50 protein-coding genes (1 of these 50 running past the window's edge) are annotated in these 56702 nt (G+C 63.9%); 20 read left to right on the forward strand and 30 right to left on the reverse strand.

Going from position 1 to position 56702, the window contains the following annotated elements; genetic code table 11:
• The 7 genes from lpxK to epmA form a co-directional block, all read right to left on the reverse strand.
• Positions 1 to 1011 carry the 5' portion of a tetraacyldisaccharide 4'-kinase gene (lpxK, locus tag ACWGTI_RS24085; protein ID WP_454589431.1) on the reverse strand. The gene continues 18 nt to the left of window position 1, outside the view, so the window shows 1011 of its 1029 coding nt (coding positions 1-1011); its start codon is at positions 1009 to 1011; its stop codon lies off the left edge, out of view.
• 1 nt (position 1012) lies between these two features.
• Positions 1013 to 2329, reverse strand: a complete 1317-nt coding sequence (gene waaA, locus ACWGTI_RS24090) for a lipid IV(A) 3-deoxy-D-manno-octulosonic acid transferase (protein WP_454589432.1) — start codon at positions 2327 to 2329, stop codon at positions 1013 to 1015.
• Complete coding sequence (locus ACWGTI_RS24095; protein ID WP_454589433.1) at positions 2326 to 3114, reverse strand: lysophospholipid acyltransferase family protein; 789 nt, start codon at positions 3112 to 3114, stop codon at positions 2326 to 2328. Before ACWGTI_RS24095 ends, waaA begins: the two co-directional genes overlap by 4 nt.
• A gap of 5 nt (positions 3115 to 3119) precedes the next feature.
• Positions 3120 to 3365 carry a DUF4170 domain-containing protein gene (locus ACWGTI_RS24100; protein ID WP_454589434.1) on the reverse strand — a complete coding sequence of 82 codons (246 nt, stop codon included), beginning with the start codon at positions 3363 to 3365 and terminating at the stop codon, positions 3120 to 3122.
• Positions 3366 to 3433: 68 nt separating this feature from the next.
• A complete protein-coding gene (locus tag ACWGTI_RS24105; protein WP_454589435.1) occupies positions 3434 to 4234 on the reverse strand; it encodes a 3'(2'),5'-bisphosphate nucleotidase CysQ in 801 nt (266 codons plus the stop codon).
• Complete coding sequence (locus ACWGTI_RS24110; protein ID WP_454589436.1) at positions 4221 to 5564, reverse strand: TldD/PmbA family protein; 1344 nt, start codon at positions 5562 to 5564, stop codon at positions 4221 to 4223. The genes ACWGTI_RS24105 and ACWGTI_RS24110 overlap by 14 nt, the downstream gene beginning before the upstream one ends.
• Before the next feature lie 190 nt (positions 5565 to 5754).
• Positions 5755 to 6795: an EF-P lysine aminoacylase EpmA gene (gene epmA, locus ACWGTI_RS24115; RefSeq protein WP_454589437.1), complete on the reverse strand. Its 1041-nt coding sequence runs from the start codon at positions 6793 to 6795 to the stop codon at positions 5755 to 5757.
• A gap of 159 nt (positions 6796 to 6954) precedes the next feature.
• Between epmA and efp the strand changes: the two genes are divergently transcribed.
• The 3 genes from efp to ACWGTI_RS24130 all read left to right on the forward strand — a co-directional run bounded on the left by efp (position 6955) and on the right by ACWGTI_RS24130 (position 9932).
• Positions 6955 to 7524: an elongation factor P gene (gene efp, locus ACWGTI_RS24120; RefSeq protein ID WP_454576808.1), complete on the forward strand. Its 570-nt coding sequence runs from the start codon at positions 6955 to 6957 to the stop codon at positions 7522 to 7524.
• A 64-nt stretch (positions 7525 to 7588) separates the two neighbouring features.
• Positions 7589 to 9049 carry a phospholipase D-like domain-containing protein gene (locus ACWGTI_RS24125; RefSeq protein WP_454589438.1) on the forward strand — a complete coding sequence of 487 codons (1461 nt, stop codon included), beginning with the start codon at positions 7589 to 7591 and terminating at the stop codon, positions 9047 to 9049.
• A gap of 82 nt (positions 9050 to 9131) precedes the next feature.
• Complete coding sequence (locus tag ACWGTI_RS24130; RefSeq protein WP_454589439.1) at positions 9132 to 9932, forward strand: endonuclease/exonuclease/phosphatase family protein; 801 nt, start codon at positions 9132 to 9134, stop codon at positions 9930 to 9932.
• 1 nt (position 9933) lies between these two features.
• Here ACWGTI_RS24130 and ACWGTI_RS24135 read toward each other — a convergent pair whose 3' ends face one another.
• The 6 genes from ACWGTI_RS24135 to ACWGTI_RS24160 form a co-directional block, all read right to left on the reverse strand.
• Positions 9934 to 11931 carry a glycoside hydrolase family 127 protein gene (locus ACWGTI_RS24135; RefSeq protein WP_454589440.1) on the reverse strand — a complete coding sequence of 666 codons (1998 nt, stop codon included), beginning with the start codon at positions 11929 to 11931 and terminating at the stop codon, positions 9934 to 9936.
• Between the two features lie 28 nt (positions 11932 to 11959).
• A complete protein-coding gene (locus tag ACWGTI_RS24140; protein ID WP_454589441.1) occupies positions 11960 to 12817 on the reverse strand; it encodes a carbohydrate ABC transporter permease in 858 nt (285 codons plus the stop codon).
• Entirely contained in the window at positions 12817 to 13743 is a 927-nt protein-coding gene (locus ACWGTI_RS24145) for a carbohydrate ABC transporter permease (protein WP_454589442.1), read from the reverse strand. Before ACWGTI_RS24145 ends, ACWGTI_RS24140 begins: the two co-directional genes overlap by 1 nt.
• A gap of 437 nt (positions 13744 to 14180) precedes the next feature.
• Positions 14181 to 15422 (reverse strand): ABC transporter substrate-binding protein, encoded by a 1242-nt coding sequence (locus ACWGTI_RS24150; RefSeq protein ID WP_454589443.1) that lies wholly within the window; start codon positions 15420 to 15422, stop codon positions 14181 to 14183.
• A 70-nt stretch (positions 15423 to 15492) separates the two neighbouring features.
• A complete protein-coding gene (locus ACWGTI_RS24155; protein WP_454589444.1) occupies positions 15493 to 16542 on the reverse strand; it encodes a LacI family DNA-binding transcriptional regulator in 1050 nt (349 codons plus the stop codon).
• A 186-nt stretch (positions 16543 to 16728) separates the two neighbouring features.
• Complete coding sequence (locus ACWGTI_RS24160) at positions 16729 to 17622, reverse strand: LysR family transcriptional regulator (protein WP_454589445.1); 894 nt, start codon at positions 17620 to 17622, stop codon at positions 16729 to 16731.
• Positions 17623 to 17743: 121 nt separating this feature from the next.
• Here ACWGTI_RS24160 and ACWGTI_RS24165 point away from each other — a divergent pair, with 121 nt between their 5' ends.
• The 6 genes from ACWGTI_RS24165 to ACWGTI_RS24190 all read left to right on the forward strand — a co-directional run bounded on the left by ACWGTI_RS24165 (position 17744) and on the right by ACWGTI_RS24190 (position 21883).
• Positions 17744 to 18139, forward strand: a complete 396-nt coding sequence (locus tag ACWGTI_RS24165) for a (R)-mandelonitrile lyase (protein ID WP_454589446.1) — start codon at positions 17744 to 17746, stop codon at positions 18137 to 18139.
• A 102-nt stretch (positions 18140 to 18241) separates the two neighbouring features.
• The gene (locus ACWGTI_RS24170) at positions 18242 to 18613 is read left to right on the forward strand and encodes a DUF2255 family protein (RefSeq protein WP_454589447.1); all 372 of its coding nucleotides are present in this window, start codon (positions 18242 to 18244) and stop codon (positions 18611 to 18613) included.
• 11 nt (positions 18614 to 18624) lie between these two features.
• A complete protein-coding gene (locus ACWGTI_RS24175; RefSeq protein WP_454589448.1) occupies positions 18625 to 19614 on the forward strand; it encodes an aldo/keto reductase in 990 nt (329 codons plus the stop codon).
• 27 nt (positions 19615 to 19641) lie between these two features.
• A complete protein-coding gene (locus ACWGTI_RS24180; RefSeq protein ID WP_454589449.1) occupies positions 19642 to 19827 on the forward strand; it encodes a hypothetical protein in 186 nt (61 codons plus the stop codon).
• Positions 19797 to 20873 carry an MFS transporter gene (locus tag ACWGTI_RS24185; RefSeq protein WP_454589485.1) on the forward strand — a complete coding sequence of 359 codons (1077 nt, stop codon included), beginning with the start codon at positions 19797 to 19799 and terminating at the stop codon, positions 20871 to 20873. Before ACWGTI_RS24180 ends, ACWGTI_RS24185 begins: the two co-directional genes overlap by 31 nt.
• Positions 20867 to 21883, forward strand: a complete 1017-nt coding sequence (locus ACWGTI_RS24190; RefSeq protein WP_454589450.1) for a zinc-dependent alcohol dehydrogenase family protein — start codon at positions 20867 to 20869, stop codon at positions 21881 to 21883. The genes ACWGTI_RS24185 and ACWGTI_RS24190 overlap by 7 nt, the downstream gene beginning before the upstream one ends.
• A gap of 51 nt (positions 21884 to 21934) precedes the next feature.
• On the opposite strand, the gene ACWGTI_RS24195 is transcribed toward ACWGTI_RS24190, so the two are convergent.
• A complete protein-coding gene (locus ACWGTI_RS24195) occupies positions 21935 to 23380 on the reverse strand; it encodes a hypothetical protein (protein WP_454589451.1) in 1446 nt (481 codons plus the stop codon).
• Positions 23381 to 23652: 272 nt separating this feature from the next.
• On the opposite strand from ACWGTI_RS24195, the gene ACWGTI_RS24200 reads away from it, so the two are divergent.
• On the forward strand, positions 23653 to 24189 hold the full coding sequence (locus ACWGTI_RS24200; RefSeq protein ID WP_454589452.1) for a dihydrofolate reductase family protein: 537 nt from the start codon (positions 23653 to 23655) through the stop codon (positions 24187 to 24189).
• Positions 24190 to 24230: 41 nt separating this feature from the next.
• On the opposite strand, the gene ACWGTI_RS24205 is transcribed toward ACWGTI_RS24200, so the two are convergent.
• The 5 genes from ACWGTI_RS24205 to ACWGTI_RS24225 all read right to left on the reverse strand — a co-directional run bounded on the left by ACWGTI_RS24205 (position 24231) and on the right by ACWGTI_RS24225 (position 30760).
• Entirely contained in the window at positions 24231 to 25091 is an 861-nt protein-coding gene (locus ACWGTI_RS24205) for a patatin-like phospholipase family protein (RefSeq protein WP_454589453.1), read from the reverse strand.
• On the reverse strand, positions 25088 to 26509 hold the full coding sequence (locus tag ACWGTI_RS24210; protein WP_454589454.1) for a M16 family metallopeptidase: 1422 nt from the start codon (positions 26507 to 26509) through the stop codon (positions 25088 to 25090). The genes ACWGTI_RS24205 and ACWGTI_RS24210 overlap by 4 nt, the downstream gene beginning before the upstream one ends.
• Positions 26510 to 26603: 94 nt before the next feature.
• Positions 26604 to 27959: a M16 family metallopeptidase gene (locus tag ACWGTI_RS24215; RefSeq protein WP_454589455.1), complete on the reverse strand. Its 1356-nt coding sequence runs from the start codon at positions 27957 to 27959 to the stop codon at positions 26604 to 26606.
• A gap of 96 nt (positions 27960 to 28055) precedes the next feature.
• Positions 28056 to 28610, reverse strand: a complete 555-nt coding sequence (gene rsmD / locus ACWGTI_RS24220) for a 16S rRNA (guanine(966)-N(2))-methyltransferase RsmD (RefSeq protein ID WP_454589456.1) — start codon at positions 28608 to 28610, stop codon at positions 28056 to 28058.
• A gap of 11 nt (positions 28611 to 28621) precedes the next feature.
• Positions 28622 to 30760 carry a pseudouridine synthase gene (locus ACWGTI_RS24225; protein WP_454589457.1) on the reverse strand — a complete coding sequence of 713 codons (2139 nt, stop codon included), beginning with the start codon at positions 30758 to 30760 and terminating at the stop codon, positions 28622 to 28624.
• Positions 30761 to 30939: 179 nt separating this feature from the next.
• Here ACWGTI_RS24225 and ACWGTI_RS24230 point away from each other — a divergent pair, with 179 nt between their 5' ends.
• Positions 30940 to 31392, forward strand: coding sequence for a nucleoside deaminase (locus ACWGTI_RS24230; protein WP_454589458.1), 453 nt, complete (start codon positions 30940 to 30942; stop codon positions 31390 to 31392).
• A gap of 27 nt (positions 31393 to 31419) precedes the next feature.
• On the opposite strand, the gene ACWGTI_RS24235 is transcribed toward ACWGTI_RS24230, so the two are convergent.
• The 3 genes from ACWGTI_RS24235 to ACWGTI_RS24245 all read right to left on the reverse strand — a co-directional run bounded on the left by ACWGTI_RS24235 (position 31420) and on the right by ACWGTI_RS24245 (position 36240).
• Positions 31420 to 32103: a hypothetical protein gene (locus tag ACWGTI_RS24235; RefSeq protein ID WP_454589459.1), complete on the reverse strand. Its 684-nt coding sequence runs from the start codon at positions 32101 to 32103 to the stop codon at positions 31420 to 31422.
• Between the two features lie 200 nt (positions 32104 to 32303).
• Positions 32304 to 35225 (reverse strand): isoleucine--tRNA ligase, encoded by a 2922-nt coding sequence (gene ileS / locus ACWGTI_RS24240; RefSeq protein ID WP_454589460.1) that lies wholly within the window; start codon positions 35223 to 35225, stop codon positions 32304 to 32306.
• Between the two features lie 226 nt (positions 35226 to 35451).
• On the reverse strand, positions 35452 to 36240 hold the full coding sequence (locus tag ACWGTI_RS24245; RefSeq protein ID WP_454589461.1) for a MipA/OmpV family protein: 789 nt from the start codon (positions 36238 to 36240) through the stop codon (positions 35452 to 35454).
• Positions 36241 to 36472: 232 nt separating this feature from the next.
• On the opposite strand from ACWGTI_RS24245, the gene ACWGTI_RS24250 reads away from it, so the two are divergent.
• Positions 36473 to 37027 (forward strand): HdeD family acid-resistance protein, encoded by a 555-nt coding sequence (locus tag ACWGTI_RS24250; protein ID WP_454589462.1) that lies wholly within the window; start codon positions 36473 to 36475, stop codon positions 37025 to 37027.
• 12 nt (positions 37028 to 37039) lie between these two features.
• Here ACWGTI_RS24250 and ACWGTI_RS24255 read toward each other — a convergent pair whose 3' ends face one another.
• Positions 37040 to 38023: a bifunctional riboflavin kinase/FAD synthetase gene (locus ACWGTI_RS24255; RefSeq protein WP_454589463.1), complete on the reverse strand. Its 984-nt coding sequence runs from the start codon at positions 38021 to 38023 to the stop codon at positions 37040 to 37042.
• A gap of 10 nt (positions 38024 to 38033) precedes the next feature.
• Positions 38034 to 38894, reverse strand: coding sequence for a TIGR01459 family HAD-type hydrolase (locus tag ACWGTI_RS24260; protein WP_454589464.1), 861 nt, complete (start codon positions 38892 to 38894; stop codon positions 38034 to 38036).
• A gap of 337 nt (positions 38895 to 39231) precedes the next feature.
• On the opposite strand from ACWGTI_RS24260, the gene ACWGTI_RS24265 reads away from it, so the two are divergent.
• The 3 genes from ACWGTI_RS24265 (at position 39232) to ACWGTI_RS24275 (ending at position 44085) form a co-directional block, all read left to right on the forward strand.
• Positions 39232 to 41190: a pilus assembly protein TadG-related protein gene (locus ACWGTI_RS24265; RefSeq protein WP_454589465.1), complete on the forward strand. Its 1959-nt coding sequence runs from the start codon at positions 39232 to 39234 to the stop codon at positions 41188 to 41190.
• A gap of 194 nt (positions 41191 to 41384) precedes the next feature.
• On the forward strand, positions 41385 to 43346 hold the full coding sequence (locus tag ACWGTI_RS24270) for a pilus assembly protein TadG-related protein (protein WP_454589466.1): 1962 nt from the start codon (positions 41385 to 41387) through the stop codon (positions 43344 to 43346).
• A gap of 106 nt (positions 43347 to 43452) precedes the next feature.
• Positions 43453 to 44085, forward strand: coding sequence for a LysE family translocator (locus tag ACWGTI_RS24275; RefSeq protein ID WP_454589467.1), 633 nt, complete (start codon positions 43453 to 43455; stop codon positions 44083 to 44085).
• Between the two features lie 20 nt (positions 44086 to 44105).
• Here ACWGTI_RS24275 and ACWGTI_RS24280 read toward each other — a convergent pair whose 3' ends face one another.
• On the reverse strand, positions 44106 to 44930 hold the full coding sequence (locus ACWGTI_RS24280) for a DUF2189 domain-containing protein (RefSeq protein ID WP_454589468.1): 825 nt from the start codon (positions 44928 to 44930) through the stop codon (positions 44106 to 44108).
• Between the two features lie 38 nt (positions 44931 to 44968).
• Between ACWGTI_RS24280 and ACWGTI_RS24285 the strand changes: the two genes are divergently transcribed.
• Together ACWGTI_RS24285 and ACWGTI_RS24290 are read left to right on the forward strand one after the other, a co-directional pair.
• On the forward strand, positions 44969 to 45112 hold the full coding sequence (locus ACWGTI_RS24285; protein ID WP_454589469.1) for a hypothetical protein: 144 nt from the start codon (positions 44969 to 44971) through the stop codon (positions 45110 to 45112).
• A 282-nt stretch (positions 45113 to 45394) separates the two neighbouring features.
• Positions 45395 to 45829 (forward strand): CAP domain-containing protein, encoded by a 435-nt coding sequence (locus ACWGTI_RS24290; RefSeq protein ID WP_454589486.1) that lies wholly within the window; start codon positions 45395 to 45397, stop codon positions 45827 to 45829.
• A gap of 14 nt (positions 45830 to 45843) precedes the next feature.
• Here ACWGTI_RS24290 and ACWGTI_RS24295 read toward each other — a convergent pair whose 3' ends face one another.
• The 4 genes from ACWGTI_RS24295 to ACWGTI_RS24310 all read right to left on the reverse strand — a co-directional run bounded on the left by ACWGTI_RS24295 (position 45844) and on the right by ACWGTI_RS24310 (position 52360).
• The gene (locus tag ACWGTI_RS24295) at positions 45844 to 48525 is read right to left on the reverse strand and encodes an EAL domain-containing protein (protein ID WP_454589470.1); all 2682 of its coding nucleotides are present in this window, start codon (positions 48523 to 48525) and stop codon (positions 45844 to 45846) included.
• Between the two features lie 297 nt (positions 48526 to 48822).
• A complete protein-coding gene (locus tag ACWGTI_RS24300; RefSeq protein WP_454589471.1) occupies positions 48823 to 50358 on the reverse strand; it encodes a DHA2 family efflux MFS transporter permease subunit in 1536 nt (511 codons plus the stop codon).
• Positions 50359 to 50699: 341 nt separating this feature from the next.
• A complete protein-coding gene (locus ACWGTI_RS24305) occupies positions 50700 to 51893 on the reverse strand; it encodes an HlyD family secretion protein (RefSeq protein ID WP_454589472.1) in 1194 nt (397 codons plus the stop codon).
• Positions 51890 to 52360: a MarR family winged helix-turn-helix transcriptional regulator gene (locus tag ACWGTI_RS24310; protein ID WP_454576846.1), complete on the reverse strand. Its 471-nt coding sequence runs from the start codon at positions 52358 to 52360 to the stop codon at positions 51890 to 51892. Before ACWGTI_RS24310 ends, ACWGTI_RS24305 begins: the two co-directional genes overlap by 4 nt.
• Positions 52361 to 52701: 341 nt before the next feature.
• Here ACWGTI_RS24310 and ACWGTI_RS24315 point away from each other — a divergent pair, with 341 nt between their 5' ends.
• The 3 genes from ACWGTI_RS24315 to ACWGTI_RS24325 all read left to right on the forward strand — a co-directional run bounded on the left by ACWGTI_RS24315 (position 52702) and on the right by ACWGTI_RS24325 (position 55182).
• Positions 52702 to 54276, forward strand: a complete 1575-nt coding sequence (locus ACWGTI_RS24315) for an FAD-dependent monooxygenase (protein WP_454589473.1) — start codon at positions 52702 to 52704, stop codon at positions 54274 to 54276.
• Positions 54277 to 54407: 131 nt separating this feature from the next.
• On the forward strand, positions 54408 to 54821 hold the full coding sequence (locus ACWGTI_RS24320; RefSeq protein WP_454589474.1) for a hypothetical protein: 414 nt from the start codon (positions 54408 to 54410) through the stop codon (positions 54819 to 54821).
• Positions 54822 to 54849: 28 nt separating this feature from the next.
• Positions 54850 to 55182 carry a hypothetical protein gene (locus ACWGTI_RS24325; RefSeq protein ID WP_454576848.1) on the forward strand — a complete coding sequence of 111 codons (333 nt, stop codon included), beginning with the start codon at positions 54850 to 54852 and terminating at the stop codon, positions 55180 to 55182.
• On the opposite strand, the gene ACWGTI_RS24330 is transcribed toward ACWGTI_RS24325, so the two are convergent.
• Complete coding sequence (locus tag ACWGTI_RS24330; protein ID WP_454589475.1) at positions 55158 to 56687, reverse strand: winged helix-turn-helix domain-containing tetratricopeptide repeat protein; 1530 nt, start codon at positions 56685 to 56687, stop codon at positions 55158 to 55160. The two genes, ACWGTI_RS24325 and ACWGTI_RS24330, sit on opposite strands and share 25 nt — an antisense overlap.
• Positions 56688 to 56702 lie beyond the last annotated feature (15 nt).

Below are 56702 nucleotides of genomic sequence, written 5' to 3' on the forward strand. Positions count from 1 at the left end.
CTGGCGCCAGGCATCCAGCGTCTCGTCGATGATGCGCTCCGGAACGTTGTCGAGCTCGAACGTGGCGTCGATCTCCAGCACGTCGAGCTGGCCAAGGAATTCGGCCGACGCTGCGCCATGGCGCAGCCGGGCGGCGTCCTTGGCGGTGGTGACGAGGCCTAGTCCCTCGCGGCGCGCGGTTGCCGCCAGCTCGGTGAGTTCGTCGGGGGCATAGAAATGATGGTCGGGAAACGACCGGGTCAGCGCCACGTCTGCGCCGGTGCCGCGCAGCGTATCGAAGAATTTTTCAGGATGGCCGATGCCGGCAAAGGCGAACAAACGCCGGCCTGCGAAGCGTTCCCTGCCGGCTGGCTCGGCATGTGCCTCGAAGATCGGCCGGCCGGCGCGCGCCGCCTGGCGCACGACCTGGTCGGCGGCGGTGCCCTCGCCCATCTTCAGCAGCCCGTCGGTGAACACCAGCTGGTCGACAATGTTGGCTCGCAGCGGCCCGCCTGGAATGACGCGGCCATTGCCGATGCCGTAGCGCGCGTCAACGACGACCAGCGCATAATCGATATGGATGCGCGCGCTCTGAAAGCCGTCATCCATAATCAGGAAATCGCAGCCATGGGCTTCCATAAGCAGTTTGGCGCCGGCGGCGCGGTTGGGGCTCACCGCGACCGGCGCATGCTCGGCCAAAAGCAGCGGCTCGTCGCCGACATGCTTGGCGGCGTCGTGATTGATATCGACGACATGCGGCTGCGCGAACGAGCCGCCGTGGCCGCGCGACAGGAACCCGGGATTGAGCTGCATGCGCCTGGCCTGTTTTGCCAGTGCGATCGCTACCGGCGTCTTGCCGCTGCCGCCGACGGTGAAATTGCCGACGCAAAGCACTGGCGCGTCGATCTTTTCGCGCGCCGCCCGACGCATGCGGCGGCCGGCGACGAAGGCATAGGCCGCCGATAGCGGCGACAACGCAAAGACCCGCCAGTCCGGGGCTTCCCACCAGAAAGGTGGTGCTTCGGAGGCCATCCTATCGCCCGTCGGCGCCCTTCAGGCGCGACTTGACGATCAGAGGCTGGATATAAGGCTCGAGCGACTTCAGCGTGTGCGCCAGCGCCCCGCGCATCTGGTCGACGGTGGCGGCACCGGCCGCCATCATCTCATGGCGGGCGACTTCATTGCTCAGCAGGAAATTGACGGCGCCGGCCAGCATGTCGCGGTCGCGCACCAGCTTGGCGCCGCCGCTGTCGAGGAGGCGCTGATAGGCTTCGCGGAAATTCTGGACGTTGCGGCCGGCAAGCACAGCAGTGTCGAGCATGGCCGGCTCCAGCGGGTTCTGGCCGCCTTCCGAGGTCAGCGAGCGGCCGACAAAGGCGATTTCCGTCAGCCGGAGATAAAGCCCCATCTCGCCGATCGTGTCGCCGAGCAGGATATCGGTGTCGGCGGTGATCCTGTCGCCCTTGCTGCGCCGCGCCAGCTTCAGCCCCATGCCCGAAATCTGCGCGGCAAGCGCTTCGGCGCGGTCGGGATGGCGCGGGACGATGATCGTGAGCAGGCCATGGTGGCGCTTGTAGAGCGTGGCGTGGACTTCCGCCGCGACCACTTCCTCGCCGTCATGGGTCGAGATCGCCGCCCATGTCGGGCGGCCGGCGATCTGGCGCTTCAGCGTCGCCAGCATCCTTTCGTCGACCGGCGGCGGCAGGGTGTCGACCTTGAGGTTGCCGGACACGGTGACCGGCCTGGCACCAAGCGCGCGAAACCGTTCGCCGTCGACATCCGACTGGGCGACGACATGGGCGAGGTTCTCGAACAGCGCCTCGGCGATGTTGGCGCGCTTCTTCCAGGATTTGAACGAGCGGTCGGACAGCCGGCCGTTGACCAGCACCTGCGGCACCCGGCGGGCGCCGAGCTCGAGGATGGTCATCGGCCAGATCTCGGATTCGGCGATGATCGCCAGGTCCGGCCGCCAGTGATCGAGGAAGCGGCTGACCGCCGGCTTGAGGTCAAGCGGGACATATTGGTGGATGATGCGGTCGCCGAGCCGCTCGTCGGCGACCTGCGCCGAGGTCACCGTGCCCGTCGTCAGCACGATGTTGACGCCGTAGTCGAGGATGCTTTGCACCAAGGGCACGACCGCAATGGTCTCGCCGACGCTTGCCGCATGGATCCAGATCACCGGCCCATCAGGCCGTGGTCGCCCGGCAACGCCATAGCGCTCGCGGCTGCGGCTTCGATCCTCCTTGCCCTGCGACGTGCGCCAGGCGACGTAAGGCCCGATCAGCGGATAGGCGGCCGCTCCGGCGAAGCGATACGCCGTCAGGAAGGCGCGCGCCCAGCGCTCGCTCATGGATTGCCGTCCACGAGGCGATAGGCCTCGGCGGTCGCGGCATTGAGCGCGGCGGTGACTTCCACGCGCTTACGCTCCATTTCGGCCTCGTCGGCATTGGCCGGCACGAACACCGGCGTTCCGATGACGATCGAGGAGCGGCCGAACGGCAGGTTGATGGTGGTCTTGTCCCAGCTCCGTTCCAGCACCTTGCGGCGGCTGGTGGCGATGGCGGCAGGCATGATCGGCCGGCCGGAAAGCCGCGCCAGGAGAACGATGCCAAGCCCCGCGTCGCGCGGCGTGCCGTGGGGAATGTCGGCGATCATGGCGACGTTCTTGCCGGCGACGAGTGACTTTTTCAGGGCAATGAGCGCCTTGGCGCCGCCCTTGTCGAGATGCTTCGAGCTGTCGCGACCACCGGAACCGCGCACCGCCTCGATGCCGAATTTTTCGATCATCAGCGCGTTGAGTTCGGCATCGGCGCTGCGCGAGACCATGGCGACCAGCGGCCGCCCCTTAGGATAATAGGCAGGGGTGAGCAAATGCTGGCCATGCCAGAGCGCGATGATGCCGGGCTCGAACTCGGCGTAGGCGCCGCCTGAAAACTTCGCCGAGCCTTCGACCACGCGGTTGGTCAGCCGCACCAGGCGGACGAACCATGCAAGCAGGCTGACGATGATGCTCTTGACGATTCGCGACTGCGCCAACGGCTCGCGGATCTTGCGCCAGAACGTCCTCGTACTGCCGCCGCGTCTTCTTCCGACCGCGGCGCCGGTGGGCTGCCCTTTCACCGCTTCTTGCTCCATCGCTGTCAACTGCCGACCTTGCTTTCAGGGTCGAGCAGCCGGTGCAGATGAACCACGAAATAGCGCATATGGGCGTTGTCCACGCTGGCTTGCGCCTTGGCTTTCCACGCGGCGTGCGCGGTTTGGTAATCCGGATAGACGCCGACAATGTCGAGCGCGTCGAGATCGCGGAACTCGGTGCCGCCCAGCTTCTTCAGCTCGCCGCCGAACACCAGGTGCAAAAGCTGTTTCTTTCCGTCTTCCGCGGCCATTTCGGTCCTTCACATATTGTGAGTTTGCGACAGGTCTAGACCAAAGCCGTCGACTTTGGAACCTTCGATCACGCTTCCGTACCGGCAATGACGCCGGCAAGCACGGTCAACAGTTCGCCACTGCCGGCGACCAGCGCTCCGTGGCAGATCACTTCGCCGGCGTAAAGCGGCGCGCGGCCGTGCCCGTCGAGCAAGGCGCCGCCGGCCTCGCGCAAGATGAGATCAGCGGCGGCAATATCCCAGTCATGTGCGTTGGGCTTGACGAAGGTGGCGTCGAGCGTGCCGTTGGCGACCATCGCCAGCCGGTAGGCAAGCGAGGGAATATGAGCCGCGCGCCGCACCCTGCCCTGCCACTCCGCCGGCATCAGGTCGATCAGCTGCTTCAGCCCGCCGATTTCGACCGTCTCGGCCGGCTGGCGCACGGCAATCGGTTTGCCGTTGCGGAAAGCGCCATGGGCAGGCATCGCCCAATAGGTTTCGTCCATGGCCGGACATTCGAGCACGCCGGCAAGCGTGCCGCCGCCCTCGACCACGGCGACGCTGACGCACCAGGAGCGCAGGCCTTCGAGGAAGCCGCGCGTGCCGTCTATGGGATCGACGACGAAGGTGCGGCGTGCCTGCAGCCGCGCAGGATCGTCCGTCGTCTCCTCCGACAGCCAGCCATAATCCGGCCGCGCCGCAAGCAGGGTTTCACGCAGATAGGCGTCGGCCGCATGGTCGGCTTCGCTGACCGGCGAGGTGCCGCCCTTCATCCACACTTGCGGGTTCTTGCCGAAATAGCGCATGGCGATGGCGCCGGCATCGCGGGCGGCATCGCGCAAAAGCTCGAGGTCTTCTGCAGCTGATATGACCGGGTCACGCGCCGGCAAGGGTCATGCCTTCGATCAGCAGCGTCGGTGCGGCGGTGCCGAAATTGCGGTCGAGGTCGCTCGCCGGCACCATGTTGAGGAACATCGTCTTCAAATTGGAGGCAATGGTCACCTCGGCCACCGGATAGGCCAGCTCGCCATTGTCGATCCAGAAGCCCGACGCACCTCGGCTGTATTCCCCAGTCACCATGTCGACGCCCTGGCCGAACACTTCGGTGACATAAAAACCTGATTTCAGCGACTTGATCAGATCTTCCGGCGTCCTGTCGCCCGGCTCGATGGCGAGATTGGTCGATGACGGCGACACCGAGGAGCCGCTGCGCGCGCCGCGTCCGTTGGTGGTCAGCGCCAATTCCCGCGCCGCGGACGTCGACAGGAACCAGTGCTTCAGCACGCCGTTTTCGACCATCAGCAGCTCTTCGCCTTCGACACCTTCGCCGTCGAAGGGACGCGAGGCCTGGCCGCGACGCCGGAGCGGCTCGTCGGTGACGGTGATGTCAGCCGATGCGACCTGCTTGCCCATCATCTCGCGCAGAAAACTGGTCTTGCGCGCCACCGAAGCGCCGTTGATGGCGCCGGCGAGATGGCCGGCAATGCCGCGCGCGACGCGCGGATCGAACACGACGTTGACCGGACCGGTCGCTGCCTTGCGGGCACCGAGGCGGCGCACGGCGCGCTCGCCAGCCTTGCGGCCGATCAGTTCCGGCGCATCGAGATCGGAAAAATGCTGGTGCGAGGAATATTCGTAGTCGCGCTCCATGCCGGTGCCCTCGCCCGCAATCACGCTGGCCGAGCGCGAAAAGCGCGAGGCGACATAGTGGCCGACGAAGCCATTCGACGTCGCGAGCACCAGCCCGCCGAGACCAGCGCTGGCGCCGCTGCCGGCCGAATTGGTGACGCCCTTGACGGCAAGGGCTGCTTCCTCGGCGGCCAAAGCCGCTTCCTTCAATTGATCGGCCGAGACCTCGGTGGCGTCGAACAGATCGAGGTCGCGCACCTTGCCGACCAGCAAAGCCGGATCGGCGAGACCCTGATAGGGATCCTCGGGCGAGACTTTCGCCATCGCCACGGCGCGCTCGGCCAGTGCCTTGGGGTCTGACGCCGCCGTCGCCGACACGCTCGCCACCCGGTTGCCGATGAAGACGCGCAGCGAGACATCGTCGCCTTCGGAGGATTCGGTGTTCTCGACCTTGCCCAGTCGCACCGACACGCCGGTCGAGCGGCCGCGCACGGCGACCGCATCGGCGGCGTCGGCGCCGGCCCGCTTGGCAGCCTCGACCAGAGCCGCGACGCGGTCGGTCAGTTTCGCTGTCTCTGATGTATTCGTCATGCGCATGGTCCTGGCTTCAAGCCGCGCCGGGCGGTCGCGGCTGCTGCACCATCTATTGTCCCGCTGCGGCTTGTGCAATGGCGCACCGGCAATTGCGCCGCTGCGGCATAGCGCCCGAGCAGAGCGCCAATCTGCTGGCGCGACGGCAGCCGGAAGCGGCCGCGGAGGCGATAGCCGCCCTGCCCGTTCTTCAGGCGACCGGCGTCCAGATCACGTCGTCGATCCTGGCCGCGCCCGTCGCCAGCATCACCAGCCGATCGAAACCGAGCGCCGAGCCGCTGGCCTGCGGCATTATGGCGAGGGCTGCGAGAAAGTCTTCGTCCAGCGGATAGCGCTCGCCATAGACGCGCTCTTTCTCGTCCATTTCGGCGGCGAAGCGCCGGCGCTGCTCGGCCGCGTCAGTTAGCTCGCCGAAAGCGTTGGCGAGCTCGACGCCGCAGCAATAGAGCTCGAAGCGCTCGGCAACGCGCGGGTCATCGGCGCTCGGCCGGGCAAGGGCTGCCTCCGAGACCGGATAGCCGTAGAGGATGGTGGCTCGCCCCTGCCCAAGCATTGGCTCGACCTTTTCGACCATCACGCGGCTGAACAGATCGGCCCAATTGTCATCCTGTGCCGTGCGCATGCCGGCCTTGACCAGAGCCTCATGGAGCGCATCGCGGTCGGTGCTCCCGTCCACCGCCACCGTGGCGAGAAGATCGATGCCGGCGTAGCGCGTAAAGGCCCCCGCCACGCTGAGCCGTTCCGGGTCGGCGAACGGATCGGCCTCGCGGCCGCGAAATCGGAAGATTTTTGCACCGGCCCGCTCGGCCGCCAGCTTGAGCAGCTCGGAGCAGTCTCCCATCAAGCTCTCATAGGTCTCGCCGACCCGGTACCATTCGAGCATGGTGAATTCCGGATGATGCAAGTGGCCGCGCTCGCGGTTGCGCCAGACGGCACCCAGGCTGAAGATGCGCTTTTCGCCGGCGGCAAGCAGCTTCTTGCAGGCGAATTCCGGCGAGGTGTGGAGATAGAGCGGCCGGCGCGCGCCGTCGGCGCCGATCGCCTCGGTGGCGAAGGCCGACAGATGCGCCTCGTTGCCGGGCGAGATTTGCAGCGCCGCCGTCTCGACCTCGACAAAATCGCGGCGGGCAAACCAGTCGCGCATGGCGGCCGCGATACCGTTGCGGGCAATCAGCCGCGGGCGACGGTCGGCGTGAACGTCCGGCGTCCACCAGGGCGAAGCCTCGGTCATTGGTTTGCAGGTCTTGGGTTTGCAGGTCTTGGCTTTGCCGGGCAACGGAATTGCTGACAGGGCTGGCGGTTCGCGCCAAGATGCGCTACGGCGACGGCTCTCGCAGCCGATTTGCGCCGAACAATCGTTTCAGGCCAACGAAGTCTAGGATTGAAAACCGTGGTGAAGGTCATCGCCAGTTCCCTGCGTAAAGGCAACGTCGTCGACAAGGACGGCAAGCTTTACGTGATCCTCTTTGCCGAAAACATCCACCCTGGCAAGGGCACGCCGGTCACCCAGCTCGACATGCGCCGCATCTCCGACGGGGTGAAGGTTTCGGAACGCTACCGCACCACCGAACAGGTCGAGCGCGCCTATGTCGAGGACCGCGAGCACACCTTCCTCTACGCCGATGGCGAAGGCTATCACTTCATGAACCCGGAGAGCTACGACCAGGTCGCGGTGCCGGAAAGCGTGGTCGGCGACATGGCGCCTTACCTGCTCGAAGGGATGGCGGTGCAGATCTCGCAGTTCAACGGCATAGCGATTGCCCTGGTGCTGCCGCAGCGCGCCACGTTCGAGGTGGTCGAGACCGAGCCGACGACCAAGGGACAGACGGCATCGTCGTCCTACAAACCGGCCGTGCTGTCCAACGGCGTGCGCACGGCAGTTCCCCCGCACATCGCCCCCGGCACCCGCGTGGTGGTGATGACGGCCGACGGCTCCTATGTGGAGCGTGCGAAGGATTGAGGCGCGAGCGCCTGGTTAGTCCCTTGCATTGCCTTCTGCGGCCGCTCAATCGATAGTCCTGCCAATGTGGCAGACCTTTGTGACCTACTGGCCTCTGATCCTCATGATCATTCCGATGCTGATGGCCGCCATCGGCATCGTCCACGCCATCATGACGAAGGAAGACGTCCGCGCCGCCACCGGCTGGGTGGGTGTGATGCTTTTGTCGCCCTTCCTGGGCGCGATCATCTACGCCATTGCCGGCATCAACCGCATCCGCCGCGCGACAATCAGCGCCATGCGGCCCGTGGCCGGCGAAGCCGAGACGGCCAAGCAAGACCGCGACATTGCGCTGGAAGCGCTTATCTCAGCGCAATTCGGCCAACGTTTTGCCGGCCTGAAGACACTGGGCGACCGGGTGGCGCGACGCGGTCTGCTTTCGGGAAACGCAATCACCATCCTGAAGACAGGTGACGACGCTTACGCAGCAATGCGCCGGGCGATCGACGACGCCAAGCGCAGCGTCCTGCTCGAGACCTACATATTCGACAATGACGAGGTCGGGCAGCGTTTCGTCGAATCGCTGGCCGGCGCGGTCCGGCGCGGTGTAACCGTCCGCGTGCTCATCGATGCAGTCGGCGTGCGCTATTCCGTGCCCAGCATTCTCACGACTCTCCGGGAAGCCGGCGTCACCGTCGATCTCTTCAACGGCAACATCGTCATGGGCCTGAGACTTCCCTATGCGAATCTGAGAACCCACAGGAAGATTCTGATCGTCGACGGTGCGGTGGCTTTCACGGGAGGCATGAACATCCGCAAGGGATTCTCGGCCGAATTCGTGGGAACCGCCAGTTCGGCGGATACGCATTTCCAGGTCACCGGACCGGTCGTGGCAGACCTGTTTGCGGTTGCCGCCGAAGACTGGCGTTTTGCCGGCAACGAAGCCCTCAAGGACGAGGTCTGGCAGGTGGAAAAACCCTCGCCGCCTCCCGGTCAGCCGATCCTGCTGCGGGCCGTGGCGTCGGGGCCGGATGCCAGCAACGAGACCAACCACAAATTGCTGATGGGGGCATTTTCGGTCGCCCGCAAATCGATCCGCATCATGTCACCCTATTTCCTGCCGGACCGGGAATTTATCAGCGCGCTCACCACGGCGGCCAGGCGCGGTGTCGAGATCGACATCGTCGTGCCGGCGGTGAACAATCTCTTCCTGGTCGGCCGCGCCATGACGGCGCAATACGACCAGGTGCTGAAGCACTATTGCCGTGTCTGGCGTCATGAGGGATCGTTCGACCATTCGAAGCTGCTGTCGGTCGATGGCGTGTGGGCCTATGTCGGCTCTTCCAACCTCGACGCCCGGTCGCTGCGGCTGAATTTCGAGATCGACCTGGAGGTTCTGGATGCAGGCTTTGCCGCCGAGATCGAAGCGCGCATCGAAGCGGCAATCGCCTCGGCCAAACCCGTCACACTCGCAACCCTGAAGGCGCGGCCATTCGTCATCCGTGTCTTTGACCGGTTGCTATGGCTGGGATCGCCCTATCTCTAATGCATGTCGCTCAAAAGTGGTCACGGTTTTGAGATAACGGCATGCATAAAACTAAGAACCAAGGAAATCGAATAGCAGGCCAATGGACATTAACGGACGCAGCCTCCCGGAGACCGTGCTCCTGTCGATCCGCGGCAGGAAAGCGCGCAAGGCGAACGCGACGCCGCGCAAACACGTCGACGGCGCCGAGATGGTGGTCGCCTCCTACAATGTCCACAAATGCATCGGCACCGACCGCAGATTCGACCCCGAACGGACCGCCCGCGTCATCCGCGAAATCGGTCCCGACGTCATTGCGCTGCAGGAGGCCGACAACCGGTTCGGCGACCGCGCCGGGCTGCTCGATCTTGCCCGGATCGAACACGAAACCGGGCTGGTGCCGGTGCCGGTTTCGGGAAACGGCAAAGGCCATGGCTGGCGGGGCAATGTGCTGCTGTTCAAACGCGGCACCGTGCGTGACGTGCATCAGATCAAGCTGCCGGGGCTGGAGCCGCGCGGCGCGCTGGTGGCCGAGATCGACCTCGACGAAACGCGCACGCTGCGCGTCATTGCCGCGCATCTCGGCCTGTTGCGGCGCTCACGCTCCGAACAGGCCCGCGTCGTGCTCGACATTATGAGCAGCCAGGATGAAAGGCCGACCCTGCTGCTCGGCGACCTCAACGAGTGGCGGCTGGGCAACCGCTCGGCGCTGAAGACGCTGCACGCCACCTTTGGCTTCACGCCACCGGCGGTGCCGACATTCCCCTCAGGCCTGCCGGTGCTGGCGCTCGACCGCATCATGGCCAACCGGCACGGCATGGTCTCGTCGGTGGAAGCCCATGACACGCCGCTGTCGCGGGTGGCGTCGGATCACCTGCCGCTGACGGCTTTCGTGAGCCTGTAAGTCACCCGTCCCGCAACCACACCACCATCTCGCCGGGCTCACGATTGTCCCAGGCGTAATAGGGGACGGCCGTGAGCTTCGCCTGCTCGACGGCTGGCGCCTCGGTGCGATAGAGGCCGTTGTCCCAGTTTTCCGCCGTTTCCCGCCTACCGTTGGCCGAGAGGGTGACGACGCCGCCGAGGAGGTTCGGCTCGGGATGCGCCTCGATCTCAGCCGTGCGCGGCAAGGTGATGCGGTGCAGTTGGCCGGCATTGTCGGTCTCTTCGACGCAGTAAATCAACGGGCCGCGCGCAAGTGCTACACGGCCGATGTCCTGGCGCACCTGCGGGTTGGCGAACAGGCGCGAGATCGACATGTCGAGGTCGAGTTCGACGCGGTCGCCCTTTTGCCACTCGCGCCGGATCGCCGCGTAGCCATCGTTCGACGCGGCGTCGACATGCGCACCGTTGACCTTCAGCGTCGCCTTGCGGCACCAGGACGGCACGCGCAGATGCAGCGTGAACTCAACGGGGGCATCCGGCTCGACCCGGATCGAGACCGCGCCGTCCCAGGGATAGTTGCTGGTCTGGACGAGGCTGACCGCCTTGCCGGCGATGTCGAAACGCGCCGTCGAGTCGCCATAGAGGTGGACGGCCAGCGCATCGTCGGCAAGGCTGTAGAAATAGGTGCCGATCGACGCCACCATGCGGCCGATATTGGGCGGGCAGCAGGGGCAGCGGTGCCATTTCCATCTGCTATGCTTGCCCCGGCTTTCCAGCGGGTTTTCGTAGAAGAACAGCGAACCGTCGAGCGACAGGCCGGAGATCGAGCCGTTGTACAGCGCCCGCTCCATCATGTCGGCGTAGCGCGCGTTGGGACCCATGCCGAGCATGCGGCTGGCCCAGAACACCAGGCCCACCGAGGCACAGGTCTCGGCATAGGCGGTTTCATTGGGCAGGTCGTAATCGCTGGTAAAACCCTCATTGTGCGCCGACGGCCCGATGCCGCCGGTGATGTACAGGTTCTTGGTGGTCAGATCGTCCCAGAGCCGGTCGAGCGCTACCCGCAGCGTATCGTCGCCATATTCGGTGGCGATGTCGGCCATGCCGGAATAAAGGTACATCGCCCTGACTGCATGGCCGACAACCTTGTCCTGCTCGCGCACCGGCTTGTGCGACTGATTGTATTCGTAGGTCTTGAAATGATAGGCCTTCGGGTCGGCGCCGCGCGCACGCGCCTCCTCATCGAAATAATGCGGCTCCTGGCCGCGCTGGTCGATGAAGTATTTGGCCAGCTCCATGTATTTGCGCTGGCCGGTCGCCCGCGCCAGCTTGACCAGCGCCAGTTCGATCTCCTCATGGCCGCAATAGCCCTTCTTCTTGCCGGGCTCCGGACCGAAATTCTCTGCGATATGATCGACATAGCGGCACATGATGTCGAGCAGCTTGCGCTTGCCCGTGGCCTGGAAATAGGCGACGGCGCCTTCGATCAGATGGCCGGCACAATAGAGCTCGTGGCAGTCGCGCAGATTGGTCCACCGCTTGCCGGGCTGGATGCGCTGGTACCAACTGGAGAGATAACCGTCGGATTGCTGCAGCTTGCCATACATGTCGATGACGGCGTCGATCTTCTTCTCCAGATCGTCATTGCGGCGGCGGTAGAGCGAATAGGCGGCGGTCTCGATGGTCTTGCCCCAGTCGGAATCCCAGAACATCTGCGTCGTCACCGTCGAGCCGGTGAAGCCGGGCGTGGCCGCCTCGTCTGGCGACGGCGAATGGAAGGGAATGACGACACCGGGCGACGGCCGGTCCGGATCGATCTGCTCCAGCATGCGCGCCTCCACGCAGCGATCATAGAGGATGGAGGCGGTGCGCGAGGCGACGGCATCGACTCGGTCGCCCCAGAAACCACGCACGTCGACCTGCGGCACGGGCAGCGGCCGGAAGGCGAGGCTCAGTTTGCCGGGCTTTACTGCTTGGCCCGTCTTGCCGGCCTGAATTGCAGATTGCGATGCGGTCATCAACCTAACTCCATTCGAATGCGATTTGTCATTTCACCGCGCCGGCCATCAGGCCGCGTATGTAGAAGCGCTGCAGCAACAGGAAGAGGATGAGGCAAGGCACCATCATCACGGTGACGCCGGCCTGCACGGCGCCCCAGTCGATGGCGCCGAAGCGGCCGGACTGAAGTGCGGTCATCATGATCGGCAGCGTGAATTTCGACTGGTCGGTCATCAGCACCAGGGCGGCCAGGAACTCGTTCCAGGCGCCGAGGAAGGCGAACAGCGCGATGGTGACGATGCCGGGCCAGACCAAAGGCAGCATCACCTTCAGCAGCATGGTGAGATTGTTGGCGCCGTCCATGCGGGCCGCCTCCTCGATCTCGCGCGGCACCGCGTCGAAGGCGTTGCGCATCATGAAGATCGAAAACGGCAGCTGCAGCGTGACATAGACGCAGACCAGCCCGGTCAGCGTGTTGTGCAGGCCGACCTTGGTCAACACCAGGAAGATCGGCGTCAGGATCGACTGGAACGGGATCATGATCGTCGACAGGATGACGACGAAGAGCAGGTCCTTGAACGGGAAGCGGAAGCGCGAGAAGCCGTAGCCGGCAAGCACGCTGACGATGACGGAAAACACGACCGTCATCACCGAGACGTAGATGCTGTTTTGCGCCGGCAGCCAGAGCCCGTCGCCGAAAGTGTTGAGCGTGCCGTAATTCTCGACCGAGAAGCCGGTGGTCGGCCAGGGCGGCAGCGGCGGCAGGCGCGCCTCCTGCGACGGCTTGAAGGCAGACAGCACCGTCCAGACGATCGGCGCCAGGAACAGCACCGAGGCGATCATGCCGGTCGCGTGCTCGGCGATGCCGAGGCGCAGGCGGCTGTTGCGGCTTCTTGCCTGCGCCATCAGTCGACCCCCTCGGGCTTGCGCAGCAGCCAGAGCTGGAACGTGCTGAGCGCGACCAGGATGGCGAGCAGGATCATCGACAGTGCGGCGCCATAGCCCAGCTTGAACGACACGAAGGACTGGTTGAAGATCCAGTAGACGGCGGTCAGCGTCTGATTGCGCGGGCCGCCGCGCAGGATGATGTAGAACTGGTCGAAGGCGAGGATCGAGCCCGCAACCGACAGGATCAGCGCCAGCGCCAGGGTGCGGCGCATCAGCGGCAGAGTGATGGCGCGAAAGCGCGCGAACGGCCCTGCCCCATCGATCATCGCCGCCTCCTGCAGATCGGTCGGGATCGACTGCAGGCCGGTCATCAGGATGATCATGGTGAAGCCCGCCACCTTCCACACGACCATGGCGATGATCGACCAGAAGGCCGGCTGGAAGGTGGCCAGAAGGTTGAATTTCTTCCCGGTCAGGCCGAGGTCGTAAGCGGCCGGGCTGAACAGGCCGGAATCGACATTGAGCAGCCACGACCAGAGCAGGCTCGCCGAAGCAAAGCCGATGACGGCCGGCATGAAGAAGGAAGTGCGGTAGAAGCCGGTGAGCCGCCGGGGACGCTCGATGAACAGCGCCAGCGGAAAGGCGACGGAAAAGATCGCGATCGTCACCACCACCGTGTAGAGGCCGGTGAAGCGCAGCGCATTCCAGAACCTGGTGTCGCGCAGGATTGCCCAATAATTATCGAGGCCGATGTAGCTGTGCTCGCCCATCAGCGGCCAGTTGTGCAACGACATCCATGCCGTCATGCCGAGCGGGATGATGAAAAAGACAACCACCAGCGCTACCGCCGGCGCGACATAGAGCAGGCCGATCCACTGCCGGCGGCCGGCACCGACCAGTTTCCTGGCGCGCGCCGGGGCGGAGGTTGCTGCGATGGAGGTCATGGCTGCCCCTTCCCTTCTCCCCTTGTGGGGTGAGCAGCCGGTTCGCCAGAGGCGAATTCATCGTGCCAGTGGCACGATGAAAGGCCGGCGAACGCCGGGACGCTGCGAAGCAGCGGGGACCCGGCACGGTGGATCGGCCACCCGGCCCTTCGCAGGCTCAGGGCGTTCGAAGCTCGAAAAGCCAAGCAATTGGCTTTTCGTCCGCTGCGCGGACCGCTTCTCACCCCACAAGGGGAGAAGGGGGAGCGAACCTGCCGACGCCCCGAGCTGCACTCTGCAATTCCGTTGGCAATCCAGATAGTTGAGTGCTGTCTCAAAGCAATAGCCCTGCCGTTAGCGATGCGATGTCCGGCCGCCCGTCCAGGGAGACGGGCGGGCGGCCGGATCAGGACCTAGGACGACAGGGCGTTGCGCCACCGCTGCCGTCCCGCCAGTCCCTATTTCTGCGGCGCCTGGTCGATGATCGACTGCATGGTCTCCTGCGCGTTGGCGATCGCGCCGTCGACATCGTCGCCGAAGAAGACCTCGTTGACCATCTGCGTCCACGGGCCGTTGGCGGAGTTGATCAAATCATTGAACACCACCGAATAGGGTGTGCGGCCCTTGGCCATCGCCTCGGCGGCGATCTGGTAGCGCGGGTCGAGATCCTTCAGCGCCTCCTTGGCGATGTCGCCGCGCACCGGCAGGCTGCCGTATTTGGCGAGGATGGTCTGACCCTCGAGCGAATAGGCGAAGTCGAGAAACTCCTTCACCACGGCGAGCTTTGTGGTGCCCTTGGTGACGACGAAATTGTCGCCGCCGGCGAAGGATGACCAGCCGCCATCCTTGCCCGGCAGGAAGGTGACGCCGTAATCGACATCAGGATACTGCGTGTTGAGCGCGCCGATGGCGAAGGCGCCGGAGGGCGAGATGCCGATATTGCCGGCGGCAAAGGCGGCAAAGAAGTTGGAGCCGGTGTCGGTCTGCGCGCCTGAAGGCACCAGATCCTTCTTGACCATCGAGCGGTAGAGGTCGATGGCGCCGCGCAATTGCGGGCTGTCCAGCGTCGCCTTGGAGCCGTCCTCGGAGAGGATGTCGCCACCCGAGGCCCAGACCAGCGGCGTGAAGGTGAAGATGTTGCAGCCGCCGCAATTGCCGGAGAAATAGAAGCCCTTGATGTCGCCCCCAAGCGCGTTGACCTTCTCGGCGTCGGCTTCGATTTCGGCCCAGTTGGTCGGGCCTTTTTCGGGGTCGAGTCCGGCCTGCTTGAACAGTTTCTTGTTCCAGATCAGCACCGAACTGTCGGCCGAGAACGGCAGGCCGTAGATGCGGCCCTTGTAGGTGCCGGTCTTGACGTGCGCCGGCGACAGGCTGGCGAAATAGGGCAGCGACTTCGCCCAGTCGGTGATGTCTTCCAACTGGCCGGCGGCGGAAAAGGCCGGCGTGTAGATCAGGTCGAGCGACAGCGCGTCTGGCGCGGTGCCGCCGGCGGCCGCGGCGCCATATTTCGGAATGATCTCGGCATTGGGGATGATGTCGAGCTTGATCTGGTTCTCATGCGCCTTGTTGAAGGCGTCGACGATGCGCGGCATGAAATTCGAGCCGTCGGCGCGCACCCAGATATTGGCCGTGTCGGCGGCCATGGCGGGCATAACAAAAATACTCGCGGCAAAGGCAAGCCCGGCAATCATGGTCTTCATGGTTTTCCTCCTCATGGTTCTCCTCCCTGTTCGGCCGCGCTCCCGGTTGACCGGTAAGCCGCAGCCTGTCTCAGCCGTCTGGCGGACGGCCGCATGACTGACGCACCACCAGCCGGCACGGCAGTTTTCGGATGCCCGGCGTGGCCGGTTGGCCGCCGACGAGCGAAAGCAGCGCAAGCCCGGCCTCGCGGCCAAGCGCTGAAAGGTTCATGTCGACCGAGGTCAGCGGCGGCCGGGTCGCTTCCGCCACGATTTCCCAATTGTCGAAGCCGATGACGCCGACATCGCCGGGCACGCCGATGCCGCGCTCGCGCAGCGCATCGATGACGCCGCGCGCGATCTGGTCGTTGCCGCAGAAGACCGCGTCAGGTCTCTCCCCCCTGCCCGCCTTGCCGTCGAACAGTCTTGCGACCGCCTCATGCCCCCAGGCTTCCGACCAGTGTCCGAGCAGCGGCTCGGCAACCGGCAGGCCATGCTCGGTCAGCACCTCGCGGTAGGCCCGGGCGCGCTCATGCACCACGGCGAAGCTCGCGGGACCGCTGACATGGGCGATGCGCCGGCGCCCGAGCGCGCAAAAATGCTCGACCGCCAGCCGCGCCCCGCCGGCATCGTCGGATTCGAAGCCGATGGCGTCGGGATCGGGCTGGGTGAAGGCGTAGATCACCGGGATGCGCAAATTGGCGAGATCGACCGGCAGGTGGCGGTCGATACGCTTGCCGGTGGCGATGATGCCGTCGACGCGCTTGTCGAGCATCGCCTCGACATGCAGCTGGCCAAGCCGCTGGTCGTCCTCGACATTGCACAGGAATACCGAGACGCCGGCATCGACCAGCGCGTCGGAGACGCCCGCCATCAGCGGCAGCGAGAAGCGGCCGTAGGTATCGTTGGTAAGCAGCCCGACGGTGAAGGAACGTTTGCGCAACAGGCTCTGCGCCAAGCTGTTCGGACGAAAGCCCAGCCGCTGTGCCGTCTCGCGAATACGCTCGCGCGTTTCCGCCGTCATCCGCCCCTGCCCGTTCAGCGCTTTTGAGGCCGTGGCCACGCTGACGCCGGCGGCCGAGGCCACCTCACGCAAGGTGACCGGGTTTTTTGCGGGCGCTGGCGAGTCATCGGAAACCATTCTGCGACGCGGATTCCTTAGTTGGGAAAAGGTTTTCTCTTGTCGCCCTGCTCAGTACCGACGGGTGAAGGCAATGAGCGAAGGTGCAGTTGGGAAAAGGTTTTCTCAAATGAGATTATGCGAAGGATTCGGCCATGGCAAGAGGCCATGGACATGCCGGTTTCGCTCGGCCCAGCAATTTCTTGCTTACTGTCGGTAGCGCAGTGCCTCAAGCAGCAACGCGAAAGCGGGCGAAGCCTGGCGACGGTTGGGATAGTAAAGGTGATAGCCCTGGAGCTTCGGGCACCAGTCGGCCAGTACCTCGACCAGCTGTCCGTCGGCGATATGTGGCCGTGCCAGGTCCTCCGGCACAAAGCCCAGGCCCAGACCGTCAATGGCAGCATTGAGGATAGGCACGGCGCTGTTGAAGGTGAGGCTGCCCTCGACCCTCACGCGCAGCTCTCGGCCATTCTTCTCGAACTCCCAGGCATAGAGCCCGCCGGCGCTGTTCAGGCGCTGGTTGATGCAATTGTGGTTGGTGAGATCCTGAGGGGTTTCCGGCTGCGAGCGCCGCTCGAAGTAGGCAGGTGAGCCAACAACGGCAAAACGCCAGTCGGGGCCGATGCGCGCGGCGATCATGTCCTTGCTGACGGCCTCGCCAAGCCGGACACCGGCGTCGAACCGTTGCTCAATGATGTCGGTGAAACCGTAGTCTATGTTTAGCTCGACATGGATGTCGGGATATTCGCGCAGGAAGGTCGCGAGCGTGGGACGGAAGATGGTGTCGATCACATAGTCGTTGCAGGTTATGCGCACCGTACCGGCCGGCTTGTCCCGCAGTTCGCTGAGCGCGACAATTTCGGCTTCGATCTGGTCGAAATGCGGACTGATGGCTCGCATGAGCCGCTCGCCTGCTTCCGTTGGCGCGACGTTACGGGTGGTGCGTGCCAGCAGCCTGATCCCCAACTTCTCCTCCAGGCCCTTGATCGTATGACTGAGGGCCGACGGCGTCACGCCGAGGTTGGCGGCTGCCCTGGTAAAGCTGCGCTCGCGGGCGACCGCCACGAAAGCGATCATGTCGTTAATGCGTTCTCTCGGCATTTATGAATCTCACTCACAACCGCATGAACATTATACCCACTAATCCGATGGTCCCGCTTTGGCTAGATTCCGATTTCAAACCCTCCTCACGGAAGGGCGCAAAGGAATTGGAGAAAGTCCCTTGGAAATCATGCGCGCAGGCTCTCGTCCGTCGAGCAAGGGGCCGACCGACTGGTTCACCGGCACGGTCCGCGTCGACCCGCTGTTCAATCCGCATGCGCCGGAACGCGTCCAGGGCGGGCACGTCACCTTCGAGCCCGGCGCGCGCACTGCGTGGCACACGCATGTCCTCGGCCAGACGCTCATCGTCACCTCGGGCGTCGGCCGCGTGCAGCGCTGGGGCGGGTCGATCGAGGACATCCGGCCGGGCGACGTGGTCTGGATCGCCCCCGGCGAGAAGCACTGGCACGGCGCCGGTCCCGAGACAGCCATGACGCATATCGCGATCCAGGAGGTTCAGAACGGCAAGGTCGTCGACTGGATGGAGCAGGTTTCGGACAAGCAATACGCCGGCTGAGCCAATCAAGCGCGCAAGCTGATCGACACCGGCCTCGGCGTCCTCTGGCACGCCAGCTGGTCAGGATCACGATCGAACACATCGACTGAAAGGAAGCCGGCCATGTCATGGCAAGATCAGGAATTGCAGATGATCGCGCAAAGCGACGACCTGCACATCGCGCCGTTTCGCGAGGACGGCGAGACCTACGGCACCCCGACCTGGATCTGGTCGGTGGTCGTCGACGGCGATCTCTATGTTCGCGCCTATAACGGCCAGAAATCGCGATGGTATCAGGCCGCCATCCGCCAGAAGGCCGGACGCATCGCCGCGGCCGGCATGACGAAGGAAGTCTCCTTCGAGCCGGCCCGCGGGACGGCAAATGATCGGATCGATGAGGCCTACCGCCGCAAATACAGCACGAGCCCATATCTCGCGCCGATGATCAGCGAGCGCGCCCGCGCGGCGACGGTCGCGATTACACCGAAGGATTGAGGAGACCCAGCATGCAAAAGCGCAAACTCGGTCAGGGCCTGGAGGTCTCCGCTCTCTCGCTCGGCTGCATGGGCTATGGCCAAGCCCGCGAGATAGCAGATCGGGCAGAGATGATCACGCTGATCCGCGAGGCGGTCGATCGCGGCATGGATTTCTTCGACACGGCGGAGGTCTATGGTCCGTTCACGAACGAAGACATGGTCGGCGAGGCGCTAGCACCGATGCGCGACCAGGTCAAAATCGCAACCAAGTTCGGCTGGGATGTCGACGCCGGTACCGGTGAAAATCATGGCGGCGTCAACAGCAAGCCGGAGCACATCCGGGCAGCAGTCGAGGGCAACCTGCGTCGCCTGAAGACCGAACGTATAGATCTTCTCTACCAGCACCGTGTCGATCCCGACGTGCCGATGGAAGATGTTGCTGGCACGGTCAAAGACCTGATCGGTCAGGGAAAGGTGCGGTATTTTGGGCTGTCGGAAGCCAGCGTGCAATCGATACGCCGCGCCCATGCCGTCCAGCCGGTTGCAGCGCTGCAAAGCGAATACTCGCTGTGGACCCGTGAACCCGAGGCCGAGATCATTCCCGCGCTGGAAGAACTCGGCATCGGCTTCGTCCCGTTCAGCCCTCTCGGAAAGGGCTTTCTGACCGGCAAGATCGATGCGAACACCACCTTCGCTGGCAACGACTTCCGCGGCCAGATTCCGCGATTTGCGCCCGAAGCACGCGCGGCCAATCAGGCGCTCGTCGATCTGATCCGTGGCGTCGGCGAGCGTCATGGCGCGACACCGGCCCAGGTAGCTCTTGCGTGGCTGCTGGCACGCAGGCCGTGGATCGTCCCGCTGTTCGGGACCCGCAAGCTCGAGCGGCTTGAGGAGAATCTGGGGGCTCTGTCGGTGGCGCTTTCGGACGACGACCTTCATGAAATCGAGACCGGGGCCGCAGCCATCAGGATCGAAGGGGCGCGATACCCCGAGGCGATGCTGCGCCGCTCCGGACTTTGAGGGGCGGCCCCCCCGGAAAAGAGCGATATGTCGATGACGATGCGTCAACGGTCGGTGACCTCGACCAGCAGTTCGCTGTTTCCCTTGATGGCAGCCGTGCTCGTGGTTTTCCTGGTCACGGGTGCGGCGCTGCCGACCCTGCCGCTTCACATTCATGACAGGTTGGGCTACGGCCCTTCGCGATCGGTCTCGTTTCCGGGGCGCAATTCGTAGCGGCCCTCGTCTCGCGCCTGTGGTCCGGATCGTTCTCGGACCGGCGCGGGCCGAAGCAGGCGGTGGTGGCCGGGCTGGTGATGGGCGCGGCTTCGGGCCTGCTTTATCTTCTCTCGCTCCTCGTTATCGGCAATCCGCTTTGGTCTGCCATGGTACTGCTGGTCGGGCGGGCGCTGCTTGGCGGCGCCGAAAGCTTCGTCATCACCGGCGCGCAGGCCTGGGGCCTGGCGCTCGCCAATCCCGGCGGCACCGGCAAGGTGATCGGCTGGATGGGCACGGCCATGTATGTCGGGCTGGCCGCCGGCGCACCCGTGGGAAGTCTGCTCTTCAATCGCTTCGGCTTTGCAGCCATCGGGGTGGCCACGCTGCTCGTGCCGCTGGCAACGATGCTAATCGTCGCTCCGATGCGCGCCGTGCATCCGCACCCGCAGGCCAAGCGCGCATTCGCCAGCGTCGCCAAGGCTGTCTGGCTGCCCGGCATCGGCATGTCGTGCGCCAGCCTGGGCTATGGCGCGATGACGGCATTTTCCGTGCTGTATTTCGCCCAGCAGGGTTGGCAGCCGGCCTGGTTGTCGTTCACCGCCTTCGCAGTGGCCCTGATCTTGGCGCGGCTTGCCTTCGGCGGCCTGCCGGACCGCATGGGCGGGGCTCGCGCCGCAATGATCTTTGTGGTGCTGCAAGCCCTTGGCATGGGTTTGATGGGGCTGTCGCCATCCGCCCTGCCCGGCTTCGTTGGAGCAGCATTGGCCGGTTTTGGTTATGCCTTTGTCTATCCGGGCCTCGGGATCGAGGCGGTCCGGCGCGCGCCGGTCGAAAGCCGCGGGCTGGCCATGGGTATTTATACCGCCTTCCTCGATCTCGCGCTGGGCATCCTCGCGCCGCTTCTCGGCCTCGTCGCCAACCTTTACGGGCTCGGATCGGTCTTCATCATCAGCTCGCTTCTGGCGCTCTGCACCGTGCCGATCGCGGCACAGCTGCGGTTCTCCGCACCTCAGACCTCACTCCATCTTAAAACGTCTGCCAACCAAGGAGATATCCAATGCTAGCAACAATGCTCTATGGGCCAGGGGATGTCCGCTATGAGGACGTGCCCGAACCTAGGATTGTTGAGCCGACCGATGCGATCATTCGTCTGTCGGCCACCTGCATATGCGGTTCGGATCTGTGGCCTTTCCGCGGCCTCAATGACACAACTTCGCCCCTGGCGATGGGGCATGAGTATTGCGGCATCGTCGAAGAGGTCGGCAGCGCCGTGCGCAGCGTCCGTAAGGGCCAGTTCGTCGTCGGCTCGTTCTGCCTGTCGGACAACACCTGCCCGCATTGCCGCTTCGGCTTCCAGTCGTCCTGCGAGAAGCGGGAGTTCATGACCGGAGCGCAGGCGCCGCTGGCGCGTGTGCCCCTGGCGGACGGCACGCTGGTCGCAACGGCGGAGATACCCTCCGACGACCTGATCCCCAGCCTGCTGGCGACGTCGGACGTGCTTGGCACAGGCTGGTACGCGGCCAGTGCCGCGCGGGTGCAACCTGGCTCGACGGTTGTGGTCGTCGGCGACGGCGCGGTTGGCCTGATGGCCGTGCTGTCGGCAAAGCAGATGGGGGCCGAGCGCATCATCGCGATGAGCCGTCACAAGACACGGCAGGATCTGGCGCTCGAATACGGCGCGACCGACATCATCTCGGAGCGTGGCGACGAGGGCGTGGCGCGGATCAAGGAATTGACCAAGGGTGTCGGCGCCGAATCAGTTCTGGAATGCGTCGGCACCAAGGAATCGATGATGCAGGCCTTGAACAGCACGCGGCCGGGCGGCTCGATCGGCTATGTGGGCGTCCCACACGGCGTCGAGTTCGACGGGCAGCAGTTGTTCTTCGCGCAGAAGAGCCTGCTTGGCGGCCCGGCCCCGGTGCGTCGCTTCCTGCCGGACCTGATGGACCTTGTGCTCGAGCGTCGGATCAACCCCGGCAAGGTGTTCGATCTGGAACTGCCGCTGGCCGATGTCGCCGAAGGCTACCGCGCGATGGACGAGCGCCGCGCGATCAAGACCCTGCTTCGGGCCTGACCTGGTTGCAGGACCCGTCCTGCAATGCTGTCAGCCGCCGTAGCAATGCCGCTACGGCGTGGCGCGCAGGTTGCGGCGGGCGCGGCGGCGGCTTGCGGCGCGGGCGGCTCCCGCCACCGGGCCGTTGATTTCTACCACGACGCCTTCGCGCGGCTTGGCGCTGGCAACCTTGTGCAGGCGCTCAAAGGGCAGCAGTTCCTTGACGCGGGCATTGAGAGCCGCGACCTCGGCTCGCAGATCCTCGCATTCCTGCCGCTGGACATCCAACTCCATCTGTACGGAGGCCTGCTGCAGGGAAAGCTGCGATAGATCGGCGTTCGCGGTCGAAAGGCTCATCTTGTCGCTTTCGCTCTCCTTCATGAGAGCAGCCAGCCTTTCGTCCGCGACCTGCTTTTCAGCAACGGCGTCGCCCCATTGAGCCTTGAGCTTGGCGGCCTCGGCTGAGGCCGCACTGCTCTCGTTCGAGGCCAGTTCCAGCCTCGATTGCAGGCTCTGGATCTCGGAACGCAAACCGCTTGTCTCCAGCTGGTTGCGGGCGAGTTCGGCCTGCGTGTCGGCTTCCATCATGGAAGCCGCTTCAGTCATTTCCGCCAGCTTGGTCTGCGCCTGCTCAAGGGATCTCTGCAACCGCAGTTCCTCCTTCTCGCTCTTGCCGAGTGCCGCCAGCAGTTCCGCAAGCCGCGCCACCTCGGTGGTGTGGATCGCCGAAAGCTCGTCCAGCCTGTGGCGCACTCCGGTTTCGCGCTTGCGCGCCGTGTCGACATCCATCGCCAGGCTGACATGCTTTTCGCGCAGCAGCTTGTTTTCGCGCGCCCGTCTGTTGGCCTCGACCGTCTTGGCCGTCAGCGCCTTGACGATGTCGCCAAACTCGGCCTCGCGCTTGGCGCTTGCATTGGCTGACTTCACGAGTTCCAGCCTTACCGCCGCAAGTGCCTCGCGAAGCGTCTCCCGGTCTTGGACCAGGCTTGCCTCGCGCTGCTTCAGGACCTCGAAGGCGGCTTCGCGCTCGCGCTGCTTCCTGGTCGCGTCGTGGAGCTGTTCGGACAACGCTCCCTGGTGCGCGGTCAGGTCGATGGTTGCCAGCTCCAGCTCGTTGGCGCGAAGAACGTCGCCGTGCAGGAGGTTCAGGTAGTCGCGGGTGAGATTGTGCGAATTCGATATATCCGAGAGTTTCGCGTTGATCTCGTCCAGATAGTCCTGCGCATTGTGAAAGAGCCCATCCACCGCGCTCAATGCGGCCAGCCGGCTTTGCGCATGCGGCGTTAGCCGCCGTGCGTTCTCGGCGGGCGTCGTGCCGTCGTCAGCCCGGGGACTGTCCTCAGGCTGCAAGCGCTCATTGTTTGCGGCAAGGTTCTCGTCGGGGACAGGGCCGTCTTGCGGCGGCGACAGATCGTCCAGTTTAAGACACTCGCCGACCGCATCCGCCAACTCGGCTTCAATCTTCTCAAATGCCTTGTCGGAATTCGCGGCACGCTTCATCAGACTCTTGAGGTTCATGACCTAACACCCTTCGCACTCACTCCAAATTCTATACTTAACGATTTGCTAATGTTCCCTTCTACATCCGCTTGTTCCGTTGGGGAAGCCCTTCCCGGCCAAGCTTGGGTAGTCATATGATGCCTCCGACCCAGCGAGAGGATTTTTTTCCCATTGCCGGACTTTGAAGGCGCGTCGCGCTGAGCACGGCCCAACAAGTGCGGGGCTTTTTTGCCCCAGCGTGTCGGAAAGGGTTGGCGCCATCCGTCTTTTGACAAACAAAGGAGAACGCCGTGCGAAAATTGATCATCACCGAATTCATCAGCGTCGACGGCATTGCCGAGGTCGAGAAGCTGCCCAAAGTGACCTGGAACGACGAAATGCAAAGGTTCAAGGAGGACGAGCTTGCCGACAGCGGCGCCATGCTCTTGGGGCGCACGACCTATGAGATCTTTGCCGGCTCATGGCCGAGTGAAACCGGCGATTTTGCCGACCGCTTCAACGCGTTGCCGAAATATGTCGCTTCGACCAGCCTGAAGGCGTTGGACTGGAAGCCGGCGGAATTGCTGGAAGGGTCATTGCCCGACGCAGTCAGAGCGCTGAAGCAAGGCAGTGGCGGCAACATCTATGTGCATGGCAGCCTCAGCGTCGCGCAGGAATTGCTGCGCCACGGCCTGGTCGACCGCGTCAGGCTGCTCAGCTACCCAGGCACTGTCGGTGAGGGCAAGAAGCTGTTTCCGTCCGATATGCCGGTGGCGCTGGAGCCGATCTCGGCCATGACATTCAGCAATGGCGTGGTGGCGCTGGAATATGCGGCCGGGAAAAAGTGATTAGCCAATCTCCCCACATGTGGGGAGATCAGCAGCTTCCCTCACCCAGCCTTCTTCCCTTGTTTCCCCTTGGCACGCGCCTCTACCACCCGCTCCACCTCGCGCTTCAGCTCGTCCTTGATCTCCTCCGTCTCGGCCATCAGCGCGTCGATCTTCATGAAATCGAGCACGCGGTATTTCGACACTGGCGGGCGGATCAAGATGTCAGGGGGGCGCTGGTTCAATTTGTGGGCGATGATCGACTGCATCATCAGTTGTGTGGCGCCATACATCAGGTCGACAGTGGTCGGGTGCTTGCGCTCGGCCTCGCTCGGCGCACCGACCACGTCGATGGCAATGATGATGTCGGCGGCGTTTTCGATCAGATCGAACGGCACCGGATTGTAGATGCCGCCGTCGATCAGCACGCGGTCGTCGCGCGTCACCGGGCGGAAGACGGCGGGAATGGCGGCCGAGGCGGCCAGGGCCGAATGCAGGTCGCCATCGTCGAAGACCGCCAGTTTGTGGCCGAAATAGTCGGTCGCCGTTACCTTGAGCGGGATTTTCAGTTCGGCGAAGGTTTCAGGGATCGCTTCGGGCAGGAATGCCTTCAGGATGCGCTCGATGTTGAACTGGCTGACGCGGATGCCGCCTTGCATCGCCTCGGCGATGGTGCCGGGCCGCGAGCGCCACATCCGCGCTGCCACCTCTGCGCGGCGGCCCAGGATCGAACGGGCATAGTCCTTGATCTCCTTGCCGCTCATGCCAGAGGCCATGCCGGCGCCCATGATGGCGCCGATCGAGGAGCCGGCGATGGCCACTGGCTTGATGCCGAGCTCGTCCAGCGCCTCGACGATGTGGATGTGGGCCAGGCCGCGGGCGCCGCCGCCGCCAAAGGCTATGCCGAAAGTGGGCGCCGTCATTTGGCCTCCAGCTTCGGGCCGATGCTCATGATCGCGGGGGCCGGGGTCAGCAGCTTCTTTGCCGCCGCCTTGACCTGGTCGAGCGTCACGCCGTTGATGAGCGCTGCACGGCGCTGCACGTAGTCGATGCCGAGATTGTCGAGCTGCAATTCCACCAGCGTCGATGCAATGGCGCTGGAAGAATCCAGATTGCTGATGGCGTAGGAGCCGACCATGTATTTCTTGGTCGCGTCCAGTTCGGCCTCGGTCGGGCCCTCCTCGGCCATCTTCTTGACCACGTCCTTGACGATGGCGAGCGTCTCGGCCGCGCGGTCCGAACGCGTCGCCGTGGTGATGATCAACGCATTGGAATGCTGGTGATCGACCAGGTTGGAATCGACGCTATAGGCAAGGCCACGCTTTTCGCGCACCTCGCCATAGAGGCGCGAGGTGAAGGTGCCGCCACCGAGAATCTGGTTCATCAGCACCGCCGGGAAGAAATCCGGTGCATCGCGTTTCACGCCGGGATAGGCAAACTGCAGTGAGGTCTGCGGCAGGTCGTAATCGACCTCCAGCTGCTGGCCGAGCTTCAGCTCGGTGTCGGCAACCGGCCGCAGCAGCTGCTTTTCCGGCAGATCGCCGAACACGTCATCGAGCTTTCGTTTCAGCGTCGCGGCGTCGATGTCGCCGACCACCGCGACATGCAGGCCATTGCGGGCGAAATTGGCCTTGTGGAAGGCAGCCAGATCCGCCGCGGTGATGGTGGCGATACTGTCTTTGGTGCCCTGGTCGGGCCGAGAATAGGGATGGTCGCCATAGATGGCGCGCAGCCATTTGGTCTGGGCGACGGTGTTGGGGTCACGCTCGCTGGCGATAATGCCGGACAGGATCTGGGAGCGGATGCGGTCGATCGGCGCCTGGTCGAAGCGCGGCCTGGTGACCGCCAGCCTGAGCAGGTCGAAGGCCGCATCTTTCTGCTCGGCCAGCATGCGCATCGAGCCATAGGTGCCGTCGCGCGCAGCGTCAAAGCCCATTTCGGCGCCGGCATCGTCAAGCCTGGTCTGGAAGGCCTCGCTGTCAAGATCGCCGGCGCCCTCGTCGAACAGGCCGGTCATCAGATAGACCAGCCCTTCCCGCCCCGCCGGATCCTGCGTCGAGCCGCCATCGAAGACGAAGCGAATGGCGATGATCGGAATGGAGTGATCCTCGACCAGCCACGCGTTGATGCCCTTTGACGAGGTCACCGGCTGGATGTCCATCGCGCGGGCCGCAAGCGCCGGCAGGATGAGGAAGAGGATCGAGAGGAACAAAGTGGTGAAGGCGCGGAGCGCAGGGTTCCCTTCTCCCCTTGTGGGAGAAGGTGGATCGGTGCGCAGCGCCGAGACGGATGAGGGGTGGGTGACGGATCGCCGTCCTTGCCAAGCTGGAACACCCCTCATCCGACCTCGCTTCGCGAGGCCACCTTCTCCCACAAGGGGAGAAGAGGGAGCCCGGTTCGGAGAAGGCACGACGCCAAGCAGGTTCGTCATCGAATCAATTCCCCGCCTGTTGCTGCGGCAAGAGATAGCCGGTGGTCGAACGGTCGAGCAGCAAATAGCGTGCGGCAACCGCCTTGATCTCATCGACGGTGACCTTGCGAATGCGGTCCGGCCATTCCTCGATATCCTTGACGTTGCCGCCGGTGGCGAGCTCGGCGCCGTAGAGATTGGCCATCTCGTCCTGCTTGTCGCGGGCGAAGATCATGGCCCTGATGTAGCGAGCCTTGGCCTTCTCCAGTTCGTCGGCGGTGACGCCGTCCTTGACGATGCGGGCGATCTCGGCGTCGACGGCCGCCTCGACGTCGCTCAGCTTGGAGTCACCGCGCGGTGCGCCGTAGACGGTGAAATTGGTGGCGTCGAGCATCGTGCCCTGGAAGAAGGCGCCGGCCCCCGATGCGATGCCTTGCTTGACCACGAGCTGCTGGTAAAGCCGGCTGCGACTGCCGCCGCCAAGGATCTCTCCCAACAGGTCGAGCGCCTCGGCCTCGCCGGGCTTTGCCGTGTGGTAGGACGGAACCACCCATTGCGTCGAAAAGCTCGGCACCGAAACGCGCGCATCGGTGAGCGTCACCGTGCGCTTGGTGTTCTGCTCGGGCTCGACCGGGCGGATGCGCGGCGGCAGGTCCGGGCCGCGCGCGACCTTGCCATAGGTCTTTTCGGCCAGCGCCTTCACCGCGTCCGGCTCGACATCGCCGGCAACGATCAGCACCGCATTGTTGGGCCGGTAGTACTTGTCGTAGAAGGCAACCGCATCGGTGCGGTTCAGCTGCTCCATCTCCTGCATCCAGCCGATCACCGGAATGCGGTAGGGCTGGTTCTGCCAAAGCGTCGCATCGACCTCTTCGTCGAGCACGGCCTCGGGGTTGCTGTCGATGCGCGAGCGGCGCTCTTCCAGGATCACGTCGCGCTCGGTCTTGATGACCTCGTCGGTCAAGATGAGGTTGCGCATGCGGTCGGCCTCGAAGTTCATCATCAGTTCGAGCGCCGAGGGTGTCACCGTCTCGTGGAAGGCAGTGTAGTCATAGGAAGTGAAGGCGTTGTTGGAGCCGCCTATGTCCGAAATGGCGCGGTCGAATTCGCCCGCGGCGTGGTTGGTCGTGGCCTTGAACATCAGATGTTCGAAGAAATGCGCGATGCCGGATTTGCCTGCCGGCTCGTCGGCGCTGCCGATCTTGTACCAGACCATATGGGTGACGATGGGGGCACGGTGATCGGGGATGACCACCACCTCCATGCCGTTGTCCAGCAGGAAGTTCGCCACCTTGCCGTCATCCGCGGCAAGTGCCGGGCCGGCAAACGCCAGCGCCGAGGTTAGCAGCGCCGCGCGCAGCCGTCTGGTGCTCAATGTCATCAAATGCTCCGGTTTCGGTTGCGCGACGATAGGCGTGGTTGCAGCGCGAGGCAAAGTGAATTGTGCGTCATTTTCGAGGCCGCAGTCGCGCTGCCCTCACCCGGCCTCGATGAACCGGATCACCGTCTCGCCGTAGTTGCGTTCATCGACCACCGAGAATTCGGGACCAACCTCGAAGGGCGCCGAGGCGGCTTCCTCGACCACGCAGAGTGCGCCGGGCAGCAGCCAGCCGCCCGCCTTGGCCGAACGCAGGGCGCGCTCGCCGAGGCCTTTACCATAGGGCGGATCGGCGAAGACCAGGCCAAAGGCCGCAAGCGTGCCGGCCTCGCCCAAGGCCGTCGCGTCGCGGCGAAAGATCTTGGTGCGGCCGGTGAGGCCAAAGGCTTCGACATTGGTGCGGATCAGGCCGCGCCCTTCCGCCGATTCTTCGATGAAGACGCCATAGGAAGCGCCGCGCGACAGCGCTTCGAGGCCGAGCGCACCGGTGCCGGCGAACAGGTCGAGCACGCGAGCGCCCTCGAGCTTGTCGGCGAAGCGGTGCGCCAGCACGTTGAAGACGGCCTCGCGGGCGCGGTCTGTGGTCGGGCGGATGGCATGGTCGCGCGGCGTCGCCAGCGGACGCCCGCGAAACTGGCCGCCGACGATTCTCATCTAAACGGCTCTCATCTGGTCCGGGGACCCTTGGGACCATTGCGCGGCCGCTCACCGCCGCGACCGCCATCCGGACGCTCTCCGCGCGGCTTGCCGAACGGCTTGGCGCCACCTGGTTTGCCGCTGGGCTTGCCATAGACCGGCTTGAACGAGGCCTTGCGCGCCTTGGCGTCGGCCACCTTGGCGGCATCGGCTTCCGCCCTGCCCTTGCCGATCGGACGCGCGCCCGGCGCCATCCAGACATTGGCCTTGCGCTGACCCGGCGGCTCGATCGGCCGCTGCTCGCGCTCGGGTTTTTTGCCGCCACGCGGTTTGTCGCCAAAGGCGCCGCGCGGTTTATCGCCAAAACCACCACGGGGTTTGTCGCCGAAATCGCCACGTGGCTTATCGCGAAACTCGCCACGCTCGGGCCGAGGGCCGCGGTCGCCAAAGCTCTTTGCCGGCGCAGCGTCCCTTTCGGGGCTGGTCGACAGTTTGCCCAGCGCTTCGTCGCGGCTGCCCTCGCGGCGCTTACGGTTCTTGATCAGACCGCCCTCGCCGATCGGCCGGCGGTCGCCCTCGCGGGTGACTTTCGGCCGATCCGGCTCAACTTCTCGCTCGCGCCGCACTGGATGGTTGGAAAACGGCTTGGTGATCTCGGCGTCGAAATTGGCGCCGGACTCCTCGATCAGGCGTTCGCCGAGTTGGTCGCGCAGGACGCGGCCCTTGATCTCCAGCACATGTCCTTCGGCAAGATCGTCGAGCTGGAACGGCCCGTAGGAGATGCGGATCAGCCGCGTCACGTCGAGGCCCAGCGAGCCAAGGATGTTCTTCACTTCGCGATTCTTGCCTTCGCGCAGGCCGATCGTCAGCCAGGCGTTGGTGCCTTGCTCACGGTCGAGCGTCGCCTCGATGGCCCCGTAGAAGACGCCGTCGACGGCAATGCCTTCGCGCAGGCCCGCGAGCATGCTTTCCTCGACCTTGCCGTGAACCCGCACGCGGTAGCGGCGCAGCCAGCCAGTGGCAGGCAGTTCGAGCACGCGCGACAGCCCGCCATCATTGGTGAGCAGCAGCAGGCCTTCGGTGTTGATGTCGAGGCGGCCGATCGTCATCAGCCGCGGCAATTCGGCCGGCAGCACGTCGAACACGGTCTTGCGTCCCTCGGGGTCGCGGTTGGTGGTGACGACCCCGGCCGGCTTGTGGAACAGGAACAGCCTTGTGCGTTCGATCGGCGGGATTTCCATGCCGTCGAGATGGATAATGTCACCGGGCATGACGTTGAAGGCCGGCGAGGTCAAAGTCTGGTTATTGACCTTGACGCGACCGGCCGCGATCAGATCCTCGGCATCGCGTCGCGAGGCGAGGCCGGCGCGCGCCAGCCGCTTGGCGATACGCTCGCCGGCTTCTTCAGCCTCCACGGCGCGCGGGCGCGGCTTGAAGCCGTTGCCAGATGCGCCTTGCGGCCGGTCGCCACCGAAATCGCGCTTGGGGCGATCCGCGAAGTTACGCTTGGGACGATCTCCGGCGTCGCGCTGTGCGCGATCGCCGAAATCGCGCTTTGGCCGGTCGAAACGCTTTTCGCCTTCGGCAGAAGCTGGCCGGTCACCGCGCGGTGCGTAGGGCTTGCGCGGGCCTTCGCGCTTCTCATAGGGCTTGCCTTCGGGGCGTGGCCCCTTGCTGAACGGCCGGTCGCCGCTCTTGAAGTCGCGCTTCGGCCGCCCGCCATCGGCCGCCATCGGCCGGTCGCCGCGTGGCGCATAAGGCTTGCGCGGACCTTCGCGCTTTTCGTAGGACTTGCCCTCCGGGCGCGGACCCTTGCTGAACGGCCGGTCGCCGCTTTTGAAGTCGCGCTTCGGCCGCTCGCCATCAGCCGCCATCGGCCGGTCACCGCGCGGTGCGTAAGGTTTGCGCGGACCTTCGCGCTTTTCGTAGGGCTTGCCTTCCGGGCGCGGACCCTTGCTGAACGGCCGGTCGCCGCTCTTGAAGTCGCGCTTCGGCCGCTCGCCCTCAGCCGCTGCCGGCCGGGCGCCGCGCGGCGCATAGGGTTTCTTGGCCCCGAAGGAAGGCTTGCCGCCTTTGCCGGCGGCGCCATCGCGGCGTGGCCCTGCGGCTCTCGGGCCGCTTCTGCCCGGGCCTTTGTGGCGCGGAGATTTTTTGTCGTTGTCGTCCATGTGGCCTTTGTCCGTTTGCGCTGCTACAGCGTGGCGCATCCTTTGGGCGCGCAACGAACGCTATAGCACTTTGATTTGGCGCATGATCATTTCCGAAAATCGGTTCCGATATTCGGGTTGACGCGCTCCATAACAGGATCACCGCTAAGTGGCGAGGAGATAATCGGAATGGAAACCGCGTGAAGCGGCCGGATTTCATGGCGCTGGCGCTGAAAGAGGCGCAAGCCGCCGCCTTGCGTGGCGAAGTTCCCGTCGGCGCCGTCATCGCCAGCGGCGATACGGTGGTGGCATCCGCCGGCAATCGCACCCGCGAACTCGCCGATCCGACGGCGCATGCCGAAATGCTGGCGATCCGCGAGGCTTGCCGAACGCTCTCCAGCGAGCGGCTGATAGGGCACGACCTCTATGTGACGCTGGAGCCCTGCGCCATGTGCGCCGGCGCCATTTCCTTCGCCAGGCTGCGCCGGCTCTATTTCGGCGCGGCCGACGAGAAGGGCGGCGCGGTGGTCAACGGCGTGCGCTTCTTCGCCTCACCGACCTGCCACCATACGCCCGATATCTATCCGGGCATGGCCGAGGCCGATGCGGCCTTGCTGCTGAAGGCATTCTTCAGGGAAAGACGTGAACCGTAGAGCCTGCAACTGCGAAGGCGACGCTTCCTACCAGGAGGGCAGCCAGTCGAACAGGCCACCGCTCTTGCTCTTGGCGGCGGCTTCCTTCTTGAGGCGGCGTTCCTTCTTGTATTCGTCCTCGCCGAGTTCACCCTGCGGCGCGGTGTCGGCCGCGGCGCGATAGGCCAGAGGCGGCTCGCTCAGATATTTGCGCGTGGTGGGATCGCCCTGCTTGCCCTCGGCCATGCGGCGCTGGATCTCGGCGGCGCGACCCTTGTCCGAATCCGCCGGCGACCAACGCGGCGGGTGACTGGAGCCCGATTCCGCCAAAGCCTTCTTTACCGACGCCGGATCGCTCTGCACGTCATCGACGATTTGCGACTGGTAAGCCGGATCGTCCTGGTGGGCCGTGGCGTCGGCACGCAGGCGGGCGCGGCGCTGCTCGGGCGATTCGGGCCAATCGGTGCTCGCCGTCTCGATGCTTTCCTGCGGCGCCGGCAGCGCTTCCTTCTGCCCCGGCGCCGGCTTCACCAACTCCGGGCGAGGCTGGTAGTTGATCTGTTCCTTGCGCTTCGGCGCGACCGCGAAAGCGCCGGACAGATCACCGACAAGCTGCTCGCCAGCCGTCTTGTCAGTGCCGTAGGTAGGCGAACCAATGCAGCCGGACAGAGCGAGGCCGGACGCGACAAGCGGCGCCAGCAGCGCAACGCGCACGGAAGTTCTGTCGGTCATGCCAAAAAGTCCCACTCTAGACAGCCTTTCGATCGTCACCGGCCAAAGGTCCGGTCCCCATCGACCACGCTCTTGCGACGGAAATCCGGCGACAATTTGTCTTCCGGAGTTTCGCGTGTTTACCTCAACCACTCGTTAAGGGCAACGCGCGGGCGGTTTTCGCCCACGCGGCGTGGCTTTTGTGCACGGCCTATGAACGCTCACAAACGTCCCAGCGCCTGCAGTTCATGCAGCACCGCGGCATCGCGCGCCGAAACGTCGGGGAATTCGGCGTCCTGCCCGACATCGGCCGTATAGCGCCAGGAGCGGGCGCATTTGACCAGGCCGCGGTCCTCGGCCTTTTCGACCACGACGGCGACACCTTTGACATCGTCGAGCGCAAAGGCGCCTTCCGGCGCCTTGCCATGGGCGATGACGAGATCGCTGGTGATCGCCATTTCGGCCATGTCGACATCGGCGATCGCGGCTTCGAGCGCGGCATCGTCGAGGGTCACGACGGGCACGGCTTCCAGCGATGAGCCGATGACCTTCTGCGCCCGTGCGATCTCAAGGGCCCCGGTGACGACACGGCGGACCTGCCGCACCTTGCGCCATTTCTCCGCCAGCGTCTCGTTCTTCCAGTTGGCTGGAATCTCAGGGAACTGGTCGAGATGCAACGAGACTGCATCGGGATAACGGTCGAGCCAGGCTTCTTCCGTGGTGAAGGGCAGCATCGGCGCCAGCCATTTCACCAGGCAGTCGAAGAGGTGGCGCACCACTTGCACCGAGGCCTTGCGCTTCACGCTGGAAGGCCCATCGCAATAGAGCGCGTCCTTCCTGATGTCGAAATAGAAGGCCGACAGCTCGACCACCATGAAGTCGAGCAAAGTGCGGGTGATGCGCTTGAACTCGAACGCGTCGTAGCCCGAGCGCACGACCTCATCCAGCTCGGCCAGCCGGTGCAGCATCAGCCGCTCCAGTTCCGGCATCTTTTCCAGCGGCACCTCCTCGCCATCGTCATGGGCGAGCGTGCCCAGCATCCAGCGGATGGTGTTGCGGAGCTTGCGGTAGGCGTCGATGTTGGTCTGCAGCACGTTCTTGCCGAGCCGCTGGTCTTCCCAATAGTCTGTCGTCACCACCCACAGCCGCAAAATATCGGCGCCAGACTGCTTGATGACGTCCTGCGGCACCACCGTGTTGCCGAGCGATTTCGACATCTTGCGCCCCTCCTCGTCCATGGTGAAGCCATGGGTGACGACGGTGTCGTAGGGCGCCCTGCCCGTGGTGCCGCAGCTCTCGAGCAGCGAGGAGTGGAACCAGCCGCGATGCTGATCGGAGCCTTCGAGATAGACGTCGGCCGGCCATTTGAGATCCGGCCGGTCCTCGAGCGTGAAGACATGCGTCGAGCCCGAATCGAACCAGACGTCGAGGATGTCCATGACCTGCTTCCATCTGGAAGCATCGTGGTTGCCGAGGAAACGCTCCTTGGCGCCTTCCGCGAACCAGGCGTCGGCGCCTTCCTGTTCGAAAGCGTCCATGATGCGCTGGTTGACCGCCTCGTCCTTCAGCACATTGCCGTCCTCGTCGGCAAAGACGGCGATGGGCACGCCCCAGGCGCGCTGGCGCGACAGCACCCAGTCCGGGCGCTCCTCGATCATGGCGCGGATGCGGTTCTGGCCGGCCGCCGGCACGAAACGGGTATCGTCGATGGCCTTCAGCGCCCGGCTACGCAACGTCGTACCGTCGCCAAGGTCCTTGTCCATATAGACGAACCATTGCGGCGTGTTGCGGAAGATGATCGGCTTCTTCGAACGCCAGGAGTGCGGATAGGAGTGCTTCAGACGGCCGCGCGCGAACAGCGCGTTGCGCTTGATCAGTTCGTCGATGACGGCCTGGTTGGCGTTGCCCTTCTTGCCGTTGTCGTCGATGACGCGCGCCGCCCCACCCTCGCGATCCGGACCGAAGCCCGGCGCGTCCTTGGTGAAGAAGCCGGCATCGTCGACCGGGAACGGGATCGCGGTGTCGATGCCGCGCGCCTGCAGGTCCGATGCGGCATCCGTCCAGGCGTCAAAATCCTCGCGGCCATGGCTGGGCGCGGTGTGGACGAAGCCGGTGCCGGCATCGTCGGTGACATGCTCGCCTGCGATCGTCGGCACCGGATATTCATAGCCGCCGCCAAGCCCTTTGAAGGGGTGCGAAAGCGTAAGGCTTTCAAGCTGTTCTGCCGAAATATTGTGAAGGCGATTCAAAGTGACCTTGGCCTTGGCCGCCGAGTCTTCGGCCAGCGCGTCGGCAAAGATCAGCTTTTCGCCCGGCTGCGGTCCAAAGGCGTTCTCAGCTGCGGTAACCTCGTAGAGCCCATAGGCAACCCGCGGCGAATAGCTGACGGCGCGATTGCCCGGGATGGTCCATGGGGTCGTCGTCCAGATGACGACATGAGCATCCCGCAATTCGGGTGACTTCTGCGACACCGGAAACTTCACCCAGATCGTGTCGCTCTCATAGTCCTGGTACTCGACCTCGGCTTCGGCCAGCGCGGTGCGTTCGACGACGCTCCACATCACCGGCTTGGATCCGCGGTAGAGCTGGCCCGACATGGCGAACTTCAACAGCTCGCCGGCGATGCGCGACTCGGCGTGGAAGGCCATCGTCGTATAGGGGTTCTTGAAGTCGCCGACGACGCCGAGCCGCTGGAACTCCGCGCCTTGTACGGTGATCCAGTGCGCGGCGAAGTCGCGGCATTCCTTGCGGAACTCATTGACCGGCACCTCGTCCTTGTTCTTGCCCTTGGCGCGGTACTGCTCTTCGATCTTCCATTCGATCGGCAGGCCGTGGCAGTCCCAGCCCGGCACATAGTTGGAGTCGTAGCCGCGCATCTGGAACGAGCGGGTGATGACGTCCTTGAGGATCTTGTTCAGCGCATGGCCGATATGGATGTTGCCGTTGGCGTAGGGCGGGCCATCGTGCAGCACGTATTTTTCGCGGCCGGCGGCCTCCTCGCGCAGCTTGCGATAAAGGTCCATGTCCTGCCAGCGCTTGACCAGCAGCGGCTCTTTCTCCGGCAAGCCGGCGCGCATCGGGAAATCCGTCTGCGGCAGGTAAAGCGTCTTGGAATAGTCGATCGTTTCAACAGTGTCTGTCATTGGTCTGCCATGTGCATTGCCCGGCGGCATCGAGGCTCGGGCGTTGAACTATCATGATTTGGAAAAAGCGCGAGGGGGCGCGCAGAAACTCCCGGCGGCTCCGGCGGCGCTCAGGCCACCCGGAACACCGGGCCTGTAATTCGTATCGCGATCGCGAAAAGGCGCGAAAAGCTGGTCATGCCCGGCTTTTAGCCGAAGCCACGGCAGGAATAAAGCGCGGAATCGCCTACATTGAAAAGTTGAAACGGTAGGTGGTCGAGACGCCGACCGTGAACTGGTCGCGCTCGCCGCGCTCCTTGACCAGGCTGGAATCGGCAGCCGGGCCCATCAGGCGCGCATATTCGCCGAACAGGCTGGCGGTCATCGGCTCCGTCACCTTCCAGGTGATGGCGGCGCCGAGGCCGGTGGATTTCAGGCCGCCGCCGGGATGGTATTCGCTGAGGCCCGAGGCTGCGGCCTCCTTGGCGTTGACGCCGTAGTAGGAGTCGAAATAGCCCGACGAGGCGAACGACACGCGCGGGCCGCCCGAAATCCGGACCGTCGGCGTGATATCGTAGAAGGCATCGGCGGCGATGTCGGCGACAAAGCCGTCATGGGCACGGATACCGTGACGCAGTTCGGCGCGGGCGCGCAACCAGTCCGTCGGGTAAAACTCGAAGAAACCGCCGACCTCGCCGCCCCAACGCACCGGGTCGAGGCCTTTCAGCTCGTCCTTGCTGCTGCGCGAAAACAGGAACTTTCCGGTCAGGCCTGCGCGGACGCCGCCATCGTCGACCAGCGCCAGCGAAATGTTGTCATTGCGCGAGGTGAAGCGGGCAGCGGGGCCGACCTTGCCCAGCGAGATGATCGGCGTGGCGCTGAGCAGAAGGCTGTTGGAGCCCTCGAATTTCGGTGCGACCATGCCGGTGGCGCCGAGCGTCAGGTACCAGTCGCCCGACAGCCAGCCGAAGGTGCCCTCGCCCGCATTGGCCACTGCCGGCGCACTCAGCATCACAGCCGCCAAAACCGCAGACATTTTCCTGACCGGACTCATGGTCACTCCACTAACACGATACAGCCGCGCCCCAGTCACAGCTTTGAAGGCCGCTTGGTAAAATTTGATTTAAATCCGAGATAGAGAAGCACGGTTTGGGTTCGCTCAGGGCCGCTTGCCATCGCTGGACGGGCACCGCCGCCAAGACTAACCTCAGCTATGGCAACATGCCAGGCGATCTTTGATGCAAAGTGACCTCTGAGGAGATGCGGCTATGACCCTGCACGGCGACACCCTGAAAGACGCGATCGGCCGGACACGAGACAAATGGGGGTGGTTCGTCGCGCTCGGCGTGCTGCTGCTCGTCTTCGGCGGCATTGCCTTCGGCAATCTGTTCATCGCCACCGTCGCCTCTGTCTACGTCGTCGGCTGGCTGATGCTGATGGCCGGCGTCATCGAGATCGTGCATGCCTTCGGCGTCAAGACCTGGGGTCGTTTCTTCTATTGGCTGCTCAGTGGCCTGCTCTATGCGGTTGCCGGCTTCTTCGCCTTCGACAATCCGCTGCTCGCATCGACGGTGCTGACCTTCCTGCTGGCGGTGGCGCTGGTCGCTTCAGGCGCGCTCAGGGCCTGGGTCGGCTACAGCCACCGGCCGGAAAACGGTTGGGGCTGGGTCGTCGCGGCCGGCCTGGTCAGCGTGCTGGCGGGCCTGACCATCGCCATGGGCTGGCCGGTCAACAGCCTTTGGGTGCTTGGCCTGTTCCTGGCCATCGACCTGATCTTCCAGGGCTGGAGCTTCATCGCTCTCGGACTGGCCTTGAAGAGGTAAGCGGGCGAAAGCTCAAAAAGCGATCGCGCTGTCCAGGTCTGAAAGTGGCCTGACGCCGGCCAGCAGCGCGCGTGCCTCCGTCTCGTCGCGCTTGATTTGCGCCACCAGCGCATCGAGCCCGTCGAACTTCACCTCGGGGCGCAAAAAGCCGAAGAACGAGACTTCGCAGATCTCGCCATAGAGATCGCCGGAAAAGTCGAAGACAAAGGTTTCGAGCAACGGCGCGCCATTGTCGTCGACGGTCGGGCGGCGGCCGAAGCTGGACACACCGTCATAAAGCGCGCCGTCGGCACGGCGGAAGCGGACGGCATAAATCCCTTCCTTCAGAGTCGCTTCTGGAGAAAGCCTCATGTTGGCTGTCGGATAGCCGAGCGTGCGGCCGAGCTGCTGGCCGCCGATGACTTCGGTTTCGACGGTGAAGCGGTAGCCGAGCAGGCCGGCGGCCTTGGCGACTTCGCCCTCGCATAACAATGCGCGGATGCGGCTCGACGACACCACCTCGGCGCCTTCGTCGCGAAAGGCGTCGACCAAAGTGACGCCGAAACCGTGGCGCTCGCCTGCCGCCATCAGAAAGGCCGGGCCGCCTTGCCGGTCCTTGCCGAAGTGGAAATCGAAGCCGGTGACGGAATGGGTGATGCCGAGGTTCGTCTCCAGCACATCGGTGACGAAAGTCTCGGCCGACAGGCCGGCAAAGGCGCGCGTGAACGGCTGTTCGACGAGCGCTGCAAAGCCCAGATGCGACAACAGCCGCGCCTTCATCGGCGGCGGCGTCAGCACGAACAGCGGCATGTCGGGCCTGAACACCTTGCGCGGATGCGGCTCGAAGCTCAGCACCAGCGCCGGCACGCCGCGCCGCCTGGCTTCGGCAAGCGCGCGGTCGAGCACGGCCTGGTGGCCGCGGTGGACGCCGTCGAAATTGCCGATCGCCACCACGCCACCACGCAAATGCGCAGGCAGCGGCGCGGTCGCGGAAATATGTTCGAAGGCTGCGCTCATGGAAGCGACCCTACCGCAGTCTCGGAATGACGGCGACCGGCCGGTAGCCGTGCTTTTGCAGAAAAGCCACAAGCCTGGCGGGGTCCGGCTGCATGGCATCGCCATAGTCGCGCGCATGAATGCCGCCAGACACGTAAAGCACGTCGATACCATTGTCGGCGGCGCCCTTGACGTCGGTCATCATGCCGTCGCCGATGGCCAGCACCTCGGAGCGCTCGACGTCGCGGCCGAGAAGCAAGGCGATCTCCCGCATCGCTGCATCATAAACCGGCGCATAGGGCTTTCCGGCAATCAGCGTGCGGCCGCCGAGCTGGGCATAGTCGCGAGCCAGGGCCCCGGCGCACCAGATCATGCGCTCGCCGCGCTCGACCACGATGTCGGGATTGGCGCAGATGAAAGGCAGGTTCCTGGCCCGCAAGCGGCGCAGCAGTTCGGCGTAATCCTCGGGTGTTTCCACCTCGTCGTCGAACAGGCCTGTGCAGACGACGCCGGAGGCCTCGAACTCCTCGACGAGCTCGATATCGAGACCGTCATAGAGGGTAAAATCGCGGTCGGCGCCGATGTGGAAGATTTTTCGCGGGCCTTCGGCGATGAGGTCGCGGGTTACATCGCCTGATGTGACGACACGGTCATAGGCGGCGGTGGGGACGCCGATCGCATTCATCTGCGCCACCACATCGGCATTGCGGCGCGGTGAATTGGTGATCAGGACAACCGGGAGCTTGGCCGCACGCGCGGCGGCAAGCGCCTCGGCGGCGGCCGGGAAATGCCATTCGCCATTGTGGATCACGCCCCAGACATCGCACAGGATGGCCGAGTAGGCTCCCGACAAATCCGCGAGCGAGCCGATGATGTCAGGCGAATCCGCCATGCCGTTTTCCTGATGTGACGATCGTTGCGAGAGCTGCAGCCGACGGTCCGCCGCAACCGGCCCCGCATTAACCGAAGCGTTTCATCCTGTCACCAGCTTTCGGCGTTTTCGACGCCGTCGAGCCATGGCTGATAGCGGCTGCAACACGAGCAAGCGTACTCCCCGAAGCTTCAGTCGATCGAAAAACGTCGCATCGCCGATGTCAGGGCCGAGTGGTTAACGAGCCTTGAAAAGATGGGCCGATCTTGGACGTATTCCAGCAACCTGAAATTTAACGATTTGTGGGCATTTTCGTGCCGATATTCGACATTTGGGTCCTGGCAGGGGTGCTGAAGGCATGATCCGCAGATTTCTGAGCGACAGACGCGGCAATTATGCCTTGATGACGGTTATCACCATGGTGCCCTTGATGGGCGCGCTGGCGATCGCCATCGACTATGCCGAGCTGATCCGCGAGCGCCAGGCCACGCTGAACGCACTCGATGCCGCAGGCATCGCCACCGCCCAGCAGATTGTTTCCGGCGCGGGCGACACGGCGGTCAAGGCCTATGCGAAGGATTTTTTCGAGGCCAATCTTGGCCACGTCCCAGTGGCCAACACGACTTTGACCGTGACGTTGCCCAACAACAACGCCGGCGGCGGCACGCTGAAACTTCAGGCGACGCTGACGTTCAAGCCATACTTTCTGCCGGTCGCGGCGTGGATGCTTGGCAAATCGTCCGGTGATACCGATGTGCACCTGACAGCCACCTCCGAAGTTCGTCTCAAGAACACACTCGAGGTTGCGCTGGTGCTCGACAATTCGGGATCGATGAGCTCGCTCGGCTCCGGCACCGGCGAAAAGCGCATCGACCTCTTGAAGGAGGCCGCCAAGCAGCTCGTCGACACGCTGGCGCTGCAAGCACAGCAGATGAAGCAGATTTCCAAGCCTGTGCAGTTCTCGCTGGTTCCGTTTTCGGCGTCGGTCAATGTCGGTCCCGACCACGACCAGGACAGCTGGATGGATCAGAAAGGCGTCTCGCCGATCCACCACGAGAATTTCGACTGGACGACGATGAGCAAACAAAACAATGCCAACAAATATGCCGAGAAGGTGAACGGCGTCTGGTACAAGCGCGGGGCGGACTGGGGGGATACGAAGGATGAGCCGCTGACCCGCTTCAGCCTCTATTCCGACATGACTGTGGAATCCGGCCGCGAAGATGTGACCCCCCCGAAACAATATGTCTGCGACGTCACCAAGAAGGACGGCACCTGCAAGTCTGGCCATTGGATCACTCCACCCCCGCAATACGTTTACACCACAAGCCGCTACGCGAGCTGGCAGGGCTGCGTGGAGGCAAGGCCGTATCCATACAATGACGACGACACGACCCCGACTACCGCCAACCCGGCCACGCTGTTCGTGCCGATGTTCGCACCGGACGAGGCCGGCACTCTTTGGCTCAATTTCGATCACGACACCGCCAACGATGTTATTGCTTGGGCCAACGTTCCGAAGTCCGACAATAACTGGTGGGCCGACTGGCCGACTGCTGTGAGCGCCAAGCAGCGGCAGTCGGACATGCGTAAATATTTTCTGGTCAAACCCTATAATTCGACTATGCCGCAAACAGGCGATGGCCCGAATGCCGCCTGCACGACCAATCCGATCACGCCGCTGAAGGACGTGACCATCGAAGCCCAGAAACAGGAACTGGACGATGCCATCGACGACATGGCGCCGACCGGCAACACCAACGTTCCGGAAGGCCTGGCCTGGGGTTGGCGCACGGTATCGAGCAATGCGCCCTTCACCGACGGCCGGGCGAACAGCGAAAAGGGCAACGACAAGGTGGTCATCGTGCTGACCGACGGCGCCAACACCTATACCGCCGTCAGCGACGGCAGCAGTTCCAACAACAGATCGACCTATGCCGCCTATGGCTACACCGGTCTGGTCAATACCGCATTGAGCAGTGTCACTCGCCTGTTCATGAACACGAGCGTGGACAGCGCCACCTACACCTCCACCAACTACACCGCCGCGCTCGACCAGCAGATGAAGACGCTTTGCGCCAATGCCAAGGCGAACAACATCCTGGTCATGACCGTCTCGCTCGACCTCGTCGACACCAAGGCGGACGAAAAGAAGGCCATGGCGGCGCTGAAGGAATGCTCGTCGGACTCGCGCTTCCGCAAGGACCCCCAAACGGGCCTGGCGGCAAAGCTCTACTGGAACGCCACCGGTGCGACGCTGTCGGACGATTTCAAGGAAATCGCGAACGAACTGTCCAACCTGCGTATCGTCGGCTGATCTGCAGATTTCCAAGGAAGGTGCCCGCCACTATGGCGGGCATTTTTGTGAGGCGACCTCATCACAGCCCCCATTTGGTTAGCGCTTGGTGAAGCGCTGGCAGCGCAATCGAGCGGTTTCCCAAACCCGTCCTTCAGCGTTTTGTGAAAGTGTGGCGGCATTGAAGAATCCGCAGGCGGGGCCGCTTACATCACATGCGCAAATTCTGGCGTGACTTCTGGCGCGACCGGCGCGGCAATTATGCTCTCGTGACCGTTCTGGCCATGGTGCCGCTGATGGGCGGCGTGGCGATGGCCGTCGACTTCAGCGGCATGGTCAGCGAGAAGCAGAGAGTGGTCAACGCGCTCGACGCCGCCAACTTCGCCACCGCGCGACGGCTGGTGGAGGGCGCCACCGACGACCAGTTGCGGGCCTATGCGCTCGACTTTTTCAAGGCAAATCTCAACGACGTCGACCCCGCCAACACGACGCTCGACGTCACGCTGCCCAGCAGCACGACCGGCGGCGGCATCGTCAAGCTTTGCGCCAGCCTGGTCTACAAGCCCTATTTCCTGCCGGCAGCGTCGATGTTGATCGGCAGGACGTCAGGCAACATCGATTACTCGGTGTGCTCGCAGGTGCGATTGAAGAACACGCTGGAAGTGGCCATGGTGCTCGACAATTCTGGCTCGATGTCGACACCCGGCACCGGCTCCGGACAAAAGCGCATCGACCTGCTCAAGCAGGCCGCAAAGCAGCTGGTCGACACGCTCGCCTCACAGGCGGCAATGATCAAGCAGATCGACAAGCCGGTCCAGTTCAGCCTGGTGCCGTTCGCCGCATCGGTCAATGTCGGCGCCAGCAACGACAACGCGTCATGGATCGATGCCTATGGGCTGTCGCCTGTCCACAACGAGAATTTCGACTGGTCGACGCTGAACGCCGCCGACAAATATGCCCAGAAGATCGGTGGCATCTGGTACAAGAAGGGCACCGGCTGGGGCGAGCAGGAAGGCCAGATGCTGACACGCTTCTCGCTCTACCGTGACATGAAGGTCGTCACCAGCCACGAGCGTATCGTCGGCAGCAAGCGCGTGGTCTGCGACGAATACCGGTCCAACCACACCTGCAAGCGCAGCCACGACGAATACGACTACAATGACACTTACGGCCCGTTCGCCAGCTGGCAAGGCTGTGTCGAGGTGCGACCCTACCCCTATAATGTCAACGACGCGCCGGCCTCCGGCGGCCCAAACAACACCGGCACCAGCGTCGGCGACCCCGCGACCATGTTCGTGCCGATGTTTGCGCCAGACGAGCCGGGCAACCACTGGTATGTGACGCAGGATCCGGACGAGGCAAAGCCGGCGACCTATGGAGCCGCCAACAGCTGGTGGAACGACGACCCGTCGAGCATCACCGGCAAGACCAGGCAGTCCAACATGGCCAAGTATTTCCAGCCACGGCCAATCAATGCGCCGGTGCTGTCGACAGGCGCCGGGCCTAACTACAGCTGCACCACGACGCCGGTCACGCCGCTGACCGACGTCACCGACGCCACCGGGCTGGCCAAGATCAAGGCCGCGATCGACCTGATGGCGCCCAACGGCAACACCAATGTGCCGGAAGGCATGGCCTGGGGCTGGCGCACCGTCTCCAGCACCGAGCCCTTCACTGAGGGACGGCCAGAGACCGAGCGCGGCAACGACAAGGTGGTCATCGTGCTTACCGACGGCGAGAACACCTATTCGACGGTGAGCTCCGACCCGGCCGGCAACAAGTCGACCTATGCCGGCTATGGCTATACCGGCGTCGGCTACAACGGCACCTCGGTCACCCGCCTGTTCGGCGGCACGTCGAGCGCCATAGGCCAGTTCAACTATTCGTCGAGCAACTACACCGCCGCACTCAACGAGCAGATGGCGACTTTGTGCAACAACGCCAAGGCCGCCAACATCATGGTGATGACGGTGGCGCTCGACATGTCGACGACCGACGCCGGCGACAAGAGTGCGATGGACGCGCTGAAGACGTGTTCGTCCGACTCGCGCTTCCGCAAGGATCCGACCGACCCGACCAAGCCTGCAAAACTGTTCTGGAATGCAACGGGCGCCACGCTGTCGGACAATTTCAAGGAAATCGCCAACGAACTGTCGAACCTGCGCGTGGTGAGTTGAGACGCGTTCGCCGGTTTTCGACTCTGGCGTAACGGTCGGCGCCGCCAAGCCCTTGCGCGCCAGTGTCCGGCGAGGCAAAGGTCAAGCGCTTCCCGGAGACATACTCGTGCCCGAAACCGCCAACCATCTCGCCTTCGCGCTGGTCTGCCTCGGCATGGTGCTGACGCCCGGGCCGAACATGATCTACCTGATCTCGCGTTCGCTGTCGCAAGGACCGCAGGCCGGGCTGATCTCGCTCGGCGGCGTGGCGGTCGGCTTTCTGTTCTACGTCGTATCGGCTGCGCTGGGCATCACCGCGCTGCTGCTTGCCGTGCCGTTCGCCTATGACGCGCTGCGCATCGCCGGCGCGCTCTATCTGTTATGGCTCGCCTGGCAGGCGGTGCGGCCCGGTGGACGCTCGCCGTTTCAGGTGCGCGAACTGCCGAAGGACAGGCCCCGCAAGCTGTTCGCCATGGGCCTGATGACCAATCTGCTCAACCCCAAGGTGGCGGTGCTCTATCTGTCGCTGCTGCCGCAGTTCATCTCGCTGGGCAAAGGCCACGTGCTGTCGCAGCTTCTGGTGCTCGGCGCCACGCAGATTTCGATCAGCCTGACCGTCAATGCCATCATCGCGGTGACGGCCGGTTCAATCGCCGCCTTCCTCGCCGGACGGCCGCTATGGATGGTCATCCAGCGCTGGATGATGGGCACGGTGCTCGCCGCGCTGGCGCTCAAAATGGCAACCGACGCACAACGCTGATCGGACGCAGAGCGCCGAGACTACATCGGCCGCCGTATCTGCTGGGCGCGCGCCGGCTCCACCACCTTGCGGTAGAGGTGCCAGGTGGCATGGCCAAGCACCGGCATGACCACGGCGAGCCCGGCAAACAGCGGGATCGAGCCGATCACCAGAAGCACGGCGACCAGGAGCCCCCACAGCAGCATCTCCAGCGGATTTGCCATCACCGCGCGCGCCGAGGTCTCGATGGCCGCTACCGCGCCGACGTCGCGGTCGAGCAGCAGCGGGAAGGCGACCACCGTCGTCGCCAGCACGATCACGGCAAAGATGAAACCGGCGGCATTGCCGACCAGGATCAGCGTCCAGCCCTTGCTGGTCGTCAGCACCTCGCTCAGAAATCCGGCGATCGAAGCCGGCGGCTGATCGCCGAACAGGCTGGTGTAGATCGACTGCGCGGTGAACATCCACAACAGGAACAGCACCAGCAGCATGGCGCCGATCACCGCGATCGACGGCAATGCCGGCGAGCGGCGCACGTCAAGCGCGTGACGCCAGGACGTGTCCATGCCGCGTTCGCGCCGGCGGCTGATCTCGTAGAGGCCGATCGCCGCGAACGGGCCGACCAGGGCGAAGCCCGACATCAGCGGATAGATGAGCTGGAAGGCGTTGGAGCCAGAGGTCCACCGCGTCAGGATCAGGCCGACGACGGGATAAATCAGGCAGAGGAACACGTAGTGCGACGGCTTGGCCCCGAAATCGTCGAGACCGAGCTTGAGCGCATCCCAGAGGTCGGCGGTGGTGATACGACGCACCGTGGGCTGCACATGCAGTCCGTGCGCGTCCGCCATGACATGAAAGCCGGCCATACCCTTCCTCCCGTGTGTCGGGGGCGGTCATCGCCTGGATGGCCGCCCGCAGCTGCCACTTCAAGAACGACGGCATCATAGCCGACATCGAGGGAAAAGTCGCCGCATCACGCGATTTTCATCGACACTGGGAAATCAGCGCGCGCTCCTATGCCGGCGCGTCGAAGACCGCTTCGACGTGATCGCGGTCCGCATCGACCACGAAGGCGGCATAGTAATGCGGGCCATAGTCAGGGCGCAGGTCCGGCGCGCCCGAGCGCGCTTCCAATCAACCTGGAGCAATCGGCACAATCTCCAACACTTCGATTTTTTCTGCGCGCCCTGCCCGGCAAAAGCCATGATCGCCGCTAAGTCAGGCAGACATGACACGGATCGGCACCACCAATCATCCGCTCACGCAAACCCGCTCTGGCGCAACGCGTGCAAAACCAAACAGGCGCTTGCTGCTGATCGGCCTTGCAGCCATGGCCGGGCTCGCGGCTTGCAGCACGGTCTCGGTGCCGACCGGGCAAGGCGCCGGTGTCTCGTCCTCCGCCACCGCGACGCTGGCCGGCATCCGCGCCTCGTCCGGGCTGCCGGCGCTGGCGCCGGACGCACAGCTCGAGCAGGCCGCTCTCCAGCAGGCAGGCTACATGGCCTCGCGCGAACGCATGAGCCACACGACAGGCTGGGGCAAGGATTTCGCGTCGCGGATGAAGGACAATGGCGTGCGGGGCGCCGCCGCCGAGAACATCGCCGAGGGCCGGTTCGACCAGCAGAAACTGTTCGACATCTGGATGCATTCGGCCGGCCACCGCCGCAACATGCTCGATCCGGATTTCAGCCGCTTCGGCCTTGCCTATGTGCGCGACGGGCGCGACGGCGCTATCCGTTACTGGAGCCTGGTGCTCGGAAAATAGGGCCAGCCGAGCGCTCAACGGTTGCGCGCGATGAGTTCGCCGATATCCCCGGCCGACAGCGGTTTGCTGAAATAGTTACCCTGCATTTCGTCGCAATTATTCTTGCGCAGGAAGGTGACCTGGTCCTCTGTCTCGACGCCTTCGGCAAGGACCCTCAGGTTCAGCTTTTGACCCAATGAGATGACGGCACTGGTAACCGCCTGATCGTTCTCGTCGGTCGCGAGGTCGTCGATAAAGGACTTGTCGATCTTCAGCCGCTGCACCGGAAAGGTCTTGAGCGCGCTGAGGCTGGAATAACCGGTTCCAAAATCGTCGATCGAGATCTGAACGCCGAGCTCTTGCAGTCCGTTCATCGTTGCAACCGCCAACTCGAAATCCTGCATGATCAGGCTTTCGGTCACTTCGAGCTCGAGATACCTGGCTTCCAGGCCGCTTTCCTTCAATGCGTTGACGACGCGGTCGATCAGGTTCTTCTCCCTGAACTGCCGCGCCGACACGTTGACGCAGACGGTGACGGGCGCCAGACCGGCGCGCTGCCAGGCTTTGTTTTGCCGGCAGGCTTCGTGCAGGATCCAGTCGCCGATCGGCACGATCAGCCCGGTCTCCTCGGCGGTCGGGATGAACATCATCGGCGACACCACGCCTCGCGCCGGGTGGTTCCAGCGGACCAGGGCTTCGACGGCCAGGATCTGACCCGACCGCAGATCGACCTGCGGCTGGTAGAGCAGCGCGAACTCCGAACGGGCGAGCGCGTTTCGCAATTCCTCCTGAAGCAGGAATTTTTCATGTGCGCTTGAGTTGAACTCGGGGGCATAGAACTGGAAATTGTCGCGACCGAATTCCTTGGCGCGATACATGGCGGCATCGGCATTGGCCAACAGCCTATCCGGGCTCGTCCCGTCCTTCGGGTAATTTGCGATGCCGATGCTGGCCGTTAAACGCAGGCGATGCTCGGCCACAGAAACGGGCTCGGCAAGCGCATCCCTGATCGTCTGCAGGGTTTCCGAGATGACATCGACATTGGCGGGTTGATCGAACAGGACGATGACGAATTCATCGCTGCCAAGCCGCACGACGGTGTCGGTCGCCTTCACGCATCCAACCAACCGGCTCGCAACAGTCTTCAGGAGTTCGTCGCCGGCATTGTGGCCCAACGTATCGTTCACCAGTTTGAAGTTGTCGAGATCGATGAAAACCACCGTCACCCAGCGATTGTAGCGCTGCGCGTAGAGAACGGCCTGGGAAAGCCGATCCTCCAGCAAGGCGCGATTGGGTAGCCCGGTCAGCGCGTCATGGTTGGCCATGAAGTGGATCTGGTCTTCAGCCCGTTTGCGCTCGATCGCTATACCGGCAATGTGGGTGGTGAATTCGATCAGGCGAGTCTCGGTCTCGGTCGGCTCGCGCACGCTCATCGAATACATGGCAAAGACGCCCAGCACGATGCCCTGATGCGACAGGATCGGCGTCGACCAGCACGAACGGTAGCCATAGGGCGCCGCGAGGTCGCGGTAATCCTCCCAGAGCGGATCCTGCAGGATGTCGGTGACGACAACCGGTTCGCGCCGGTAGGCGGCGGTTCCGCACGACCCTGTCTTGGGGCCGATGGCAGATCCATCGATGGCGCTCATATAGGCTTTGGCCAGGCTCGGCGCCGCACCGTGCCGCAAATGCATGCCATCCTTGTCGAGCAGCAGGACGGAGCCGAAAATCCCCTTCAACTGTGACTCGACCAAGTGCATGAGGCTGTCGAGCACGTTCTCGAGCGGGGCGCTCGTCGCAATCATCTCCAGGATGTTTGCCTGTCCGCTGCGCAGGACATCCGCCCGCTTGCGGGCCGTGATGTCGCGGGCGATGCCAACCAGACCGAAAATCTCGTTTTGAGCATTGCGCAACGGCACCTTGGTCGACGAGAACCATTTTACGGTGCCCGACGCATCGACGACAAACTCCTCCGCATCGATCAAAGGTTGTCCGCTTTCGAGCACCGACTGTTCGACTTGCCGAAACTTCTGCGCAACGTCCGGGGGATGGATATCGAAATCGGTCAAGCCGATCATGTCGGCGGTCTTGTCGCGGCCACTGTCATTCGCAAGTGCGCTGTTGACGACGATGAAGCGGCTTTGCGTATCCTTGACCCAGAGATAATTGGGCACCCAGTCTATCAGTGCCTGCAACGAGAGGCGTTCGTCGACAATCTGTCGATTGGCGATGAGATCGGTAATGTCCTCGTGCGTGGCCACCCAACTGCCGTCGGACATCGGCTGATTGTAAATCTGGATGGTCCGGCCGTCGGCGAGTTTGGCGGTCCAGGTCCTCGGCGCCTTGCCCGAATTGACCGATCTCGTCATCGCCAGATAGGCGTCTGTGGTCAGCGCTGCTGTGCCGGCGGCACTGCGGCGCTCAACGATTTCGCTCAGCGTCAGGCCAGGCCGCAACTGCTCGGGTGCGAGGCAGTAGATTTCCGCATAACGGCGATTGCTCAGGATCAGCCGCTCATCGCGGTCGAAAAAGCAGATGCCTTGCGAAACGTTCTCGATCACCGTCTCGAAGCGCAGCGCCTGTCCTTCAAGTGCGGTGATCGTCGCCCGCAGTTCATGCTCCAGCGACCCATAGGAAACGCCGGCCAGCTTTGCCAATGCGGCCAAGCCGACCGACTGGGCCGTTTCGGGGGATTTCCTGGATGATTTCGTAACCAAACAGACCTTCTCCCAGCTGGGTCTGAAAGAACGCAAAAATCATTTATGAGCCATGCGACAGTCTGTTGATAGTGTTACTTATGTACTAACGGCATATAAACCGAACCGAAATCAGAGGTGAAGGGTCCTGGTTACCTTAAATCCAAATGCCGTCGTCAGATCGCTATTGACGCTATAGAATCGACATTCTTCTATGTCTGGAGAATTTTGCGATCATCCCGAGAATCGCCGGACCTTACATATTCGCAGGGTGCGGCCGACAACATCATCTGATGTCGGCAAATCTCGACGCGCGTCTCAATCCATATGTGCCGCAGGCGTCGCGCCGGCGGCCGGGGCCGTCTTCGGCTTGCGCAACAGAAACACAAACGGGATGGCAATCAGCGTCATCATCATCAGTAGTTTGAAGTCGTTGACGTAGGAGATCATCATCGACTGGATGTTGACCATACGATCCATCTGCGAAAGCGCCATCGGGTCGCCACCTGCCGCCGCCGATGAGAGCGCCCACAGATTTGGGTTGAACGGGTTGATGAAGGCCGAAAGCTCGGTGTGATTGACCTGCGTGTTGCGCACCAGGAGAACCGTCACCACCGACACGCCGATCGAGGAACCCAGATTGCGCACCAGGCTGAAGAGGGCTGTGGCGTCGGTGCGAAAGCGCACGTCGAGGGTGGCGAAGGCCACCGTCGACAACGGCACGAACACCATGCCCATGCCGAGCCCCTGGATCACGCCGGAGCTGAGTATCAGCCAATTGTCCATCTGCGGCGTGAAGCCCGCCATCGTATAGAGAGATTGGGCGGTCAAGAGAAAGCCGATGACGACGAGAATCCTGGCGTCGATCCTGCTCATAAGCCGCCCGACAACGAGCATCGAAATCATCGTGCCGACACCGCGCGGCCCCAGGACGACACCGATGGTGACGGTCGGATAGCCGAAGATGGTCGACAGCATCGGCGGCAGCAGCGACATCGAGGCCAGGATGAGCACGCCCATGACGAAGATGAAGGCCAGCCCGGTGACGAAGTTGCGGTCGAGGAAGATTTTGGGGTCGATGAAAGGACGTTCCGCGGTCACCGTGTGAATGATGAACACCCAGAAGCCGGTGATCGAAAGAGCCAGCTCGATCCAGATTTCGACCGAGGAAAACCAGTCGACCTCGCCGCCGCGGTCGAGCAGCAGCTGCAGCGCGCCGACGCCGAGCGAGATCATGGCGAAACCGAAGAAATCGAAGCTGCGCACCCGCCGGGCAACGACCGGCAGATAGGCGGCCATCCCGAGAAAGGCGATGATGCCGACCGGCAAATTGATGAAGAACACCCAACGCCAGTTGAAATTCTCGGTCAGCCAGCCGCCGAGCGTCGGGCCCAGGATCGGCCCCAGCATGATGCCGGCGCCCCAGATGGCCATCGCCTGGCCGTGGCGTTCCCTGGGGTTGATGTCGAGCAGGAAGGTCTGCGACAGCGGCACGATGGCCGCGCCGAACACGCCCTGCATCAGCCGGAAGAAAACTATGCTCTCCAGGCTCCAGGCTATGCCGCACAGCATCGAGAACACGGTGAAACCGACTACCGCCGCCAGGAACAGTTCCTTGCGACCGAAGCGGTCGGCCAGCCAGCCGGTCACCGGTGTCATGATGGCGGCGGCAACGATGTAGGAGGTCAGCACCCAGTTGATGTTGTCGGGCGAGGCGCCGAGATCGCCGGTCATGGTCGGCAGCGCGACATTGGCAATGGTGGTGTCGAGCGCCTGCATGATGGTCGCCAGCATCAACGCCACGGTGATCAGGCCGCGATGCGGCACTTCCTTGAAAGGTTCTGGCGTACTCATGATGCGGAACTTCCGGCAGGTAACAAAAACGTGTACACTAGGCTTCCGGGCGGCGATGCCTTCTCTGGTGAAGAGACCCTCATCGCGGTGGGACGCGATCTATCGATGTGGGGGTTACATCGACCGAAAGTCTCAACACATCAGGCGCTTGCCGCCCGGAAATCCTAGGACCGAAGGGGCGGTGCCGAGATGGTCAGGTTACGGTCAGGCCACGATGCGGCCCGGTCCAACCCATCCTCGCACAACCCGCCATCGGACCAATCCTGTCATCTCATATCGCCTGAGCGAGCATTCCTGCGCGGCCGTGATCCTGCTGTTCGGGATCACGGTCCACTCACAGTCTATTGTGCCTCACCCGCGGTGGCGTGGCCGAAGATGGCCGGCAATCCGCGGGCAACGCCGGTGTCCACCGTAACCGAGGCGCTCATGCCGGTGCGCAGAGCCATTTTGGCGTCGGCATCGGTGAGTTCCAGGCGCACCGGAATGCGCTGGGTGACCTTGACCCAGTTGCCGGTCGCGTTCTGGGCGGGCAGCAGGGAGAACTCCGCGCCAGTGCCGGCGCCGATCGCCTTGACTGTCGCCTCGAAGGCGCGGCCCGGATAGGTGTCGACCACGATCTCGGCCTTCTGGCCGGTTTTCATATGGGTGAGCTGGGTTTCCTTGAAATTGGCATCGATCCAGGTGTCGCCGGTCTCGACCAGGGCAAACAAAGGCGTGCCGGAGCCGACATACTGACCGACCTTGAAGGAGGAGGCCTGGCTGATGACGCCGTCCGCCGGCGCCTTGACCGTGGTCTGCGCCAGATCGTAGGCGGCCTTGTCGCGCGCGGCGAGTGCCGCCATCACCGTCGGGTGCTTGTCGGTCTCGATATCGGGATTGCCGGCGAGAGCGGCCTTGGCGCTGACGATGCCCTGCTGGGCCACTGCCAGCTGTTGCCTCGCCTTGTCGAGATCGTTCTTGGCCTCGTCCAGCGAGGATTTGGCGTTGATGCCCTTCTGGGCAAGGTCGGCCGCGCGGTCATACTGCGACTGTGCATAGTCGACCTGGCTGGCGTCGGACTTCTCCTGCGCCATCGCCTGGCTGTAGGCCGCGCGCAACTGTTCGATGCCGACGCGTGCGACCGCAACCGCCGCATCGGCCTGGGCCAACGCGATCCGGTAGGGCTCGGGATCGACGGCAAACAGCACATCGCCCTGCTTGACCAACTGGTTGTCCGAAATGTCGACCTGAACGATGCGGCCGGCCGTATTCGAGGCGATCGACACCTTGGCCTGCTGCAAATTGGCGTTCTCGGTCTCCTGGTAGCGACCGCCAGTCACCCAGACATAGCCGCCGCCAATGGCCAGCGCCGCCGGCAGGACGACCATCAACAGCAAGCGACCGAGGCGGCGCGGCTTTTTCGGAGCCGGCGCCGGCTGTACCTGCGGAGTCACCGCGACAGGAGCGGCGGCCGGCTGTGCCGGCGCTTCGGCCTGTGCCGGCGCTTCCATTTCGAGCTCGGTCACATTCTCGTCTATCTTGGCTGCCGCGTTCATGCCGCTGCCCCTTCCGTACTCTTCAGAGACGACGTCTCGCCGTCGGCAAGGTTCTGCACGATGGTGTCCAGCGCCCGGATCAGCACGCGGCGATCCTCCGGTGAAACGCCGACCAGCGATTCCTCATAGACCTCACCGGCAAGGCTTTTGACGTCGGCATAGGCCGCATTCGCCTTGGCGGTCGGGAAGATCATGCGCACACGCCGGTCGGTCGCGTCAGGTCGGCGTTCGATCCAGCCGCCCTCCTCCATCCGGTCGACCAGACGCGAGACGCTGATCGGCTCGATTTCGAGCAGTTCGGCAAGCCGCGCCTGAGCCACGCCGGCCTCCTTGGCGACGCGAACCAGAAGCCGCCATTGCGCCGAGGACAGGCCAAGCCCGCTGGCGCGCGCCTCGAAGCGCTTGCGCATCAGGCGCTGCACGTCGTGGATCAAAAAGCCCAATCTATCTATGCCGTCGGAAACCATGAGCGGTATATATAATAAGCGTGCTTACTATTCAAGGTACCGCATTGCGCCAGAGCCGGCAAACAGGGATGGCAGCCATCCAAAAGCGATCGTGGCTAGCGACCCGGCACAATCAAAGCCGGTTGCGAATGACACTGGCGACATTTGTTCACACTGTCGAGTCATCAACGCCGACCGCCAAAAAACATCGGAAAATATTCAGAAACCGATCGGGATTTCAGCCTCCGAAACGCCGAAAGAGAGCGTGCTGGCGAAACGGCCGACTGACCCGGCTTGGCGCCAAGGCGCCCCCAAGCGGTTGCGCGAACATGAAAAAGTTCGCACTATTCAAGGAGAAGAAAATGAGCACGGCTCAAACAAAAGTCCTCATTGCCGGTGCCGGCCCCACCGGCCTGACGCTCGCGCTTTGGCTCACCCGGCTCGGCGTTCCGGTTCGCCTCTTCGACAAGGATGCCGGCCCCGGCGAGACATCGCGGGCGCTCGCCGTCCAGGCCCGCACGCTGGAATTCCATCGCCAGATTGGAATCGTCGAGGATGTGCTCGCCGCCGGCGTGAAGATCGAACAGCTGACCGTGCACACGCCGGCCGGCATTGCCGCGAGGCTGCCGCTTGCCGATTTCGGTCGCGGCATCAGCCCCTACCCCTTCGCCTTCGCACTGCCGCAAGATGTGCACGAGCGCATATTGATCGCGCATCTGGAGCGCGCCGGCGTGCAGGTCGAGCGCAACACGGAGCTTGTCGGTTTCGAGGACAAGGGCGGTTCTGTCGTCGCCACCCTCCGCAAGAACGACGCGGATGAGACGGTCAGCGCCGCCTATCTCGCGGGCTGCGACGGTGCCCGCAGCGCGGTGCGCCACGGGCTCGGCATCAGCTTTCCCGGCGGCACCTACGAGCAGGCCTTTTACGTCGTCGACGTCGACGGCCGTGGCGATGTCACCCGCAACGGCATGGACACCGTCATCAGCACTTACGGGTTTGCGATCGTCATGCCGGTACGGCAGTCGGGTTCGCTGCGCCTGATCGGCATCGTGCCGAAGGCGCATGAAGCCGACGAGACGATCAGCTTCGAGGCGATCCGCGCCGATATCGAGCGTGACACCGGGGTGGCGATCGACAAGGTCAACTGGTTCTCGACCTACCGCGTCCATCACCGAGTCGCCGACCGCTTTCGCGTCGGCCGTGTCTTCCTCGTCGGCGATGCCGGGCACATCCACAGCCCGGCCGGTGGCCAGGGCATGAACACCGGCATGGGCGATGCGGTGAACCTCGCCTGGAAACTCGCCGCCGTGGTGCAGGGCCGCGCCGATCCGCGCCTGCTCGACAGCTACGAGCCGGAGCGCATCGCCTTTGCCCGCAAGCTGATCGATAGCACCGACCAGGCATTTCGGGTCGCCACCAGCCGCTCGCGCCTGGTCGGCCTGTTCCGCCGCTATCTGATGCCGAAGATCCTGCGCATCGGGCTCGGCACGGCCTGGGGATCGCGAGCCTTCTTCGGGCTGATTTCGCAGACCTGCATTCAATACCGCGAAAGTGCGATCAGCAGCGGCAAGGCCGGCACGGTGAAGGGCGGCGACCGCCTGCCTTATGTCACGTCCGCGAGCGGCGACAATTTCGACCCGCTGCGCTCGCTCGACTGGCAGGTGCATGTCTATGGCGAGGCCAATGCCGAGTTCCGGGCGATGCTCGCCTCGACCGGCATTCCTATCCATATCTTCGCTTGGTCGGACATGGCTGCGAAAGCCGGCCTGCAGCGCGACGGCGCCTACCTGGTGAGGCCGGACGGCCATGTCGCGCTGGCCTCGCTCGTCCAGGAGGCAGCCGGCTTCCAGCGCTATCTCGCCGGACTTGCCATCAGGCCGAGGACTGCCGAGCGGGCGCCCTATCGGGTGGCGGGCACCATGCACAGCCTGGCCTGACGCTTCGGCACCGGCCTGAGCGGCCGGCGCTGATCAATCCGAACCCTGCCTCTTTGTTTCGCCATCGGCACTCGCCGTGTGCGCGTACCTGCGCGCCGCGGCCGACCTCCTCAAACCGAAAGGAATCGACTATGGACCCCTTCTTTGGAAAACTGCTCGTCCGCTTCAATGCCGGCTTTCTGATCCTTGCATCGGCCGGCGGGCTCACCACCGACCTTGCCGGCTCGTTCTTCGGCACCGGCGCCGAGGCTGCCCTGCTCGGCGATGCGCCGGGCGCCGGCATCGGCTTCATCGAGGCGCACGGCCTAGCCCTCATCATCGGGGTGACGTTGTGGCGCATCGCCTACGCCGGCACCTGGCACGCCTTCCTGGCTGCCGTGCACGCGCTGCTTGGAACCGTAAACCTCGCGTTCTGGCAGTTCTTCATCGCCGCCGACGTGCTCGTCGTCGGCTACGTCACAACTGCGGCGCACATCCTGTTCGTAGTTGCTCACCTGGCGGCATTGGCGGGCTCGGCACGGCTTGCCGCTTCATCCTCCCATTAGACTTAAATCCACATCAGGAGAAACGAAAATGCCTATGAATTCTCAGAAGAAAATCCGTTCCGTGGCTGCCGCGCTGGCGATAGCATTCAGCGGTGTCGAGATCGTTGGCGCCAGCGTACCGGCGCTGTCGCTGGTCGGCGAGGCGCAGGCCCGCGTCGGTGCGCCCTGGACACCGCGCAGCGCCGCCGGCGTTGCCCGCCGCGCCACCGCATGGCGCGTGTTGCGCCACACCACGGCATGGGTCGCCAGGCTGCCGGCAGGCTGCGTGCGGACAAAGGTCAACGGCTTCGACGTCTGGCGTTGCGGCGGCACCTATTACCGCGCCTATCAGGGCCGCTACATCGTGGTCGTGGTGGATTGACCGGGCTCGGTCTCGCCGAGGGCAAGTCTGACGCCTTCGGCGAGATGCTCCGCGTCGGCCTGGTTCTCGAACGGCACGCCGCGCAGTGCATAGTCGAGCGGCGAAAACGGATCGCCCTCCTCGATCAGGGCGATCTGCCGCCGTGCCTTCTCCATCTCGCCCAGCTGGGCATAGCAGGCCGCCAGCCGGGTCCGGATCCATGGCGCCGGACGCGTCGCCAGCTCCAGCGCTTCCGCCGCCTGCCGGTATTCGCCCATCATGTAGAGAGCCAGCGCGCGGTCGAACTGGTACCAGTGCGGGTGCAAGGGATCGATGCGAATGCCGCGCGCAAGCCATGTCATCGCTTCCAGCGGCCGGCCGCGCATGGTCAGCAGCATGCCCATCTGTTCGATGCAGTCGGCATCGTAAGGGTTGAGCTGCAGCGCGATGCGCATGTGGTGTTCGGCGGCTTCGTGCTCGCGCATATAAAGCCGGATCAGCGATTGCACACGATGCCCGGTCGGCTGGTCCGGCGACAGAGCCAGCCCCTTCTCGGACAGGTCGCGTGCATTGCTCAAGACCGCATCGCTGGCGCGTCCGAACTCGCCATCCAGCGCCCGCACCAGACCGAGATATGTGTAGGCCAGCCCGTAATTCGGATCCTTGGTGATCGCGGCCTCGAACAAGGCCTCGGCGCTGCGCTGGTCGGTCTGCGCGGGATCGCGCAACATCGCGAAACCGCGCAGCAGAAGCTCATAGGCGGCAAGGCTGGTCGCCGGCTTGCGTGACGCCTGCTCCAGACCGGCATTGGTGACGCGGGTGACCAGCCGGCTGACGATCTGCTCGACGATTTCGCGCTCGATCGCGAACAGGCCGTCGCCTTGCGACTGGAAGCGGTCGCCCCAGAGCTGGCGGGCGGTGGCGATGTCGACTAGGCTGACGGCGACGACGACATGCTCGCCCTGGCGGCGCAGCGACCCTTCGACCAGATAGTCCGCGCCGATGCGGGCGCGAATCTCAGGCCATTCGGAACGTCCGAAGGACGCGAAGGAAAAGCTGGAGTTGCGCGCTAGAACAGTAACCGTGCCGAAGCGCGCAACGCCATTGATGAGATCCTCGGCAAAACCGTCGACCATGGCTTCATCGGCCGGATCGCCGCTTTCATTGCGGAAGCGCACCACGGCCACCACCGGCTGGGCGCCGATCTCGGGCGCGGTCTGCGCCTCGGCGGCAAGCATATAGCCGCGCTTGGACACGGTGCGCACCATGTCGTCGCCCAGCACCTTACGGATCTCTCGCACCGACTGGGTGAGCGAATCCTCGGTGACGTAGACGCCCGGCCACACCACATCCATCAGCTCGGATTTCGGAACGACGCGGCCCATGTTGCGGGCAAGATGCGACAGCAGCGCATAGGCCTTGGGGCGCAGGAACAGCGGCTCGTTGACACGGCGCAGCGTGCCCATGGCGAGATCGAGCGTGAACCCGCCAAACCGGAAAAGCTGATCGGCAGCCGTCGCTGTCATCGGGAAACCCTCCCC

Source organism: Mesorhizobium sp. ArgA1 (genome assembly GCF_053714375.1).

What these genes read in the sequence shown, in the direction of transcription:
- ACWGTI_RS24280 (WP_454589468.1), bottom strand. Translation starts at nt 44,930, where the DNA reads ATGGCCGGCTTTCATGTCATGGCGGACGCGCACGGACTGCATGTGCAG.
- ACWGTI_RS24170 (WP_454589447.1), top strand. Translation starts at nt 18,242, where the DNA reads ATGTCATGGCAAGATCAGGAATTGCAGATGATCGCGCAAAGCGACGAC.
- waaA (WP_454589432.1), bottom strand. Translation starts at nt 2,329, where the DNA reads ATGAGCGAGCGCTGGGCGCGCGCCTTCCTGACGGCGTATCGCTTCGCC.
- ACWGTI_RS24210 (WP_454589454.1), bottom strand. Translation starts at nt 26,509, where the DNA reads ATGAGGGGTGTTCCAGCTTGGCAAGGACGGCGATCCGTCACCCACCCC.
- ACWGTI_RS24235 (WP_454589459.1), bottom strand. Translation starts at nt 32,103, where the DNA reads ATGACCGACAGAACTTCCGTGCGCGTTGCGCTGCTGGCGCCGCTTGTC.
- ACWGTI_RS24110 (WP_454589436.1), bottom strand. Translation starts at nt 5,564, where the DNA reads ATGACGAATACATCAGAGACAGCGAAACTGACCGACCGCGTCGCGGCT.
- ACWGTI_RS24255 (WP_454589463.1), bottom strand. Translation starts at nt 38,023, where the DNA reads ATGAGCGCAGCCTTCGAACATATTTCCGCGACCGCGCCGCTGCCTGCG.
- ileS (WP_454589460.1), bottom strand. Translation starts at nt 35,225, where the DNA reads ATGACAGACACTGTTGAAACGATCGACTATTCCAAGACGCTTTACCTG.
- ACWGTI_RS24245 (WP_454589461.1), bottom strand. Translation starts at nt 36,240, where the DNA reads ATGTCTGCGGTTTTGGCGGCTGTGATGCTGAGTGCGCCGGCAGTGGCC.
- ACWGTI_RS24195 (WP_454589451.1), bottom strand. Translation starts at nt 23,380, where the DNA reads ATGAACCTCAAGAGTCTGATGAAGCGTGCCGCGAATTCCGACAAGGCA.
- ACWGTI_RS24095 (WP_454589433.1), bottom strand. Translation starts at nt 3,114, where the DNA reads ATGGAGCAAGAAGCGGTGAAAGGGCAGCCCACCGGCGCCGCGGTCGGA.
- rsmD (WP_454589456.1), bottom strand. Translation starts at nt 28,610, where the DNA reads ATGAGAATCGTCGGCGGCCAGTTTCGCGGGCGTCCGCTGGCGACGCCG.
- ACWGTI_RS24285 (WP_454589469.1), top strand. Translation starts at nt 44,969, where the DNA reads ATGGCCGCCCGCAGCTGCCACTTCAAGAACGACGGCATCATAGCCGAC.
- ACWGTI_RS24135 (WP_454589440.1), bottom strand. Translation starts at nt 11,931, where the DNA reads ATGACCGCATCGCAATCTGCAATTCAGGCCGGCAAGACGGGCCAAGCA.
- ACWGTI_RS24325 (WP_454576848.1), top strand. Translation starts at nt 54,850, where the DNA reads ATGCCTATGAATTCTCAGAAGAAAATCCGTTCCGTGGCTGCCGCGCTG.
- ACWGTI_RS24175 (WP_454589448.1), top strand. Translation starts at nt 18,625, where the DNA reads ATGCAAAAGCGCAAACTCGGTCAGGGCCTGGAGGTCTCCGCTCTCTCG.
- ACWGTI_RS24260 (WP_454589464.1), bottom strand. Translation starts at nt 38,894, where the DNA reads ATGGCGGATTCGCCTGACATCATCGGCTCGCTCGCGGATTTGTCGGGA.
- ACWGTI_RS24310 (WP_454576846.1), bottom strand. Translation starts at nt 52,360, where the DNA reads ATGGTTTCCGACGGCATAGATAGATTGGGCTTTTTGATCCACGACGTG.
- ACWGTI_RS24305 (WP_454589472.1), bottom strand. Translation starts at nt 51,893, where the DNA reads ATGAACGCGGCAGCCAAGATAGACGAGAATGTGACCGAGCTCGAAATG.
- ACWGTI_RS24320 (WP_454589474.1), top strand. Translation starts at nt 54,408, where the DNA reads ATGGACCCCTTCTTTGGAAAACTGCTCGTCCGCTTCAATGCCGGCTTT.
- ACWGTI_RS24130 (WP_454589439.1), top strand. Translation starts at nt 9,132, where the DNA reads ATGGACATTAACGGACGCAGCCTCCCGGAGACCGTGCTCCTGTCGATC.
- epmA (WP_454589437.1), bottom strand. Translation starts at nt 6,795, where the DNA reads ATGACCGAGGCTTCGCCCTGGTGGACGCCGGACGTTCACGCCGACCGT.
- ACWGTI_RS24150 (WP_454589443.1), bottom strand. Translation starts at nt 15,422, where the DNA reads ATGAAGACCATGATTGCCGGGCTTGCCTTTGCCGCGAGTATTTTTGTT.
- ACWGTI_RS24290 (WP_454589486.1), top strand. Translation starts at nt 45,395, where the DNA reads ATGGCCGGGCTCGCGGCTTGCAGCACGGTCTCGGTGCCGACCGGGCAA.
- ACWGTI_RS24250 (WP_454589462.1), top strand. Translation starts at nt 36,473, where the DNA reads ATGACCCTGCACGGCGACACCCTGAAAGACGCGATCGGCCGGACACGA.
- ACWGTI_RS24225 (WP_454589457.1), bottom strand. Translation starts at nt 30,760, where the DNA reads ATGGACGACAACGACAAAAAATCTCCGCGCCACAAAGGCCCGGGCAGA.
- ACWGTI_RS24155 (WP_454589444.1), bottom strand. Translation starts at nt 16,542, where the DNA reads ATGGTTTCCGATGACTCGCCAGCGCCCGCAAAAAACCCGGTCACCTTG.
- ACWGTI_RS24145 (WP_454589442.1), bottom strand. Translation starts at nt 13,743, where the DNA reads ATGACCTCCATCGCAGCAACCTCCGCCCCGGCGCGCGCCAGGAAACTG.
- ACWGTI_RS24125 (WP_454589438.1), top strand. Translation starts at nt 7,589, where the DNA reads ATGTGGCAGACCTTTGTGACCTACTGGCCTCTGATCCTCATGATCATT.
- ACWGTI_RS24270 (WP_454589466.1), top strand. Translation starts at nt 41,385, where the DNA reads ATGCGCAAATTCTGGCGTGACTTCTGGCGCGACCGGCGCGGCAATTAT.
- ACWGTI_RS24315 (WP_454589473.1), top strand. Translation starts at nt 52,702, where the DNA reads ATGAGCACGGCTCAAACAAAAGTCCTCATTGCCGGTGCCGGCCCCACC.
- ACWGTI_RS24205 (WP_454589453.1), bottom strand. Translation starts at nt 25,091, where the DNA reads ATGACGGCGCCCACTTTCGGCATAGCCTTTGGCGGCGGCGGCGCCCGC.
- ACWGTI_RS24330 (WP_454589475.1), bottom strand. Translation starts at nt 56,687, where the DNA reads ATGACAGCGACGGCTGCCGATCAGCTTTTCCGGTTTGGCGGGTTCACG.
- ACWGTI_RS24190 (WP_454589450.1), top strand. Translation starts at nt 20,867, where the DNA reads ATGCTAGCAACAATGCTCTATGGGCCAGGGGATGTCCGCTATGAGGAC.
- ACWGTI_RS24160 (WP_454589445.1), bottom strand. Translation starts at nt 17,622, where the DNA reads ATGCCGAGAGAACGCATTAACGACATGATCGCTTTCGTGGCGGTCGCC.
- ACWGTI_RS24100 (WP_454589434.1), bottom strand. Translation starts at nt 3,365, where the DNA reads ATGGCCGCGGAAGACGGAAAGAAACAGCTTTTGCACCTGGTGTTCGGC.
- ACWGTI_RS24300 (WP_454589471.1), bottom strand. Translation starts at nt 50,358, where the DNA reads ATGAGTACGCCAGAACCTTTCAAGGAAGTGCCGCATCGCGGCCTGATC.
- ACWGTI_RS24265 (WP_454589465.1), top strand. Translation starts at nt 39,232, where the DNA reads ATGATCCGCAGATTTCTGAGCGACAGACGCGGCAATTATGCCTTGATG.
- ACWGTI_RS24140 (WP_454589441.1), bottom strand. Translation starts at nt 12,817, where the DNA reads ATGGCGCAGGCAAGAAGCCGCAACAGCCGCCTGCGCCTCGGCATCGCC.
- ACWGTI_RS24180 (WP_454589449.1), top strand. Translation starts at nt 19,642, where the DNA reads ATGTCGATGACGATGCGTCAACGGTCGGTGACCTCGACCAGCAGTTCG.
- ACWGTI_RS24215 (WP_454589455.1), bottom strand. Translation starts at nt 27,959, where the DNA reads ATGACATTGAGCACCAGACGGCTGCGCGCGGCGCTGCTAACCTCGGCG.